The organism is Sporosarcina aquimarina, from assembly GCF_033253705.1.
GTDB lineage: Bacteria > Bacillota > Bacilli > Bacillales_A > Planococcaceae > Sporosarcina > Sporosarcina aquimarina.
Map to the genome: position 1 here is coordinate 1 of NZ_JAUBDH010000010.1, position 57671 is coordinate 57671.

55 protein-coding genes and 1 rRNA gene (1 of these 56 running past the window's edge) are annotated in these 57671 nt (G+C 44.3%); 41 read left to right on the top strand and 15 right to left on the bottom strand.

Going from position 1 to position 57671, the window contains the following annotated elements:
* Positions 1 to 2 precede the first annotated feature (2 nt).
* From rrf to purB, 4 genes are all read left to right on the top strand, one after another.
* Positions 3 to 118 (top strand): 5S ribosomal RNA (gene rrf / locus QT716_RS13810).
* Positions 119 to 822: 704 nt separating this feature from the next.
* Complete coding sequence (locus tag QT716_RS13815) at positions 823 to 1359, top strand: DUF2179 domain-containing protein (RefSeq protein ID WP_317936668.1); 537 nt, start codon at positions 823 to 825, stop codon at positions 1357 to 1359.
* Positions 1356 to 1550 (top strand): NETI motif-containing protein, encoded by a 195-nt coding sequence (locus tag QT716_RS13820; protein WP_317936669.1) that lies wholly within the window; start codon positions 1356 to 1358, stop codon positions 1548 to 1550. The genes QT716_RS13815 and QT716_RS13820 overlap by 4 nt, the downstream gene beginning before the upstream one ends.
* A gap of 32 nt (positions 1551 to 1582) precedes the next feature.
* On the top strand, positions 1583 to 2878 hold the full coding sequence (purB, locus tag QT716_RS13825) for an adenylosuccinate lyase (RefSeq protein WP_317936671.1): 1296 nt from the start codon (positions 1583 to 1585) through the stop codon (positions 2876 to 2878).
* Between the two features lie 36 nt (positions 2879 to 2914).
* On the opposite strand, the gene QT716_RS13830 is transcribed toward purB, so the two are convergent.
* Genes QT716_RS13830 through QT716_RS13840 form a run of 3 tightly spaced genes read right to left on the bottom strand, consistent with a single transcriptional unit; the run spans position 2915 to position 6485 of the window.
* Positions 2915 to 4033, bottom strand: coding sequence for a Ger(x)C family spore germination protein (locus QT716_RS13830; protein ID WP_317936673.1), 1119 nt, complete (start codon positions 4031 to 4033; stop codon positions 2915 to 2917).
* Entirely contained in the window at positions 4030 to 5124 is a 1095-nt protein-coding gene (locus tag QT716_RS13835) for a GerAB/ArcD/ProY family transporter (protein ID WP_317936675.1), read from the bottom strand. The genes QT716_RS13830 and QT716_RS13835 overlap by 4 nt, the downstream gene beginning before the upstream one ends.
* Positions 5121 to 6485 (bottom strand): spore germination protein, encoded by a 1365-nt coding sequence (locus tag QT716_RS13840; RefSeq protein ID WP_317936676.1) that lies wholly within the window; start codon positions 6483 to 6485, stop codon positions 5121 to 5123. The genes QT716_RS13835 and QT716_RS13840 overlap by 4 nt, the downstream gene beginning before the upstream one ends.
* Before the next feature lie 261 nt (positions 6486 to 6746).
* Here QT716_RS13840 and QT716_RS13845 point away from each other — a divergent pair, with 261 nt between their 5' ends.
* Positions 6747 to 7985, top strand: coding sequence for an erythromycin esterase family protein (locus QT716_RS13845; protein ID WP_317936678.1), 1239 nt, complete (start codon positions 6747 to 6749; stop codon positions 7983 to 7985).
* 116 nt (positions 7986 to 8101) lie between these two features.
* Here the strand turns inward: QT716_RS13845 and QT716_RS13850 are convergent, their stop codons facing one another.
* Positions 8102 to 8794 carry a class I SAM-dependent methyltransferase gene (locus tag QT716_RS13850; RefSeq protein WP_317936679.1) on the bottom strand — a complete coding sequence of 231 codons (693 nt, stop codon included), beginning with the start codon at positions 8792 to 8794 and terminating at the stop codon, positions 8102 to 8104.
* Positions 8795 to 8934: 140 nt separating this feature from the next.
* On the opposite strand from QT716_RS13850, the gene QT716_RS13855 reads away from it, so the two are divergent.
* From QT716_RS13855 to QT716_RS13910, 12 genes are all read left to right on the top strand, one after another.
* Positions 8935 to 10653, top strand: a complete 1719-nt coding sequence (locus QT716_RS13855; RefSeq protein WP_317936681.1) for an adenine deaminase C-terminal domain-containing protein — start codon at positions 8935 to 8937, stop codon at positions 10651 to 10653.
* Between the two features lie 10 nt (positions 10654 to 10663).
* A complete protein-coding gene (locus tag QT716_RS13860; RefSeq protein ID WP_317936682.1) occupies positions 10664 to 11689 on the top strand; it encodes a DUF3048 domain-containing protein in 1026 nt (341 codons plus the stop codon).
* Between the two features lie 18 nt (positions 11690 to 11707).
* The gene (locus QT716_RS13865) at positions 11708 to 12022 is read left to right on the top strand and encodes a YerC/YecD family TrpR-related protein (protein ID WP_317936683.1); all 315 of its coding nucleotides are present in this window, start codon (positions 11708 to 11710) and stop codon (positions 12020 to 12022) included.
* 125 nt (positions 12023 to 12147) lie between these two features.
* Positions 12148 to 12846 carry a heptaprenylglyceryl phosphate synthase gene (locus tag QT716_RS13870; RefSeq protein ID WP_317936685.1) on the top strand — a complete coding sequence of 233 codons (699 nt, stop codon included), beginning with the start codon at positions 12148 to 12150 and terminating at the stop codon, positions 12844 to 12846.
* 49 nt (positions 12847 to 12895) lie between these two features.
* Positions 12896 to 15130, top strand: a complete 2235-nt coding sequence (gene pcrA, locus QT716_RS13875; RefSeq protein WP_317936686.1) for a DNA helicase PcrA — start codon at positions 12896 to 12898, stop codon at positions 15128 to 15130.
* A 15-nt stretch (positions 15131 to 15145) separates the two neighbouring features.
* Positions 15146 to 17161 (top strand): NAD-dependent DNA ligase LigA, encoded by a 2016-nt coding sequence (gene ligA, locus QT716_RS13880; RefSeq protein ID WP_317936687.1) that lies wholly within the window; start codon positions 15146 to 15148, stop codon positions 17159 to 17161.
* Between the two features lie 8 nt (positions 17162 to 17169).
* Complete coding sequence (locus QT716_RS13885) at positions 17170 to 18300, top strand: CamS family sex pheromone protein (protein ID WP_317936688.1); 1131 nt, start codon at positions 17170 to 17172, stop codon at positions 18298 to 18300.
* Positions 18301 to 18373: 73 nt separating this feature from the next.
* Complete coding sequence (gene gatC, locus QT716_RS13890) at positions 18374 to 18664, top strand: Asp-tRNA(Asn)/Glu-tRNA(Gln) amidotransferase subunit GatC (protein WP_317936689.1); 291 nt, start codon at positions 18374 to 18376, stop codon at positions 18662 to 18664.
* Between the two features lie 24 nt (positions 18665 to 18688).
* Entirely contained in the window at positions 18689 to 20152 is a 1464-nt protein-coding gene (gatA, locus tag QT716_RS13895; protein WP_317936690.1) for an Asp-tRNA(Asn)/Glu-tRNA(Gln) amidotransferase subunit GatA, read from the top strand.
* 2 nt (positions 20153 to 20154) lie between these two features.
* The gene (gene gatB, locus QT716_RS13900; protein ID WP_317936691.1) at positions 20155 to 21585 is read left to right on the top strand and encodes an Asp-tRNA(Asn)/Glu-tRNA(Gln) amidotransferase subunit GatB; all 1431 of its coding nucleotides are present in this window, start codon (positions 20155 to 20157) and stop codon (positions 21583 to 21585) included.
* Between the two features lie 127 nt (positions 21586 to 21712).
* A complete protein-coding gene (locus QT716_RS13905; RefSeq protein ID WP_317936692.1) occupies positions 21713 to 22282 on the top strand; it encodes a thioredoxin family protein in 570 nt (189 codons plus the stop codon).
* A gap of 47 nt (positions 22283 to 22329) precedes the next feature.
* The gene (locus QT716_RS13910) at positions 22330 to 23244 is read left to right on the top strand and encodes a diacylglycerol kinase (RefSeq protein ID WP_317936693.1); all 915 of its coding nucleotides are present in this window, start codon (positions 22330 to 22332) and stop codon (positions 23242 to 23244) included.
* A 348-nt stretch (positions 23245 to 23592) separates the two neighbouring features.
* Here the strand turns inward: QT716_RS13910 and QT716_RS13915 are convergent, their stop codons facing one another.
* Complete coding sequence (locus QT716_RS13915) at positions 23593 to 24024, bottom strand: NUDIX hydrolase (protein ID WP_317936695.1); 432 nt, start codon at positions 24022 to 24024, stop codon at positions 23593 to 23595.
* Between the two features lie 320 nt (positions 24025 to 24344).
* Here QT716_RS13915 and QT716_RS13920 point away from each other — a divergent pair, with 320 nt between their 5' ends.
* From QT716_RS13920 to QT716_RS13940, 5 genes are all read left to right on the top strand, one after another.
* Complete coding sequence (locus QT716_RS13920; RefSeq protein ID WP_317936696.1) at positions 24345 to 25694, top strand: cytochrome ubiquinol oxidase subunit I; 1350 nt, start codon at positions 24345 to 24347, stop codon at positions 25692 to 25694.
* Complete coding sequence (locus tag QT716_RS13925) at positions 25691 to 26716, top strand: cytochrome d ubiquinol oxidase subunit II (protein ID WP_317936697.1); 1026 nt, start codon at positions 25691 to 25693, stop codon at positions 26714 to 26716. The genes QT716_RS13920 and QT716_RS13925 overlap by 4 nt, the downstream gene beginning before the upstream one ends.
* 12 nt (positions 26717 to 26728) lie before the next feature.
* On the top strand, positions 26729 to 26854 hold the full coding sequence (gene cydS, locus QT716_RS13930) for a cytochrome bd oxidase small subunit CydS (RefSeq protein WP_317936699.1): 126 nt from the start codon (positions 26729 to 26731) through the stop codon (positions 26852 to 26854).
* Positions 26855 to 27248: 394 nt separating this feature from the next.
* Positions 27249 to 28613 carry a 23S rRNA (uracil(1939)-C(5))-methyltransferase RlmD gene (rlmD, locus tag QT716_RS13935; RefSeq protein WP_317936700.1) on the top strand — a complete coding sequence of 455 codons (1365 nt, stop codon included), beginning with the start codon at positions 27249 to 27251 and terminating at the stop codon, positions 28611 to 28613.
* 481 nt (positions 28614 to 29094) lie between these two features.
* Positions 29095 to 29766, top strand: a complete 672-nt coding sequence (locus QT716_RS13940) for a hypothetical protein (protein ID WP_317936702.1) — start codon at positions 29095 to 29097, stop codon at positions 29764 to 29766.
* Positions 29767 to 30083: 317 nt separating this feature from the next.
* Here the strand turns inward: QT716_RS13940 and QT716_RS13945 are convergent, their stop codons facing one another.
* Both QT716_RS13945 and QT716_RS13950 read right to left on the bottom strand, forming a co-directional pair.
* Entirely contained in the window at positions 30084 to 30278 is a 195-nt protein-coding gene (locus QT716_RS13945; RefSeq protein WP_317936703.1) for a hypothetical protein, read from the bottom strand.
* Between the two features lie 55 nt (positions 30279 to 30333).
* Positions 30334 to 31089: a hypothetical protein gene (locus tag QT716_RS13950; protein WP_317936704.1), complete on the bottom strand. Its 756-nt coding sequence runs from the start codon at positions 31087 to 31089 to the stop codon at positions 30334 to 30336.
* Positions 31090 to 31239: 150 nt separating this feature from the next.
* Between QT716_RS13950 and QT716_RS13955 the strand changes: the two genes are divergently transcribed.
* From QT716_RS13955 to QT716_RS13995, 9 genes are all read left to right on the top strand, one after another.
* Positions 31240 to 31998 carry a VCBS repeat-containing protein gene (locus tag QT716_RS13955; protein WP_317936705.1) on the top strand — a complete coding sequence of 253 codons (759 nt, stop codon included), beginning with the start codon at positions 31240 to 31242 and terminating at the stop codon, positions 31996 to 31998.
* 348 nt (positions 31999 to 32346) lie between these two features.
* Entirely contained in the window at positions 32347 to 34014 is a 1668-nt protein-coding gene (gene nagZ / locus QT716_RS13960; protein ID WP_317936706.1) for a beta-N-acetylhexosaminidase, read from the top strand.
* A gap of 80 nt (positions 34015 to 34094) precedes the next feature.
* Positions 34095 to 34334 (top strand): AraC family transcriptional regulator, encoded by a 240-nt coding sequence (locus tag QT716_RS13965; RefSeq protein WP_317936708.1) that lies wholly within the window; start codon positions 34095 to 34097, stop codon positions 34332 to 34334.
* A 141-nt stretch (positions 34335 to 34475) separates the two neighbouring features.
* Positions 34476 to 34955 carry a GyrI-like domain-containing protein gene (locus tag QT716_RS13970; RefSeq protein ID WP_317936709.1) on the top strand — a complete coding sequence of 160 codons (480 nt, stop codon included), beginning with the start codon at positions 34476 to 34478 and terminating at the stop codon, positions 34953 to 34955.
* An 82-nt stretch (positions 34956 to 35037) separates the two neighbouring features.
* Entirely contained in the window at positions 35038 to 35619 is a 582-nt protein-coding gene (locus QT716_RS13975) for a DUF4256 domain-containing protein (protein WP_317936711.1), read from the top strand.
* A 167-nt stretch (positions 35620 to 35786) separates the two neighbouring features.
* Positions 35787 to 36443, top strand: coding sequence for an SDR family NAD(P)-dependent oxidoreductase (locus QT716_RS13980; protein WP_317936712.1), 657 nt, complete (start codon positions 35787 to 35789; stop codon positions 36441 to 36443).
* A gap of 158 nt (positions 36444 to 36601) precedes the next feature.
* Entirely contained in the window at positions 36602 to 36772 is a 171-nt protein-coding gene (locus QT716_RS13985; RefSeq protein WP_317936713.1) for a hypothetical protein, read from the top strand.
* A 17-nt stretch (positions 36773 to 36789) separates the two neighbouring features.
* Positions 36790 to 36993 (top strand): hypothetical protein, encoded by a 204-nt coding sequence (locus QT716_RS13990; protein WP_317936714.1) that lies wholly within the window; start codon positions 36790 to 36792, stop codon positions 36991 to 36993.
* Between the two features lie 20 nt (positions 36994 to 37013).
* Positions 37014 to 37667, top strand: a complete 654-nt coding sequence (locus QT716_RS13995; protein WP_317936715.1) for a M48 family metallopeptidase — start codon at positions 37014 to 37016, stop codon at positions 37665 to 37667.
* 31 nt (positions 37668 to 37698) lie between these two features.
* Here QT716_RS13995 and QT716_RS14000 read toward each other — a convergent pair whose 3' ends face one another.
* From QT716_RS14000 to QT716_RS14025, 6 genes are all read right to left on the bottom strand, one after another.
* Complete coding sequence (locus tag QT716_RS14000; RefSeq protein WP_317936716.1) at positions 37699 to 38202, bottom strand: MepB family protein; 504 nt, start codon at positions 38200 to 38202, stop codon at positions 37699 to 37701.
* A gap of 214 nt (positions 38203 to 38416) precedes the next feature.
* On the bottom strand, positions 38417 to 39910 hold the full coding sequence (locus QT716_RS14005; RefSeq protein ID WP_317936717.1) for a multicopper oxidase family protein: 1494 nt from the start codon (positions 39908 to 39910) through the stop codon (positions 38417 to 38419).
* Between the two features lie 22 nt (positions 39911 to 39932).
* Positions 39933 to 40856 carry a F510_1955 family glycosylhydrolase gene (locus QT716_RS14010; protein WP_317936718.1) on the bottom strand — a complete coding sequence of 308 codons (924 nt, stop codon included), beginning with the start codon at positions 40854 to 40856 and terminating at the stop codon, positions 39933 to 39935.
* Positions 40857 to 40867: 11 nt separating this feature from the next.
* Positions 40868 to 41542, bottom strand: coding sequence for a response regulator transcription factor (locus QT716_RS14015; protein WP_317936719.1), 675 nt, complete (start codon positions 41540 to 41542; stop codon positions 40868 to 40870).
* 25 nt (positions 41543 to 41567) lie between these two features.
* A complete protein-coding gene (locus QT716_RS14020) occupies positions 41568 to 42926 on the bottom strand; it encodes a sensor histidine kinase (protein ID WP_317936720.1) in 1359 nt (452 codons plus the stop codon).
* A 146-nt stretch (positions 42927 to 43072) separates the two neighbouring features.
* Positions 43073 to 45112 carry a heavy metal translocating P-type ATPase gene (locus QT716_RS14025; protein WP_398293598.1) on the bottom strand — a complete coding sequence of 680 codons (2040 nt, stop codon included), beginning with the start codon at positions 45110 to 45112 and terminating at the stop codon, positions 43073 to 43075.
* Between the two features lie 138 nt (positions 45113 to 45250).
* On the opposite strand from QT716_RS14025, the gene QT716_RS14030 reads away from it, so the two are divergent.
* The 8 genes from QT716_RS14030 to QT716_RS14065 all read left to right on the top strand — a co-directional run bounded on the left by QT716_RS14030 (position 45251) and on the right by QT716_RS14065 (position 54242).
* Positions 45251 to 46309, top strand: a complete 1059-nt coding sequence (locus QT716_RS14030; protein ID WP_317936721.1) for a stage II sporulation protein P — start codon at positions 45251 to 45253, stop codon at positions 46307 to 46309.
* A gap of 140 nt (positions 46310 to 46449) precedes the next feature.
* The gene (locus tag QT716_RS14035) at positions 46450 to 47361 is read left to right on the top strand and encodes a plastocyanin/azurin family copper-binding protein (RefSeq protein WP_317936722.1); all 912 of its coding nucleotides are present in this window, start codon (positions 46450 to 46452) and stop codon (positions 47359 to 47361) included.
* 244 nt (positions 47362 to 47605) lie between these two features.
* Complete coding sequence (locus QT716_RS14040; protein ID WP_317936723.1) at positions 47606 to 48649, top strand: C40 family peptidase; 1044 nt, start codon at positions 47606 to 47608, stop codon at positions 48647 to 48649.
* Between the two features lie 213 nt (positions 48650 to 48862).
* On the top strand, positions 48863 to 49423 hold the full coding sequence (locus QT716_RS14045) for a YdhK family protein (RefSeq protein ID WP_317936724.1): 561 nt from the start codon (positions 48863 to 48865) through the stop codon (positions 49421 to 49423).
* Positions 49424 to 49552: 129 nt separating this feature from the next.
* Positions 49553 to 50209, top strand: coding sequence for a DUF4396 domain-containing protein (locus tag QT716_RS14050; protein ID WP_317936725.1), 657 nt, complete (start codon positions 49553 to 49555; stop codon positions 50207 to 50209).
* 113 nt (positions 50210 to 50322) lie between these two features.
* Positions 50323 to 52029, top strand: a complete 1707-nt coding sequence (locus QT716_RS14055; RefSeq protein ID WP_317936727.1) for an S-layer homology domain-containing protein — start codon at positions 50323 to 50325, stop codon at positions 52027 to 52029.
* 243 nt (positions 52030 to 52272) lie between these two features.
* On the top strand, positions 52273 to 52767 hold the full coding sequence (locus QT716_RS14060; RefSeq protein WP_317936728.1) for an LURP-one-related/scramblase family protein: 495 nt from the start codon (positions 52273 to 52275) through the stop codon (positions 52765 to 52767).
* 281 nt (positions 52768 to 53048) lie between these two features.
* Positions 53049 to 54242, top strand: a complete 1194-nt coding sequence (locus tag QT716_RS14065; protein WP_317936729.1) for a chromate transporter — start codon at positions 53049 to 53051, stop codon at positions 54240 to 54242.
* 75 nt (positions 54243 to 54317) lie between these two features.
* Here the strand turns inward: QT716_RS14065 and QT716_RS14070 are convergent, their stop codons facing one another.
* The gene (locus tag QT716_RS14070; RefSeq protein WP_317936730.1) at positions 54318 to 55250 is read right to left on the bottom strand and encodes a D-alanyl-D-alanine carboxypeptidase family protein; all 933 of its coding nucleotides are present in this window, start codon (positions 55248 to 55250) and stop codon (positions 54318 to 54320) included.
* A 216-nt stretch (positions 55251 to 55466) separates the two neighbouring features.
* Entirely contained in the window at positions 55467 to 56453 is a 987-nt protein-coding gene (locus QT716_RS14075) for a bile acid:sodium symporter family protein (RefSeq protein ID WP_317936731.1), read from the bottom strand.
* 759 nt (positions 56454 to 57212) lie between these two features.
* On the opposite strand from QT716_RS14075, the gene QT716_RS14080 reads away from it, so the two are divergent.
* Together QT716_RS14080 and QT716_RS14085 are read left to right on the top strand one after the other, a co-directional pair.
* The gene (locus QT716_RS14080) at positions 57213 to 57422 is read left to right on the top strand and encodes a hypothetical protein (protein WP_317936732.1); all 210 of its coding nucleotides are present in this window, start codon (positions 57213 to 57215) and stop codon (positions 57420 to 57422) included.
* A 90-nt stretch (positions 57423 to 57512) separates the two neighbouring features.
* On the top strand, positions 57513 to 57671 hold the 5' portion of the coding sequence (locus QT716_RS14085) for an S-layer homology domain-containing protein (protein ID WP_317936733.1). Its footprint extends 1464 nt past the window's final position; the window shows 159 of its 1623 coding nt (coding positions 1-159); it begins with the start codon at positions 57513 to 57515; its stop codon lies beyond the right edge, outside the window.

Here is a 57671-nt window from a genome sequence, read left to right on the forward strand (position 1 = left end):
TGTCTGGTAATGATGGCGAAGAGGTCACACCCGTTCCCATACCGAACACGGAAGTTAAGTTCTTCAGCGCCGATGGTAGTAGGGGGCTTCCCCCTGTGAGAGTAGGACGTTGCCGGGCAATTTAAAAAGCGAGTCGAGGATATTTATCCTCGGCTCGTTTTTTTCATGTTCATGTATCGGCTTTGCCGCGCATAATATTCCTAGGAATGGGCTTTGGACAAAGGCGGACGTTTTTAGTTCACAGTTATGATGAAAATGTGGAGTTTATGAGCTGAAATTGAGAGTTATGAGCGGAAACTGAAATTTATGAGCGGAATGCGTAGTTTATGAGCGCAAACTGAAATTTATGAGCAGAATACGGAGTTTATGAGCGAAAATCGAGATTTATGAGCGGAAAACGAGATTTATGAGCGGAATGCAGAGTTTATGAGCGGAAAACGAGAGTTATGAGCGGAATGCGAAGTTTATGAGCGAAAAACGAGATTTATGAGCGGAATGCGGAGTTTATGAACAAAAATCGAGAGTGTATGAGCGGAATCCAAAAGTTATGATCAAAATACTAAGTTTATGGGCAGCTACCTGATTTTATGTTAGCGTAGGTGCCAATCCCTGTATACGCTAACACTTAAACAAGTGAGGTGCTACAAAAACCCCCTTAAATTATGATGGATTGTTCAGCTTTGTCGAATCATATCTCCAAATTCAGCAAGTTATATTTTCAAACTTCACGTTCGTGGATAAGTTTAATGAACGTTATCGTATTCACTTGTAATCACGTCGTTTCACCTGTACTATGAATCATGTAGAATGGAGGGGTGCCACATGAATCCCTGGATCATGGTGTTGATTATTTTTGTAATTAATATTGTCTATGTTACGTTTTCTACCATGCGTATGATCTTAACGCTAAAGGGCTATCGTTATTTTGCAGCCCTCGTGAGTATGTTTGAAGTGGTAGTCTACGTAGTGGGTCTAGGTTTAGTATTGGACAGTCTCGACCAAATTCAAAACTTGGTAGCTTATGCGCTTGGTTTTGGTTCGGGTGTAGTGGTTGGTACGAAAATCGAGGAAAAAATGGCACTTGGTTATATTACTGTGAATGTTATAACAGATGAAATCAATCGGGAACTGGCTACTACGTTACGTGCAAAAGGATATGGCGTAACCGATTGGCAAGCTCACGGGCTGGAGGGCAATCGTTCTGCGATGCAGATCTTGACCCCTCGAAAATATGAATTGAAATTGTATACTACCATTGCTGAGTTGGATCCCAAAGCATTCATTATCTCGTATGAGCCTAAATCCATTCGAGGCGGTTTCTGGGTCAAGTCAGTGAAAAAAGGGAAGTTATTTAAGTGAGTCAACGAAAAACTGTTTGGTTTCAGGTTGAAGAAAACGAGACGATTTCACAATGTATGGAACGGATGAACTCTCAAGGTTATCAGGTTGCAGGACGTAGAGAAGAACCCTTGTTTGAAGAGCGGAATGGGGAGTATATCCCCATTCGGCAAATGATTCAATTGAAGGGCGTTTTAGCAGATAGTGAGTAATCCATATTGAGGTGCCAAGGAGGAAATAGACAATGATTGAGCGTTATACCCGTCCCGAAATGGGAGCGATTTGGACTGATGAAAACAAATACAACGCGTGGCTGGAAGTCGAAATTTTAGCGAGTGAAGCGTGGGCTGAGCTTGGGGATGTACCTAAAGAAGACGTCGAGAAGATTCGCCAGAATGCAAGTTTTTCTGTTAACCGAATTCTTGAAATCGAGAAGGAAACGCGTCATGACGTGGTTGCATTTACACGGGCGGTTTCCGAATCGCTGGGTGAAGAGCGGAAGTGGGTACACTACGGACTAACTTCTACTGATGTTGTGGATACAGCTCTGTCTTATTTGCTCGTTCAAGCGAATCAGATTTTACGTGCGGATCTCGTTCGTTTCATTGACATCCTTGCGGAGAAAGCGAAAGCTCATAAGTATACTGTCATGATGGGACGTACACATGGTGTTCATGCAGAACCGACAACATTCGGTCTTAAACTTGCCTTGTGGTATGAAGAGATGAAACGTAACTTAGAGCGTTTTGACGCAGCAGCAGAATCTGTACAAGCTGGAAAGATTTCTGGTGCAGTTGGAACTTACGCAAATGTCGATCCTTATGTAGAAAGGTATGTATGTGAGAAGTTAGGACTAACACCAGCTCCAGTTTCAACACAGACACTTCAACGGGATCGTCATGCACACTATATGTCGACACTTGCTCTGATTGCAACGTCGATTGAAAAGTTTGCGGTCGAAGTACGCGGCCTTCAAAAGTCTGAAACTCGTGAAGTGGAGGAGTTCTTTGCAAAAGGACAAAAAGGTTCTTCGGCAATGCCGCACAAACGCAATCCCATCGGGTCTGAAAACATGGCGGGTCTGTCACGTCTAATCCGCGGCTATATGATGACTGCTTATGAAAACGTGCCTTTATGGCATGAGCGGGATATTTCCCATTCGTCTGCAGAACGTGTGATTTTACCAGATGCGACGATTGCGCTCAATTATATGTTGAATCGTTTCGGCAATATCCTGAAGAACTTGACAGTATATCCTGAAAACATGAAACGCAATATGGATCGTACACATGGTCTGATCTATTCGCAGCGTGTGCTGCTGTCGCTGATCGACAAAGGGATGTCTCGCGAAGCTGCTTACGATACAGTACAGCCTTTGACTGCACAATCATGGGACGAGCAATGCTCGTTTAAAGAGTTGGTCAAACAAAATTCAACGATTACGGACCATTTAAATGGTGAAGAGATTGATGAGTGTTTTGACTATAACTACCATCTGCAAAAAATCGATTTAATCTTTGATCGAATCGGACTTAACTAATAGGAAAAGGGATTGGCTATCTGCCAATCCCTTTTTCTATTGAATAGCACCCACTGATTTTAACTTCACTTCTACTTTTACATCAAACTCCAAATCCGGATAAATTGCTTTCCAATCATCGAGTACCTTGTCTGTATGAAGACGTGTGGCTCTGTATTTAAGGCCGAATCCAAATGGATCCATATTTTTTTCTTGAAGATCTTTAAACAGTATCGTTACTTGTTCAGCTAATTTATCTTCTGAGATTTTGTTATAATGGTCTAATTCCCTCAACTGTAGTAATTTATTTGATTCATTCACCGAGCCGACAGCCTTTATCTTAATTGCCACACGAGGCTTTTGACCGTTCTTTAGTTCGAATTTAGATTTCATTTTTATGCGATCAATGGTTAATGTAAATTTATAGCCAGCACTATTTATTTGATAGCCATACCCAGACTCCCCTTTTTTTAACGAGTTATATAGTTTAGTTTCCAATAAATTCAGTTCTACGGCTTCGTGACCGTGTTTTAAGACCAGTGCGTGATTGACTATGAATTTAGTACCCCCACCATCTCCTTTTACTATAGGAAGTACTGCACTTAATCCTTTCGTATCGTAATCACGGCGGAATTCAAATAAAAAAGTAGTTGTGACAAATGGACTTTCTGTACCTGTGTTATCAAAAAAGTTGTATAACGAATTTTCCCCTGCTGCTTCGAGCGTTGGCTGAACTCGTAATACTTCTTCGGCACTCGGTTTTGCTGCAATTACATATAATAGAAGCTGTATGTCACCACGCCGTACGAAGTAATCCATTAAATGAAATAAATCTCCTGACAGTAGTTCTGGATTCAATGCAAGAATCTTTGCTTGGCTGAAGTCAAACACTTTGTCAGCTTCTGTTGCCAAGTATCGAATTGCTTCGGCTACCGAGTCGCTTTCATGTACTAAATAAGCGTATTCGTTTTCAGTGGCAGATTTTAAAGAGGGAATGGGTTTCGCTATTTTCAAGGTCACTTTGAATTTTTTTTCAATTCCTTCACCAGGGTCTATACCGATACCTACGACAAAGGATCGTTTGTCTACCCCTTTGTAGGAACATCCAGATAGAATAGTAAAAGATGAAAACACAAGCAGAAAGAAAAAGAGAATGACCTTTCTTCCTTTTTTCATGAGGTGGCTCCTTTCCTAATGGCGAGCATTGTTAAAAAGAGGACCCCTGCAAAGATAGGTAATATATTGTAATAGTACTTGGAATACTCATAAAGCTGATATTGGGTGAAGGAAACAGTCAACCACAGCCCAACTGCACAGAAAATAAAGGAAATTAGAAGAGGTGTAAAGTTTTGTTGTTTGATTTGCAAACTTTTCAACCTAAATATACTGGATAGTAACTTATAAGCAACGTGCCAATGAATTATTATACTGATGAATGAAATTGTCACAAATAAGAACATGAAAATGAACACGACTCGTTCAATGAATCCAAATTTCATTCGCACCGAATCAGCAGAAGAAGTCCAGGGAAACATAAGTTGGTCAATTTCATCAAATCCAGTAAAACCAATGGGTACCAAATACGAATTGATAAGCATAAAGATACTGGCTAAGGTAATGCAAATGATGGACCATTTAGAGATGTTCTGTTTTTCTTTAAAATATTTGTTGAATATTATTAGATTTGCACTGCCCATGAACGTAAAAGTACTGGCATTGAAAGCGGTGAAGTCAGGTATTGATTTAATATGCATAACGGCTAATCGAACCTGGTCAAAGTCTAGTTCGTGACTTGTAAACATTTTAAAAAACATTAATACAGTCACCGGAATCATGAGTACACATAAAATTTCAAGGGTAAATAAAATGCTTTTTGTTTTAAGTAATACACCAAAGAAAATTGTGATTAAAATAGATAATGAAATAATATAAATCGACATCACCGGTGTTAAAAAGGTAATTAGCAAAAATACCGTCATAATTAATGTGATAGTTCCTGCAATAAACCACATAAATGCAAAATACAATGTTACAGGAATCTGGATCCATGAGGATGTGTATTTTGTTAATAACTCAATTAAATCTTGTCCTGGATATTTAAGGAAAAAGGATACAGTAACGTACGTAAAAAGAGCACCACCGATAATTCCAACTATCATACCGGATAATGCGCCGTCTCCAGCCCGCAACAGAAGAAGACGCGGTATTGGTGACATGATGATTGCCAACATATTCGTTAGGATTAAATAGTAAACAAAGCGACTCATTCAGAGCTCACCTTCTTTTCGCTGCGTTTGCTGCGCCAGGCTATTCTTAAGTACGGCTGGCCAAAGCTATCCAAGTCAGTTAGATGAAGGATGATTAATAGCAGACCTGAAATCAGACCGATCAAACCGAATAACGTGGTGAATATGATTAAAAACAATCTGCAGACACGTACGACAAATCCCAATTCGTTCATAGGGATAACAAATGTAGAAATGGCGACAATCGCGATGATCATAATCAGAATATTGGATGCTAAGGCAGCTTCCGTTGCAGCAGTTCCGAGGATCAACCCTCCAACAGTAGTAGCCGCTGCGTTAATGGATCTCGGAAGGCGAACGCTAGCCTCGGTCAGTAATTCCACAAAGATCAGCATAATGACTGCCTCTATGAATGAAGGATAAGGGACCCCAATTCGACTTCCTGCTATGGATAGTGTCAGTTCAGTACGCAGAATTTCCGGTGAATAGGCGGTAACTGCGACGTATAGCGCGGGTAATGTCAAACATATTAAAAGTCCAAACCAACCAAGTAAAGTGTTATAAAGAGAAATGAAATAGGTATGGTAGTTTTCTTCCATTGAAACCATGAAGTCAAAGAAAACAACGGGTAACACAACAGCAAACGGAGAATTGTCAACTAGCAGAATGATTTTCCCCCCCGTCAAGTTGTAGGCAATGCGGTCGGGACGTTCTGTAATTATAGAAGTAGGGAAGAGATTAAAACGTCTGCTTGTGAGACGTGTAGCAAGTTCCGCTGAAGATTGTATTAAAGGTGAATCTAGAGAATTCAATCGTTCTTTAACTCTGCGCAATACGTCAATATTCACTAATTTTTCATCGTAAATAAGTGAAATGGCGGTTCGACTTTTATCAGTTAATTGTTGGCTTTCGATGTATAAGGAAGCCTGGTGATAATGCTGGCGCACAATACTGATATTTGTTTCCAAATCTTCGCTGAAGGCTAATTGAGGACCGTGAATGGTTGTTTCAGCAATGGTTTCGCCTTGCTCTGTATTGCCTAAACGACGGACTTCGAGGAGGCTGTATGCATTTTCGGCATACACTAGGACGAATCCTAAAGTGAATAAAGTTAGAAGTTCATCTGTCGTAGGAATGTCGATTCGATTGGGCATGCCTTTCATATATGCTGCAAATTTATGTTCATCAGCTATTTCAAAAAAAGGTTTAATAACCGTTTGTTGAAGTACACCTCCGTCAACAACAGTTTTCATATAAAGAAGATGGGCTTGTGCGTCATCAAGCTCAAGAGGAACGTGCAAGACATCAAAGGACGCTGGAAGCGCCTGAATCATCGTTTTCATGAGTATTGGCATTTCTTGCTTGTTATTCTTTTCAGTCATTGCAATCCCTCCTCTTCTGCGATGCGTATGCTGTACATAGCCTTACCGGAAACCCGTTTTTGTATTCATCGGGTATGAAGAAGTTTCCAAATGGATTCTGATCGGGCAGACTGCACGGGACGGTGGATATTGGCTTGCGCTCTAATGAAAGATACGGCTGCTCGGGGCACTGGCTTTTCCAGCGATTTTGCTTGATGGATGCGATGCCCGGGTTTCCTCCTGAAGCGGAATGGCAATACTAGTACTGATAGGAGGGTGTTCATGTCGAAGAAAATGAGGATGGCAATTGAAGAACAGTCGATGCCACTCGGCAAATCATCGCTTGCGAAGCTGGTTGAAGCGGCGGGTGACGCAGATGTGGTGATGATTGGCGAAGCGACACATGGAACAAAGGAGTTCTATGAGATACGGGCCGAGTTGACAAAGCGGTTAATTACAGAAAAAGGGTTCACGATTGTGGCGGTGGAAGGGGATTGGCCATCTGCAGAAGCGGTGAACCGGTATGTGAAAGGGTTCGGGGATGGCGGATCCGCGCGTGATGTATTGATGAAGTCGTTTACGAGGTGGCCACAATGGATGTGGGCAAATGAAGTAGTGGCGGACTTTACGGAATGGCTGAAGTCCCATAATGCACAATCCAGCCGCATGACAGGTTTCTACGGAATTGATATGTATAGTCTGTACGAATCTATCGATGAGCTGCTTCGGTTTTTGTCGGACAATCCTCAATACGGAGCAGATCTGGAACTTGCCAAGAAAGCATTCTCCTGTTTCGAACCGTATAACCGGCTGCCGGACCATTATGCTCTTTCAAGTGCGCATTTCACTGAAGAATGCATCACTGAAGTATCAACACTGCTTTCGTCGATCCAAGGCAATCAGGAACGGTATGATCGGCATTATGAAGAGAATTTGAATATCGTCATGAATGCCCTCGTTGCAAAAAATGCGGAAGCCTATTACAGGGAACTTCTCCAGGAAGAGGCCATTTCCTGGAATACCCGCGATTTGCATATGGCGGAAGCGGTCAAAGAACTCAAGGATTATCACGAGGGCGCGAAAATCATCATCTGGGAGCATAACACCCATATCGGCGATGCGTCTGAAACGTCGATGAAAGATGCCGGTATGACGAATGTGGGGCAGCTCATGAGGGAGCAATATGGGAAGCAGAACTCATACGCCATCGGGTTCGGGACGTATGAAGGAACGGTTGTCGCTGCGGACAGCTGGGGGGTGGACTGTGAACGGATGATTATCCCTCCAGCCAAATTCAATACGTGGGAAGGTCAGCTCCATGCCGCAGGAGGCGGAGACAAAGTGCTGCTTTTCACGGACGAAAACCGTCAATCATACAATGAGTGGATCGGACATCGGGCAATCGGTGTCGTCTATAACCCGGAATTCGAAGCATACGGTAATTTTGTCCCTTCCCGCGTCGGAAGCCGGTACGATTCATTCATATTCATCGATCAATCCACAGCGCTCAATCCGCTTTGAACGTCTATATCCTAACAAAGAAAAACCATCTGGCAATTTCCTCAGTCCGCGAATGGGCAAGGAATTTCCAGATGGTTTTATACGTCTGACTCACTTTCTCCTGGAGCAATCTAGACTCACTCTGCGACACACATCCACGCACTAAAAAATGTTGTTTGGAAAAACTGAGTAATCCGTACGAACCCGGCTTCGCGCAGCAGTTCTACTATCGTACCAAGCGGTACAAATGACAGCGCACGAACTATTTTCTCCATTTCCAGCACTTGGGCTTCGGATAACGATGACCTGTCGACCCAACTGTGGCGCCATAATTTAAACAGCTCTTCGAAAGAAGGGTCCTCGCGATCGCCAACCATGGAAGCGAGTACAAATGGTGCGCCGGGCTTCAGCCTTTTGCGGATTTCCCACAACAACTCCACTTTCGCCTCCTCGTCTTCAATGAAATGCAGCACGAGTAAACAGGAAGCTGCGTCAAACTGATGATCACTAGGGACATCTCGTGCACTTCCAGCAACAAACTTCACGCGCTCTGATTCGATTTGCGCTTCCACTTTCGCCCGGGCTTCTGCCAGCATCGGTTCAGATGGATCCGCTGCTGTAAATGTCCATTCCGGGTTCAGCTTGCTGAACTCGACTAACTCGTTTCCGCCGCCAGCACCAATTACTAATACATTCGCGTTCTCATCTGTCTCCATTCGAAGTGCGGTAGTTGTCAGTCGGACGAGCCCGTCATATGTAGGTAACGTACGCCGGATTCCCCGGTCGTATTCTGTCGCGGTGTCTTGGTTAAACGTTAGTTCCTCAGCCATTTATCCTCACTCCTTATTCAATCTTTATAGACAATAATTCGATACAGAACCTTAGAGTTCCTTCATTCACAATCTATTCACATATCTCCTGCTATGGTAGGATAAAGAAAGGAATGGAACGATAAAGGAGACGATTCGGAATGTGGAACCAACAAGAGATCGCTTCACAACTCGCCGTCATTGACGGGCAAGTTGCGCCGGACTTGATCATCACGAATGCAACGTACTTGCACTCCGTTTTAAAAAAGTGGATGACAGGAACCATTTGGGTCAAACACGGGCGGATTTTATATACCGGTGAGCGGATGCCGCCTATCACAGAAGGCGCTGAACAGTTTGATGCAACGGGTAAGTGGATAGTTCCGGGATACATAGAACCGCACGTGCACCCTTTTCAATTATATAACCCTGAAACATTTGCACACTTTGCAGCGCAGCATGGAACGACGACAATACTCGCTGATAATTTGATGCTTCTTATGTCAATTAATCGAAAAAGTGCGTTCAAGCTGCTCGATGAACTCAAGCAATTGCCGTATTCGTTCTACTGGTGGGCGCGTATGGACTCGCAGACGAACCTGCAAAACGAAGCGGAAGTGTTCGCCCCTGAAGAAGTCGAAGAGTGGCTGAAGCGCGATGACGTCCTTATGGGCGGGGAGTTGACGGGATGGCCGCGACTTCTTAAAGGAGATCCCGTCATGACGGCTTCTCTTCAAAAAGCGAAACAGTTGGGTAAGAAAGTGGAAGGTCATTTCCCAGGAGCGTCTGAACGGACACTCGCGCGCATGCGACTGCTTGGTGTGAATGGGGATCATGAATCGATGACAGCCGATGAGGCGGAAGCCCGTCTTTTGCAAGGCTATGCAGTGACACTTCGCGAATCATCCATTCGTCCCGACTTGAAACCATTGCTCGAAGGCATCCTTGAAAAAGGGCTCGACGTATTCGATCATTTAATGATGACGACAGACGGTTCTCCGCCTTTGTTCCACGAAGACGGTGTAATGGATAAATGCATCCGGATTGCGATGGAGGCGGGTGTTGACCCGATTGACGCCTATCAAATGGCCTCGTATAACAGCGCAAGGTACTACGACATCGACGAGTTGCATAGTGTAATTGCACCGGGACGGTTTGCGACATTGAACGTGTTGTCAGATATCCGTGAACCGAACCCGACAGATGTATTATCGAAAGGTGTCTGGCTGAAGCGTGATGGACAAGCATGTGTTGAGTTCAAAAAAGGCGATTGGACGGTTTTCCCCAAATTCGCACCGGACTTTGACCTTACATTGGATGATGTCACGCCAACAGAATCTATTGGCATTAATATGCTGAACGATGTCATCACAAAGCCATATAAGACAACGATGGATTTGTCAGCAGCTCGATTGGAAGGTGAGCATGAGGAATCGTTCCTCGCACTTGTAGACCGGAATGGGAAGTGGCGGGTGACTACGGTCATCAAAGGGTTCTCACATTCTGTTCAAGGACTTGCCTCTTCTTACTCGAATACAGGAGATGTGATTTTAATCGGTAGAGACAAGCAAGAAATGATTCGCGCATTCGAGCGTATCAAAGAGCTGGAAGGCGGAATTGTCCTTGCTGAGAACGAGCAGATCATCTGCGAATTGCCGCTTCCAATCGGAGGCAGTTTGTCAGACGAGCCGATTGGAATCTTGCGCGAACAAGAACGTCAGTTGAAACAGGAATTGAGCAAGCGCGGCTATGCAAAAGGGGATGCGATTTATAGCTTATTGTTTTTACAATCCACCCACTTGCCATACATTCGGATTACCCAGCTTGGTGTCGCAGATGTCATGAAAAATATCGTATTGAACCCCACCACAGAACGATAGGAGAGCGGTCATGAATGTTACGAAAATAATGTTATCCGCCGTCTTTGCAAGTATCGTCTTGCTTGTCGGCTGCTCGAATGACAAAGAAAACGAAGAAGTCGAAGCAACCACTAAGCCTGTCTCTTTCGATGAAAGTGTATTAACAACCTCTCCCTTTACAGGAGTAGAAGAACAGCAGTCGAACATGCGGCCGATTCTCGCGACGATTAATAATCATCCGCTCGCTCGGCCGCAATCGGGACTCAGTTCAGCAGACTTTGTTTATGAATTTTATGCGGAAGGCAATATTACGCGCTTGTTAGCGCTGTACCAAAGTGAGCTGCCGGAAGAAATCGGTCCAATCCGCAGTGCACGTGATTATTTCGTTGAACTTGCAAAAGGGTTGGATGCCTTTTACATTGCACACGGTTATAGCCCGGATGCGAAAGCGTTATTGGATACCAACTTCGTCGATAACATCAACGGCATGCAATATGACGGGACGTATTTTGTCCGTTCACGTGAGCGAAAAGCACCGCATAACTCATATATTTCAAAAGAGCACGCAGAAGCAGCGATGAAGGATTTATCGATAGATGAAAAGATGCATGACGCACCTCCGCTTTCGTTCCATCCTGATGCAGAAAGTGCTAAACTAGGGGAAGTTGCATCCACGATTATTGTCGGCTATGAAGACCCGCAGTTCACGACTACGTATTCGTTCGACAAGAATACGGGAAACTATGAACGCACCGTGGATGGGATTCTGACGACAGACAAAGCAGGAGACAAAAAAGTCACGCCTGCAAATATTTTAGTTATGGAAGCACCTTATGAAACGATTGACGCTGAAGGACGCCAATCGCTCGATTTGACTCAAGGCGGACCTGCCATTCTGTTTCAGAATGGTGTAGCGCTTAAACTTGAATGGAAGCAGATCGATGGAGTCCTGACACCTGTTCAAGACGGTGTTCCTGCTAAATTAGTACCTGGCCAAACGTGGGTACATATCGTTCGTGAACAATCCATTGGCAATACGACGACTTATACCCCTTAAGAAAGAGAGGGCGTTTCAATGTTAGAAAAAATTAAAGGCGAACAAACGGATCAGTTGTTTCGTGCAATGTTGGAGTTAAAGGATTTAGAAGAGTGCTATGCATTTTTCGATGACTTATGCACCATTGGAGAAGTGCAATCCCTTTCCCAGCGGCTCGATGTTGCCGTGAAACTAAAGAAGAAATATACGTATGATAAGATTCAAAATAAGACAGGTGCAAGTACCGCTACAATTTCAAGAATCCGGCGCTGTGTCGATTATGGCAGCGGCGGCTATAATCTGATTCTTGATCGATTGAACGAAAAACAAAATGATTCAGCTGACAAAAACTAAATCATAAACCGGAAACAGCTGCGCGCTGTCCGGTTTTTTTCATTTGTACGCGTGACAACGAGAATCGTCACGTGTTTTTTGATATACTGATAAGAACGTAATTACGAAAAAGCAGGTGAGGAAAAATGGACTATCGCAATTGGCGTCATGCCTTTAAATTAGACCCCGCAAAAGAAATTTCCGACGAAGCGCTGGAACAACTCGCAGAGTCTGGAACGGACGGAATGATTATCGGGGGGACCGACAATATTACACTCGAAGGCGTGCTCGATTTACTTGCAAGGCTTCGACGTTTTGCAGTGCCGTTAGCACTCGAAGTGTCTGACGTGGAATCGGTGACATTTGGATTTGACTTTTATTTCATCCCCACGGTGATGAACGCGACCGACGTAAAATGGATGAATGGCATTCACTTAGAAGCATTGAAAGAATTTGGTCATATGATGAAATGGGAAGAAGTTGCGACAGAAGGGTACTGCATTATGAACCCCGATTGTAAAGCCGCCCATTTGACGGGCGCTACTGAAATCCCGACAAAAGAAGATGTCATTGGATACGCTCGAATGGCAGAGCATCTGTTCAAACTGCCAATCTTTTACTTAGAATACAGCGGCAGCTACGGCGATCCTAAAATCGTCAGTGCCGCCGCATCTGTACTGGATGAAACCCGTTTAGTCTATGGCGGAGGAATCACGAATGCAGAGCAAGCCGCCGAAATGGCCGCGATTGCACATACTGTCGTAGTCGGCAATGTCATCTATGATGATTTGAAAAATGCATTGAAAACAGTAGATGCTGTGAAAGCTGTTACCAGTCCAAAATGATTTCGTGTATACTTAAAGAACAAACGTTCCTAAAAGGCGGTTATAGATTATGAAAGAACTCGGACAAGACCTACTGAAGGGCATGAACCCTGAACAGATGAAAGCCGTGAAAAAAACAGAAGGCCCGCTGCTGATCATGGCGGGGGCAGGATCTGGTAAAACGCGTGTGCTGACGCATCGAATCGCGTATCTCGTCATTGAAAAAGATGTCTATCCATCGAAGATTCTTGCGATTACTTTTACGAACAAAGCAGCCCGTGAAATGCGCAATCGGATCGATGGATTACTAGGGGAAGGGTCAGGCGACCGTATGTGGGTTTCCACATTCCACTCGATGTGTGTTCGAATTTTACGCCGCAATATCGACCGGATCGGTTTTTCAAAAACGTTCTCCATTTTGGATTCCTCTGACCAGCTGTCCGCCATTAAGTCCGTTCTCAAAGAGCAGAACTTAGACCCTAAACAGTACGATCCGCGCACGCTGCTCAACATTATCAGTTCTGCAAAAAACGAATGCATCGACGCGAAAGAGTACCGTGCAGGTGTCAATGAATCGAATCCATATGACCGCGTAATTGCAGATGTCTATGATGGCTATACGAAAAAACTGCGTAAAAACCAGTCACTCGATTTTGACGACCTGATCATGCTGACACTTCGATTATTTGAACAAGTTCCCGATGTGCTAGAGTTCTATCAAGATAAGTTCCAATACATTCACGTGGACGAATACCAGGATACGAACCATGCCCAGTATCGCCTTGTAAAAATGCTCGCGGAGAAATTCCGCAACATTTGTGTCGTAGGTGACTCGGACCAGTCCATCTACAAGTGGCGCGGTGCGGATATCGGAAACATTTTATCATTCGAAAAAGATTACAAAGATGCAGAAGTGATTTTGCTGGAACAAAACTATCGCTCGACGCAAACGATTTTGCAAGCAGCGAATGATGTCATTCAAAATAACGAAAGCCGTTATGACAAACGATTGCGGACCGAAAACGATGAAGGGGATGCCATCACCCTGTATAAAGCATCCGATGAAAAAGATGAGTCTCAATTCGTCGTCCGCAAGATTATCGAGCTGCAGCAGGAACAAGGCTACTCACTCGATCAGTTTGCCGTATTGTACCGGACGAACGCGCAATCCCGGATGATCGAAGAATACTTAGTGAAATCGAATTTGGAATATACAATTGTCGGCGGAACAAAGTTCTATGACCGTAAAGAAATTAAAGACTTACTTGCCTACTTGCGGCTCATTGCGAATAACGATAATGATCTTGCACTCGCACGGATCATTAACGAACCGAAACGCAGTATTGGCGCGACATCATTCGAACGCATGGCGCGGTTTGCAATTGAAAATGACCGTTCGATTTTCGATGCGATGCAAGAACTCGACTTCATGGGCTTAACGAAAAAGGCCGCTGTGGAGTCAGCGAAGTTCCGGGATATGATGAAAGGCTTCACGCAAATGCAAGAGTTTTTATCGGTCAAAGAACTGACTGAGCAAGTGTTGGATAAAACCGGCTATCGTGCGATGCTGGAACGTGAAAAGACGATCGAGTCAGAGAGCCGTTTGGAAAACATCGATGAGTTCATATCCGTTACGGAAGCGTTTGAAAAGCGTGCGGAAGAAGACGAAGGTGACAAATCACTCGTTGCATTTTTGACTGATTTGGCACTTATTGCAGATATCGATTCGCTCGATAAAGAAGAGAACCAATCGACAGAAAAAATCGTCCTAATGACCATGCACTCCGCTAAAGGGCTGGAGTTCCCAGTCGTATTCGTGATTGGGATGGAAGAAAACATTTTCCCCCATGCCCGTTCCATTGGAAACGACGAAGAAATGGAAGAAGAACGTCGTCTCGCGTATGTTGCCATTACGCGTGCTGAGAAAAAGTTATTCATATCGGCAGCATCGAACCGAATGCTGTACGGAAAGTATAGTTATAACAATCCTTCCCGCTTCATCAATGAGATTTCAGACGACGTCATTGAACAAGAAAATGCTTCTGGCGGATTCTCGTTTGGCGGCGGTGGCGGATCTCGTTTCGATGCACCGAAACGTCCAGCTGTGAAAAAGCCTGTCTACGAAACAACTGGCGGGGAGAAGCTAGGATGGGCAGCGGGTGACAAAGCCTCTCACAAAAAGTGGGGCGTTGGAACGGTTGTCAGCGTGAAAGGATCTGCAGATGACGTTGAACTCGACATCGCATTCCCTGAAGTCGGCATTAAACGACTGCTTGCAAAATTTGCTCCAATCGAAAAAGTGTAAGAGGAGGAACTGGATGTGAATGATCGCAACGAACTCGAACAGCGTGTTTCGGAATTGAACCAACTGTTAACCGACTATGGACGGGCGTATTATGTGCTGGACAAACCAGTCGCAACGGACTCAGAATACGATCAGCTGATGCAGGAACTGCTTGCTATTGAAGAGGAGAATCCGGATTTAATCTACCCGGATTCGCCTACCCAGCGAGTTGGAGGCAGTGTACTGGAAGGCTTTACAAAAGTGGAGCACGACTATCCGATGCTCAGTTTGTCGAATGTGTTTAACGAACAAGATATTCGCGAATTCGATCGTCGTGTACGGGATGCGGTCGGTGATCGTGTGACGTATATTTGTGAACTGAAGATTGACGGACTCGCCGTTTCATTAAAATATGAAGAGGGTCGGTTTGTCCAAGGATCGACGCGCGGCGACGGGACAATTGGTGAGGATATTACCGCAAACTTAAGAACGATTCGTTCGATACCGTTGAGATTGAATGAACCAATTACGATCGAAGTGCGCGGTGAAGCCTACATGCCGAAAAAATCATTCGTCCGATTGAATGCTGCGCGGGACGAAGCGGGGGATGAGCCATTTGCGAATCCTAGAAATGCAGCAGCCGGTTCACTCCGTCAGCTCGATCCTAAAATTGCAGCAAAGCGCAGCCTTGCTGTGTATTTATACGGAATTGGCGGTGACGGGGAAGCATACGGTCAAGCGACACACTCCGAAGCGCTCGATTATCTCGATACATTGAAATTAGTGACGAATCATGAACGAACACGTTGTAAAGACGTTGAAGAAGTGATTGAATACGTCAATAGCTGGGGTGAAAAACGCAGTAGTCTCGATTATGAAATCGACGGGATTGTTATTAAAGTCGACCGTTTTGAAGATCAGGAACAACTGGGGTACACGGCTAAAAGCCCGCGTTGGGCGACGGCATATAAGTTTCCTGCAGAAGAAGTGGTCACAAAACTGCTCGATATCGAGCTCAGTGTGGGCCGTACAGGAACAGTTACCCCGACAGCGATTTTAGAACCGGTGCGTGTTGCGGGAACGACTGTCGGACGCGCGTCGCTTCATAATGAAGACTTGATTCACGAAAAGGATATTCGCATCGGGGATCATGTGACGATTCGTAAAGCCGGTGACATTATTCCGGAAGTTATCGCACCGCTTATCGATCAGCGGACAGGGGATGAAGTCCCGTTCGATATGCCGAAAAACTGTCCAGTATGTGATTCGGAGCTCGTCCGGATAGAAGGGGAGGTAGCCTTACGCTGCGTGAACCCGCAATGTCCCGCGCAATTGAAAGAAGCGCTCATTCACTTCGTTTCAAGGAATGCTATGAATATCGAAGGAATCGGGGAACGAGTTGTCGACCAGCTTTACACGGCTGAACTCGTGAAAGATTTCTCGGATCTATACGGCTTAACGGCTGAACAACTGATGGAATTGGAGCGGATGGGGGAAAAATCTGCGACGAATCTGGTCGAAGCGATTGCCGCATCCAAAGAGAACTCATTAGAGAAACTTCTATTCGGTTTCGGGATTCGTCACGTCGGTGAAAAAGCGGCAACGTTGCTATCTCGAGAGTTTAAGACACTCGACGGATTGATGAATGCAGAACCTGAACAGCTGCTCGCGATTCATGAAATCGGTGAAAAAGTGACTGATGCAATTGAAACTTACTTTTCCAATGAAGATGTCCTTGAAGTGATTGATAAACTAAAAGAGTATGGTGTCAACATGGAATTTAAAGGCCGTACTCAGCAAGAAATTCCGGACGAAGGACCGTTTGTCGGTAAAAAGATTGTTTTAACCGGCAAACTTGAAATTTTGACGCGCGGCGAAGCAAAAGAGAAAATTGAAGCGCTTGGCGGCGCTGTCAGTGGAAGTGTCAGTAAGAAGACCGATCTCGTCATTGCAGGAGAAGATGCAGGATCCAAACTGGCGAAAGCAGAAGAGCTCGGCATTGAAGTATGGGACGAAGCGAAGCTCATAGATGTGCTTGAGATAAAGGAGTAAACAATTAGATGAAAAGGTTATTCGCAATTCCGGCAGTCGCTGCTGTCCTGTTCCTCGGCGGGTGTATCCCGTCGATCGGCCCGGAAAAAGATGAAGTCATTCAAGAAAATGATGAGGTTGAACAAGAAACGGTCCTTATACCGGAAGTGCAGTTAAACGAACACTATTATCGCACATTGCTGCCATTCAAAAAAAGCGCAAGTCGCGGTTTGATCGTGAATCGCGTGTACAGTAAGTACGATATCGGAGAAGTTGAAGAAGGGCTGATGCGTTTGTCCTCAAAACATTTCGACCCGAAGGATCACTTCTTCCAAGAAGGACAATTTTTAGACCAAACGAAAACACTTCAATGGTTATCTAGAAAAAGCGAAGAGAATCCGGAAGGTTTAAATCCATCCGTCACGGATAAGATGACACCACAAGAGATAAGTGAAAAGGCGCCGATTTACTTAGCGCACATTCTGGAACAAGACTATTACGTGAAAACAGGGGACAAAAAAGTAGGACTCGCTGGAATTTCCATCGGTCTTGCCATGAACTCTGTGTATTATCAACGGGATGCAGCAGAAGCCGATATCCCTGACAAAACCATAGAACAGCAAGGAATGAAAATGGCGGAAGCGGTTGTCCAGCGGATGCGTAAAATCGATGGCGTAGGGAATGTGCCGATTACAGTCGGCCTATTCAAACAAGAATCCCGCAGTTCGATTGTTCCAGGCACATACTTTGCAACGACTTTTGTAGACAAAGGGAAAGATGCGCCATCAGGATGGAAAGAGGTAAACGAAGAGTTCGTTCTGCTTCCAGCCTCTTCTAAAGTGGACAATTATCGTGAAGTAAATAATACGTTTGAAAAGTTAAAGGAAGATGTGAACAATTATTTCCCTGGCTTTGTGAGTATAGTCGGCACAGCATTTTACAGTGATAATGATCTTAAATCGCTTAAAGTCAAAGTCCCTATCCAGTTTTACGGGAAAAACGAAGTGATTGCGTTAACTCAATACATGACGTCGCTCGTATTGAAATATTATCCGGATATCGAAGTGGAAGTGAGCATCACTTCAGCGAACGGCCCAGAGTCGTTAATCATGAAACAACCAGGGGAAGAGGAACCGAACGTTCACATTTACTCCTATTAAGAATAGGAACTTTTCTTCATCTGTCAGAGGTGTTATGATTAATCGTATTGTATAAAAGCCAGGAGGAGAGACTATGTCCAATTTTACTAAAGAGGATGTCCAGTATTATGCGAATTTCGCACGAATCGATATGCCAGACGCGGAAGCGGAGAAGTACGCTGCTCGTTTGGACACGTTACTTGGATTCTCGGATCGTTTAAAAGAAGTCGATACAGAAAACGTAGAAGGCATGACTCATCCGTTAGCAATCACAAACGTGCTGCGTGAAGACACACCTGCAGACGTGTTGAACCGTGATGACATGCTGAAGAGTGTAGAAGATCACGAAGATGGTTTCATCAAAGTACCGAACATTCTGGATTGACCTGTATAGAGGAGGAATTGACTTATGGTAGTAAACAAAACAGCGTCTGAACTTCAGTCTCTTTTACATAGTCGTGAACTATCGGTTAAAGAACTAACTGAAGCAACACTGAAAAATATAAAAGAAACAGACAAATCCATTCAGGCTTTCCTGACGGTGACTGAATCAGAAGCACTTGCTGCAGCTGAACAGTTGGACAACCTTTCCGACGACCAACGCGGCGGTGCCTTATTCGGCATGCCGATCGGTATTAAAGACAACATCATTACTCAAGGCATTAAGACAACATGTGCGAGTAAAATGCTCGAAAACTTCGTACCCGTTTACGAAGGAACTGTCACAGAAAAAGTAAAAGAAAACGGCATGGTGGTTGTCGGTAAGCTCAACATGGATGAGTTCGCAATGGGTTCTACAACAGAGCATTCTGCGTTCCAAAAGACACTCAATCCTTGGGACTTAACTCGTGTACCGGGCGGCTCTTCAGGCGGTTCTGCAGCAGCAGTCGCAGCTGGAGAAGTTTTATTCTCACTTGGTACAGATACAGGCGGATCTGTCCGTCAACCCGCAGCATTCTGTGGCGTAGTCGGCATGAAGCCAACATACGGTCGTGTCTCCCGCTCTGGTCTTGTCGCATTTGGATCGTCACTTGACCAAATCGGACCGATCACGAAAACAGTTGAAGATAACGCGATGCTGCTAGGTGCGATCGCAGGTGCTGATTACCGTGATGCGTCTTCATCAGAAAAGCCAGTTCCAGACTTTAAGAAATCGTTAACAGGTGATATTAAAGGCTTGAAAGTTGCCGTGCCTGCACGTTATTTAGGCGAAGGCGTTCAGCCGGAAGTTCGTAACGCCGTCAAAAAAGCGATAGGTGTTCTTGAATCGTTGGGCGCTCATGTCGATGAAGTCGATCTTTCGTATTCACGCTACGCTGCACCTACGTACTACGTCATTTCATCTGCGGAAGCTTCTTCTAACCTTGCCCGTTTTGACGGCATCCGCTACGGGTACCACCCGGCAGATGCAAAAAACTTAAACGAAATCTACTTGCGCGCTCGTTCTGAAGGTTTCGGTGAAGAAGTGAAAAAACGTGTTCTTTACGGCACGTACGCACTCAGTGCGGGTCATCATGATGATTTGTACGAACGTGCACAAAGAGTCCGTGCCCTGATCGCCCAAGATTTCCAAAGTGTATTTGCAGATTATGATGTCATTGTCGGACCGACAAGTGCGACAAACGCATACAAACTCGGCGAAACCATTAAAGATCCATTGACATTATATGCGAACGACTTGCTGACAACTCCGGTAAACCTTGCTGGAATTCCTGCAATCTCGGTTCCATGTGGTTTTGCAGAAGGACTTCCAGTCGGTTTGCAAATCATTGGAAATCATTTCGAAGAAGCGATGCTCTATAAAGTGGCGCATGCTTACGAGCAAGCGACTGAATTCCACAAACAGACACCGCCTGCTCAGGAGGGGAACTGAAGATGAACTTTGAAACGATTGTTGGACTTGAGGTCCACGTAGAACTTAAAACAGATACGAAAATCTTTTCACCAGCACCTGCTCACTTCGGGGCAGCACCCAATATGAATATTCACCCGACAGACCTTGCGTATCCCGGCACATTGCCGACGATGAACAAGCAAGCAATCGACTTCGGGATGAAAGCTTCAATGGCTCTCAACTGTGACGTTGCACGTGTCATGAACTTCGACCGTAAGCACTACTTCTATCCGGATAATCCAAAAGCGTACCAAATCTCTCAAGAAGACCGCCCAGTCGGCGCAAATGGCTGGATTGAGATTGAAGTGGACGGCTACAAAAAGAAAATCCGCATCGAACGTGTACACTTGGAAGAAGATGCTGGTAAACTGAATCACTCAGATAACGGCTATTCTCTTGTTGACTTGAACCGTCAAGGAACACCGTTGATTGAAATCGTTACAGAAGCGGACATCCGCACACCGAACGAAGCGTATGCTTTCCTTGAAAAATTGAAAGCAATCATTCAATATACAGGCGTTTCAGACGTTCGTATGGAAGAAGGATCACTTCGTTGTGATGCCAACATTTCACTTCGTCCGTATGGTCAAGAACAATTCGGAACGAAAACTGAACTGAAAAACTTGAACTCATTCAACTTTGTACGTCGCGGAATTGCGAACGAAGTCGAGCGTCAAGAAAAAATGCTGCTTGCTGGAGAGAAAATCGTTCAGGAAACACGTCGTTATGACGAAGCAACGGGTCAAACTGTCCTAATGCGCATTAAGGGCAGTGCAAACGATTACCGTTTCATTAACGATCCCGACCTTTCCGACGTTGTCATCGACCAAGACTGGATGGACCGCGTCCGCGCAGAAATCCCAGAACTTCCCGATGCGCGTAAAGCACGTTATGTAAGCGAGCTCGACTTACCGGCATATGATGCACACGTACTGACATTGACGAAAGAGATGTCCGATTTCTTCGATGAAACCGTGAACGCTGGAGCAGATGCCAAACTTGCATCAAACTGGCTCATGGGCGAAGTATCAGCATACTTGAACTCAGCAGGTAAGGAACTGGGTGATACACCACTCACTCCCGCAAACCTTGCCAGCATGATCAAGCTGATTTCAGATGGAACGATTTCATCAAAAATCGCGAAAAAGGTCTTTAAAGAACTTGCTGAAAACGGTGGAGACGCTGCAACAATCGTCAAGGAAAAAGGATTAGTCCAAATTTCTGACGAAGGCACACTCCGCAAAGTTATTGGTGAAATCTTGGATAAAAATGAACAATCCATCGAAGACTATAAGAACGGGAAAGACCGTGCTGTCGGTTTCCTCGTTGGTCAAGTCATGAAAGCAACAAAAGGCCAAGCAAATCCGCCGATGGTAAACAAACTATTGTTGGATGAAATCAGCAAACGCTAAAATATGTCTCTAATTGTCCTGTGATTTGGCTCCCGTAGTCGAGCACAGGACGTTTTTGTGAGCATTGTGAACAGTTGATTTCCGAGCATGTCTAGGGGTACACTTAAAAAAAGGAGTGTGAAGATCGTTGGCTACTGAATTGGACTATTTTGAACGTGCGATTTCTCTTAAAGAGTACATGGATCGAATGGAACAGCATAAAGAAAACAGTTTCTCGATTTATGAACAATTTGATGTGCCGAAAGACGATGAATTTATCACCCATTTAAAGGAACTTAGCCCCCGTATTCTCGTCATTACAGAAGACTGGTGTGGGGATGCGATGATGAATAATCCGATTTTACGCCGGATCGCAGAAGCAGCTGATCTTGACGTCCGTGCCGTCTATCGTGATGAAGATACAGAACTGATCGATCGTCATTTAACAAATGGCGGGCGTTCGATTCCTATGTATTTACTGCTGGATGAGCAAGGCAATATAGCTGCAAAATGGGGACCTCGTGCGGCCTCAATCCAAAAGCGTGTGATGGAATTAAAAAGTCAGATTCCGCCAAAAGATGCGCCAGACTTCGAAGAAAAACAAAAAGCTGTCTTCACTAAACTTTACTCGGAGTACACGACGAAGCCGGAATTTTGGCTGACCGTATATGACGACATTCGTACTACATTCTTACCTGTGGTCCAAGGAACGAAGTAATCGTCCGGCTATCACAACTAGAGTGAATAGAAAGAGGGAAACAACGTATGAAACGTGCTCGTATTATATACAATCCAACAGCGGGAAGGGAAGCCTTCCGTAAAAACTTGGCGGAAGTGCTGATGCGGCTGGAACAAGCTGGCTATGAAGCATCTGCCCATGCGACAACCTGTGAAGGGGATGCAACGGTTGCAGCTGCGGCTGCAGTTGAACGCGGTTTTGACTTGATCATCACTGCAGGCGGCGATGGAACATTGAACGAAGTGGTTGCCGGCGTATCCGGTTATGAAAACCGTCCGCCAATCGGCCTGATTCCGATGGGGACGACGAACGACTTCGCGCGTGCATTGCGCATTCCTCGGGATATCAACAAAGCGCTCGATATTATTTTGGAAGACAAAAAAATTCCGGTCGATGTCGGTAAAATGAATGATCGATTTTTCATCAATATCGCAGGCGGCGGCCGGCTGACCGAGCTGACATACGAAGTCCCAAGCCGCTTAAAGACCATGCTTGGACAACTTGCCTATTATTTAAAAGGAATTGAAATGATTCCTTCGATTCATGCAAGTCATGTAAAGATTGAGTATGACGACCAAGTGTTTGACGATGAAGCCATGCTGTTCTTAGTCGGCCTGACGAATTCTGTAGGCGGTTTTGAAAAACTGGCACCTGAGTCAAGCATCAACGATGGAAAGTTTACGCTGCTCATTTTGAAAAAGTGTAACATTGCTGAGTTCATTCGAGTGGTCAGCCTCGCGGTTCGTGGGGAACACTTAAACGACCCACTCGTGATTTCATGCAAAGCCGAGTCAGTTAAAGTCACGTCAGACGCAGAAGTGTTAGTAAATCTGGATGGTGAATACGGCGGCAAGATCCCAGCAGAATTCAAAAACTTATCCTGTCATATTGAAATGTACGTCCCGTTCGATAATCTCCGCGAACAGGATCGTACGTGGTAATTGTGTGAAAACCCTGCGCTTGCAGGGTTTTTTATTTGCAGCATTAGTTGTGAATGAACCCGCCCGATACGAGAAGGAACCCGCCCGTTTCGGGAGGGAAGGCGCCCGATTGGGAGAAGAACCCGCCCGTTTCGGGAGGGAACCCGCCCGATTGGGAGAGGAACCCGCCCGATACGAGAGGGAAGGCGCCCGGTTGAGAGAAGAACCCGCCCGATACGAGAGGAAAGGCGCCTTATTGAGAGAGAAGAACCCGCCCGATACAGGCGGCCCCCGCTTGAAGAGACTTCCTAGCACCCCTAAAAACACAAAAAAGCAACGGGCTCATCGCCTGTTGCTTTTTGTAATAACTTATTCAATGAACTCAAGCGCCTGATCTTGCTTCGAAGCAAGCTTCGGTAAATCTTCAACTGGAATCCATTTGAACTGAAAGATGAGACCTTCATCTTTCCCTTCGCCATGTACTTGATAATCCCACTCTAAATCGTGTTCACCTACATAATCGAAGTGGAAAACGTTGCGTTCGAGGACTTCATCTTTGTCCTTCGGATAGAAATTAGTTTTATGCAGTTTACCGCATAAGACAAGATCGTCTCGTTGGATGCCGGATTCTTCCTCTATTTCGCGATACAGTGCATCGATCAATAGTTCGTCCCTTTCGATCGTGCCTCCTGGAACTTGAAGTCCAGCTTCTGGGTAATCTCTATGCTCGAACACAAGAAGTTCGCGGTCTTCTTCATCGCCTCGTGTTATATAGGCAAGTACTTTCCGTTTTAATTTCATTGCGTTCACCTCGCTTAATTGTTCTAGTATACACTACAATTTACAATAATTCAAGTATTCAAGTAATAACTTGTCACAACTCCATCACTATTTAATACCCTAAATAGGCGTAACTTAATCAAAAGGAGGGAAAGTAACCAGTACACCATGTTAAAATTGGATTAGAACCTTCACGAAAGGAAGTGGCCCGATGTACAAAAAGCAAGAACGAGTGCTCATGTGGTTAGCATTTGGCGTCGCGGGCGTTATGCTTTTGTCCATTCTTGGAAGATTATTCAGTTAACTATATTCTATTATTTAAGTAAAAGGAGGCAACCTTAGTGGGGAATGAAGAATCAGTATTTTTCTCGCGCGTCTTGACGGAGACTACCCTGTCGTTTCATATCCTTTATGCAACCATTGGTGTCGGTGTTCCATTGATGATTATGATTGCGCAATGGGTAGGAATCAGAAAAAACGACGAACATTACATTTTGCTTGCACGCAGATGGGCACGCGGATTCGTAATTACAGTGGCAGTAGGGGTCGTCACAGGAACAGCAATTGGATTGCAATTATCATTATTATGGCCGAATTTCATGGAATTAGCCGGTAACGTCATTGCGCTCCCGTTATTCATGGAAACCTTCGCCTTCTTTTTTGAAGCGATTTTTCTTGGGATATATCTGTATACATGGGATCGATTTGAAAACCAGAAGAAGCATTTATTGCTGCTGATCCCTGTCGCACTCGGCGCTGCATTCTCTGCAGTCTTCATCACAATTGTGAATGCATTCATGAACGCACCACGCGGCTTCGACATCGTGAACGGGGAACTGGTCAACATCAGTCCGCTGCTCGCCATGTTCAATCCTGCAATGCCGACTAAAGTGGCACACGTTGTGGTCACAGCATTCATGACTGCGGCATTTGTACTTGCGGCCATTGCTGCATTCCGATTGTTACGCGGGTCCGATCATGTATATCACAAAAAAGCATTATTGCTTACGATGAAAGTCGGATTCATCTTTTCAATCGGTGCCGCAATTATCGGTGACTTCTCAGGAAAGTACTTAGCAGAGTACCAGCCTGAAAAATTAGCCGCAGCGGAATGGCATTTCGAAACGACCGACAAAGCAGAGCTCATTTTAATGGGTGTTCTGACAGAAGACAATGAAGTTAAATACGCACTCAAAATCCCATATGGCTTATCAGTTCTCGCCGCAAACAATCCGTTTGCAGAAGTAGTCGGGCTCGATCAGTTTCCGGAAGATGAAGTGCCGCCACTGTATATTCACTACCTATTCAACTTCATGGTATTCATCGGCATGTGGATGTCCTTGTTATCTGCCGTGTTCTTATTAGGACAGTGGAGAAAATGGAAGTTCATCACAACGAAATGGTTCCGCTGGCTGATCGTACTTGGAGGACCGCTTTCACTTCTTGCCATTGAATTTGGCTGGTGGTTTGCAGAAGTGGGCCGACAGCCATGGATTTTGCGAGACATCATGAAAGTCTCAGAAGCCGCGACAACAAGCGGACAAGTAGACATCATGCTGATCTTGTTCTGCTTACTCTACCTTGTATTAGGCGTAGGAAGTGTCGTCGTCTTGCGTCGTATGTTCCGTCGCAATCCTGTGGAAAAGGAACTGGAAGACCGTCATGCGATGAAGGGAAGTGATATACGATGAATCTTGAGATACTTGGGATCACCGTATTATGGACGTTTCTGTTCGGCTATATTATGGTCGGTGCAATCGACTTCGGCGCTGGTTTCTTCAATGCGTATAGTACGGTAACCGGAAAACAGCGTGTACTGACAAAAGTTATCCAGCGCTATTTGTCGCCTGTTTGGGAAATCACAAACGTCTTTCTCGTGTTTTTCTTCGTGGGGATCATCGGATTCTTCCCGAAGACGGCGTTTTACTACGGAACTACGCTACTTGTACCTGTCAGTTTCGGAGTCATTCTGTTGGCAATTCGCGGCTCGTACTACGCGTTTGAAACGTACGGATCACGCGGCCATAAAGGATACTCGTTCATGTATGGACTAGCCGGAATTCTAATTCCAGCATCGCTATCCATCGTGCTGACGATTTCTGAAGGCGGATTCATCGAACTAGTAGATGGCAATCCTGTCCTCGACTACTGGAAACTGTTCACGAGTCCGCTTACATGGGCGATCGTTGTACTCAGTATTTCCGCAACACTGTACATTTCAGCTGTATTCTTAACGTGGTATGCCAACAAAGCGCGTGATACAGAAGCAGCAGGATTACTTCGTCGGTATGCACTCACGTGGTCTTTGCCGACTATGATCGCTGCAGCGGGAATCATCGTGGAACTCAGAAAGCATCAGCCGGAACACTACAGCAACATTCAAAACTTCTGGCCGATGTTCCTGATTTCGTTCTTGCTCTTCGTAGGAACCGTGGTCTTACTGTATACAAAGCGTCAATACGGCTGGGCGTTCGCAATGCTCGCGGGACAATTCGCATTTGCATTTTACGGTTACGGCGCATCGCACTATCCGTATTTGCTCTATCCATATTTGACGATCTACGACAGTTTCACGAATCCTGCGATGGCCATCTCACTCGTCGTCGTGTTCATACTCGGGCTCTGCCTGCTCATTCCGTCACTCATCTTAGTCATGCGTCTCTTCTTGTTTGACAAAGACTATGTGAGGGGCAAAGGCGATTATCATGCATAAGGGGGCGATTGTTTGGAAAACTTCATCATGTTTTACGCACCATTCATTGTATTGATCGGCTTAATCATCGTGGCATTTTTCGTTGCACCGATGGACGGCTGGGCTGATAAAGGAACAAAAAAGGATGAGAAGAAATAAGGAAAGGGGCTGCTTCGGCAGCTTCTTTTTTATGGGGAGAAGGGAAGGGATGAGCGCTTTATTGTAGTGGGGAAGCGCTCGATTCCGCATTCGAAGCGCCCGATTCAACAGATTAACCGCTCGATTCTGCAATCAAGTCCTTCCATCAGTCCAAGGACAAAACCAAGATTAATTGGTGTGCTTCGCTGCACTCCGCATTTTTCTAGTAACTCCATCCAACAAAGAGAAATCGCTCAAAGTACACTGAGTTCCGCTCAAGCCAGCCGCAATGTGATCAAGCACCAAGACAATCCGCTCAAGCCAACATACAAACCCTTCCACAAAAACGACTCAAGCAACTCACCCCGACCTATGGTAAACTACAGTACAGACCTAAAACTGGAGGGCACGAATCATGACCTATGCAGTACACCAAAACGACCGGCTCGTCGTTCACATAGAAGACCTTACCCACGACGGCTCAGGCGTCGGGAAAGTCCAAGGCTATCCACTTTTCATCCCAGGCGCCTTGCCTGGCGAAGAAGTCGAAGTCAAAGTAGGGAAAACGCTTAAAAACTACGGATTCGCTAAACTGCTCAACATCCTTACCCCTTCACCTGAACGGATTGAAGGCCCGTGTCACGTCTATCCGGAATGCGGCGGATGCCAAATTCAGCACTTGACGTATGATGCGCAGCTTAAGCAAAAACAGAAAACTGTCCGTGACGCCATCGACCGGCTTGCAAAACTTCCAGACGTTCCTGTGCATCCTGTGCTTGGCATGGAAGACCCATGGCGCTATCGCAACAAATCCCAGATTCCTTTCAGCGAACGGGAAGGCCAAGTGGTCTCTGGATTTTATCGCTCGAAAACGCATAACATTGTCGACACTGACGTCTGTATCATCCAAAGCGAGGAAGCCGACGAACTCATGGCAATGCTGAAACGCGAGCTGCAAATCCTTGGCATCGATGCCTATGACGAACACAAGCACAAAGGATTCCTGCGTCACTTGGTCGTCCGGAAAGCCCGCGCAACAGGAGAACTCATGGTAGTCCTCGTCACAGCGCGCCGCAAATTCCCTGAAGCCGACCGAGTTATCCAAGCCATCAAACGAGTAGTACCAGAAGTCACTTCTATCATGCAAAACGTCAACACACAAAAGACGAACGTCATTTTTGGCAATGAAACCTTGAATCTCTATGGCAAAGACGTCATCATCGACTCAATCGGCGGTGTCGATTTTGAAATTTCAGCGCGTTCGTTCTATCAAGTGAATCCTGTGCAAACGGAGACACTTTACAATCAAGCACTCAATTTCGCACAGCTGACAGGTACTGAAACAGTCATCGATGCATACTGCGGTATCGGAACGATTTCGCTATTCCTGGCAAAACAAGCAAAAGAAGTATACGGAGTCGAAATCGTGCCGCAAGCCATCGAAGACGCAAAACGGAACGCTGCGTTAAATGGAATCGACAATGCGCACTTCGAAACGGGTGCATCAGAAGACGTCATTCCGAAATGGTACAGTGAGGGCAAAACGTTCGATGTCCTTGTCGTCGATCCGCCACGAAAAGGCTGCGACGAAAAGCTGCTCGAAACAATCCTGACACACAAACCAGGCCGCGTCGTCTACGTTTCATGCAACCCAGCAACACTAGCCCGCGATCTCCGAATCTTGGAAGACGGCGGCTACAAAACACAGGAAATCCAGCCAGTGGACATGTTTCCTCATTCCACACACATCGAGTGCGTAGCGTGGATGGAATTGAGATAGGTGTGGCAGATTCAGTTTATTCATAAGGCGTGTGTGACGTTCCCACGTACAAGTCGAGTTGGTTCGCTGGGATGGTGATTATGAAAAAGGATGCTGATCTCAAATAAGTTTGGCTGTCACTCTGCAACTGTTAGTTAGGTGTTCATCAGATTTTGCAATTATAGGATGTTTTCATGTTTTGGGTATAGTAAACTGGGAAAAGATGAAGAAGAACCAGTTTTCCGTTTGCTTGCCGGATTCGCTCTGTTATTCAGTGCATATATGAAATCGGACTGCTGTTTCTCATGACAGCAGCGACATGATCTTATGCTTTCATCAGACGGAATGCAAAGTTGAGTTCAAAGCAGACAACTTTGGAATCGCTTCAGTCCGCCATGTTCCATTATGGGATTCAATGGCTGGGTATGGTTTGCGTTTTATCAACACACAACAGAACGAGTGATCAATGATCACACTATTCAATAGCGAGGCGGGATGACAAATGAAGTTAGTAAACGTACGAAAAGGCCAATTTGTGTATTATCAAAATAAGTTGCATAAAGTGTATTCTATCAAGGCATTTTTCAAGAAATCCATTCACCTTATACGACTCGGAGATTTTAAACAAGAACTTGTTACAGCGAAAGAAATCGATTTTTACAAACCGAAACATTTAGATAGTTTCGTCTGCAACCAAAAGAGATTTACACTCCATAAGGACATTCGCGCCAAAGTTGGTGATTACATTCTGGTCATTAATCCAAAACCGGATTCATTCGACTATCAACACCTGAATGCAATTGAAATCGTTTCCTCGGTTGAAAGGAATGGCGTGATTAGTAATCACTCGAATGGAATCAGACACGATGAATACTGGCTGATGGTACCAGGTCTTGAAGAAGGTGCAACGGTTATCGACCTTCAGGACCCGGATGCAGTCATGGAGGAGGAGTCTGATTATCCTCAAACCGACACCGATGCTGCGGGTGACTATACCCCTAATATCGGCGACGTCTACCAGAAAAATGACAGTGATCCGATCCTGCAGGCGATGGTAGTTGCCATTCAAGGACAAACAGTTTTCTTAGGCGGCAATATGGAAGTGGAAATGAACACATTAAAAGACAGTGACAAGTGGAGTTATGTATTAAATGTGATGGACTCTGGTTACTGATAAGCCCTTATCGCTTCCTATTGAAAAGAATAACGGACACTACTTATAGTTTTTATCGACTCGCCTGCCGGATTGAATCGTCAAGAGCATATCATCAGAGAACGAGTGATAAAAGAAAATACAATGGAAACGTTTGTTATAGTCAGCTGTATAGGAAAGTGGGTTTCTTGCTCCCTCGGACGAATCGTTCGAGGGAGATTTTTGTGTGAGCGCATGCAACGTTCTTATTCTTTAGGTTCGCAAGGATACGGGAGGTATACTGGTCACACACAAAAAAAGACCGGTAATCCAAAGAGGAATTAACAGTCTTCACTCACTTATATATTTACCAAAATCGAATAGAAGAATAATATCAACAAACTGATTCCCGTGAAAATGCCCGCCACTTTTTTCAACTCACCATTTTCAAAAGTTTTAACTAAGAGAAAGAAGAAACCGACGACCCATATACCTGCTTGAAAAAAAGTAGAAATGATATTTCCAAGAACCATAATGATAAACTGCATATCCATTCGCTCACCTCCGCGTGTGTGACCTTCGATTCTTTCACTTACGGGTACTATTCATTTACTGTACTATGGATGAAAAGGTTTCCTTTTTTTTCTTGAATGGAAAATAAATAAAAGTTAATACGAATCCGATGACCAGCGTTCCAAAAGGATACGTTAATGGAAAAAAGAACACAGGATACGCCTTCCAAGCATCAGTGTAAAAACCGATTCCATATGGAGTAAGGAAGCTGACGTTCAGAAGTTCAGTTTGCAAGCCACTGCGATCCTCAAAAGTGAATGAGTCGGTTGTTACCTGACCGTCTTCACCCAGATTGAATTGTTCGTATTGCAGAGTTTCAGCAGGCAAACTGCCGACGATTCCTCCATCGGGCTTCTCTTTTTCAATTTCCCTAGTTTTCTTGATCAGCATTACAAAATGGGATTCATTTGTTTTCTTATCTCTCACCATTAAATACCCGATATCCCCGTAATATCGATTTAACCCCTCTTCTTCGATACGTACTGGATAATGGAGTAACCGGTCCACTACCTTGCCATCTATTTTAATGGCCAAATCTGCAATTCCGATTTCATAACTCCATGGGTTAATGAAACTGACCTCGTCTTTCATCGTTTCCTCAATAGTTACCGTATGATCTTGATAAGTGAAGGTGGACGGAGTTGGGGGATACCCATCACTTAACGTTGTGACGCCGTATAGATTCTGCATTTTGAGATTGTGACCGAGTTCAACAATCATGAGTGAGCTTAATGGCAGAGAAACTAGAAATAACAGTAATCCGATTACAAAGAAGAGTCGTTTTAATATCATGTCGTGTTCATCCCTTTGTTCAATGTATGTAAAATGTGCCTAACTCATCCAAATATAACATAAAGAGTCTGATGAATTCCCTGAAACTCGGGACACTCTCCTGCATCATTGAATACACTGAGTCTAACGTCTAAGTAGGAGTGAAGGAGAATGCATGTGAATCAGATGAATGAGATGACGCAAGGGAATCAAAAGAGACAGCCGGAGATTGTGGCGGGTGCTTATGGAGATGTCAATGGGGATGGAATTGTGGATTATGTGTTTCTGACAGCAGTTCACGCAGCAGATCCATCGAGTCCTTATCTTGAAAAGATCACGTTACACATACAGGATGGGGCAACGCACAGAATCCATGATGTGTCACTCAGCAAAGATGGGAATTCCGGATACAATCCTACAGTGTTCCTTGGAGACTTTACAGGAGACGGCATCGTGGACATTCTCGTAAGTATCGATTCTGGCGGTTCCGGCGCATTTACGTTCGATTATGTCTATTCTTTCGTGAACGACCAAGCGAAAAAGTTGTTCGACTTCAACAAGTACAACGAACAGAACCAGTACAATGTCACATTCCTGGACAATTTTAAAGTTAGCGTCCAAAGCCCTGCAACGGGTAAATCATATTTGTTGGATATCAGTGATCGAGGCGCAGAGTATTTGTCGCAAATCTATTATCAGAATGGGAAGTTGAAACATCAGGTACAAGGGATGGCCGACGGCGTCAGCGGATTTTACCCGGTAGATCTGGACCGGAATGGCGTCTATGAAATCCAGGCGTATCAAATGATCAGCGGACTGTATCATGCCGACTCCTTTGGATATATCATCAATACACTGAAATGGGATGGGAAAGAGTTTAAGGTCTGGCAGCAATGGATGGCTATTTACGGCATGGAAATGCATCAATAATAATTCGAAATGCAAATGAAAGCGGCAGATGATATCTAAGAAACTACCTGCGTATTATTTGGCAACCCAAGCGGAAACAATTTTATGTATAGAATAGCAGAGATCCGAAAGCCGACAGGAAAGTATCCTCTTGGCTTTCGGTTTTTTTGTGGGCAATCATTTTACCGTCCATATCTTCACCATATGCCAATAAAATACACATCCCGAACGTTTGCTTTTCAGGAGCATCAATGAAACACTAAAAGCCAAGTCACAGTAGCTGTTAACAGCTAGTTTTTATGGGGATACTCCGGTAAAGACTACTAAAAACGCTTAAACTGAAAGCGGCTAGAAAAGAAGGAATTGTATATGAAAAAAGTACTTTATATAGGAACTGCGGCAGTGCTTGCAGGAGTCGTCCTACTTGGATTCGCTCTAAAAATGGATTCAGGGGAGCAAAAGAGTTCTCACAAATCTGACGCTGAACCAGATATAACTAAAGAGGAACCAAAGATTTCTGCCGAAGAACAAATCCAGGAACTTGTGCGCCAAGCAAAACAAGGCACTACCCCGAACTTCAACGGCATTGCAGGTAAAACAACAGCCGAAGGGGTTGAACAAGAATGGACTGCATCCGGCGCATCCTCTGAAACGGAAACAGGCACCTACACAGAGTATCCGGAGCGCGATGCCACGATCGGAACTCGTGGCGGTCTCGTATTCGATATACGCTATGCCGGGAAGGATTTGGAGAATATCCATTACAAAGACCTGCAACCCACGCTTGGTGATCCGGATGAAGTCAAAACCTTCCAAGATGATACACACGACCAACTTATCTGGATCTATCAAGTCAATCCAGAGTATCAATTGAAATGGATCTTGCCGAAACCGACTAATTCTACACCAAATCCGGCAGTCGATCACATCGCGGTCTGGACGAAAGTCGAAACGAAGGAGGAACAGATGCTGTCCAAAATGACATTGGATGAAAAACTCGGTCAGCTGTTCATTGCCGGAATAGACGGAACGGATATCAACGAAGCATCCAAGCAACTAATCGAACAGCACAAAATAGGCGGCGTCATTTTCTATGCGAACAACGTCGATACACCCGACCAAACCGTGCAATTCGTCAACAGCTTAAAAGCAGCAAACCAAGGAAATCCGCTGCCACTCTTTACAAGCATCGACCAAGAGGGCGGACGCGTTGCTAGACTACCAAAACAAGTGGCAAAGATACCGACAGGTGCCGCAATCGGCAAAACGAACGACCCTGACTATGCTTTCAATATCGGGACAGCGCTTGGCAAACAGCTCCAGCAATTCGGCTTCAATATGGACTTTGCGCCTGTCCTGGACGTCAACAGCAATCCGAATAATCCCGTCATCGGCGATCGCTCGTATAGCGCAGACCCGGACGTTGTGAGTCAACTTACCATTCAGACGATGAAAGGCATCGAGAAGCAGCATGTCATCCCTGTTGTGAAACACTTCCCAGGACACGGTGATACATCCGTCGATTCCCATCTGGAATTGCCGAAGGTGAACAAAACACTGCAGCAACTTGAACAGTTGGAATTGATTCCATTCAAAAGCGCGATCGAAGCAGATGCTGATGTCATCATGGTCGCTCATATTTTACTGCCCCAGTTGGATGAAACCTATCCAGCATCGATGTCTGAACCAATTATCACGAGCTTGCTGCGCAAACAGCTTGGCTATAAAGGTGTGATCATGACCGATGATATGACGATGAAAGCAATCACGAATCATTACGGCTTAGCGGACGCAGCCGTTCACTCCATTAAAGCGGGCAGTGACGTTGTTCTCATTGCACACGATCCAGCAAAGACAGTTGCAGCTATCGATGCATTGAAAGCAGCGGTCGCATCGAACGAAATTACAGAACAGCGCATTGATGAAAGTGTTCTGCGGATTATTCAACTGAAACAGAAGTATCGGCTGGAGGATAAGTCAACCAAAAACGTCAACATCGATCAACTCAATGAAGAAATCGAGACACTGTTAAAATAAGCCGGTCTCAAGTGAGCACGTCTGGACCGGCACTCCCTTTAAGGGCTTGATAAACTGAATTTAGAAGGGGGAGGAAACGGATGGAAGGCCTTCAAAGAATGCTAGACAGTATTACGTACATCGAACAGAATCTGGACAACGACTTATTCATCGATGAGATTGCAAGTCAAGCGTGTATGTCGAGATTTCACTTCCAGCGTATGTTTACGATGCTGACAGACTATACGGTGAGTGAATACATCAGAAATCGAAGAATTACACTGGCGACACAGGAATTGGTGAATGCCGACGCGAAAGTAATTGATGTTGCGCTGAAGTAAGGATATGAAAGTCCAGAGTCGTTTACAAAAGCATTCCGGAGAATCCACGGGATTACTCCAACGGATGCGAAAAAGCAAAACCGTTCTTTGAAAGCCTATCCTAAACTTTCTTTTCAAATTCAGATTAAGGGAGATGTGGAAATGGATTATAGAATTGTTGAGAAAGAGGCGTTTGCAGTAGTAGGGAAAAGTATTCGTACGAGTACAGTTGAAGGGGAAAACAATCGCAACATTGCTGCGTTCTGGATGGAATCCAATCAGAATGGCTTAGCAGAAGAATTAGCGCAAGTGAGTGGTGAACTTGGTTTGCTTGGTGTCTGTCTGGATTTTAATAACGAACAAGAACAACTAACATACGTGATTGGTGTGGAATCGCCGTTTAACTCCATTCCGGAAGATTGGGATGAAGTGCAAATTCCTTCAGCAACATGGGCTGTATTTCCAGTGCACGGCGCCATGCCGGATGCCATGCCAGACGTTTGGCAGCGAATTTTTTCGGAATGGTTCCCCTCAACAGGCTATCAACATTCGGGTGGACCTGAAATGGAAGTCTACCTAAGCGATGAAGACCCATACTCAGAGAATTACTACAGTGAAATTTGGATCCCAGTTAAGAAGTAACGCTTTGAAAAAATAGATTACGTATAGACTAAGGTGGTACTATGGAAAGTAGTAAAAGATAGCCATCAGAGGGGGAATAACTATGACAAACCAAAGTGAAATCACTGCGAAGAAAGAATTGCCTGTTGAACAATGCGAGGAACTGCTGAGCATCTTGAAAACTCGTTTTGAAGAAAATATGCACCGTCATGCAGATCTAGCATGGGAGATTGTACAAGCGAAACTCGATACGAATCCAGAAAAACTATGGTCACTTAATGGAATGGAAAGTACTGGCGGAGAGCCAGACGTCATTCGTTTTGACAACGAAACCGATACAGTTATATTTGTCGACTGTTCAGCAGAAAGTCCTGCAGGGCGCAGAAGTATTTGTTACGACGCAGCAGCACTCGAAGCACGTAAAAAGAACAAGCCAGCACATAGCGCAGTTGGAATGGCAGAAGAAATGGGTATCGAGATGTTAGATGAAGAACAATATAAAGCATTGCAACAAATCGAAACTGTTGATAAGAAAACGTCCAGTTGGATTCAGACACCGGAAAACATCCGTAAACTCGGTGGCGGGTTATTCTGTGACTTCCGCTTTGGTACCACGTTTGTCTATCACAATGGCGTCGAGTCCTATTATGCTGGCAGAGGATTCCGTGGGCTCTTGAAGGTTTGAAAGTAGGAGGGTCTCCGTATACTGTGTTTAGTGCTGATAACTTGTGCGAAGTCGTCTCAACCAGCAAACACCTCTTCAAGTGATACAATAAAGAGATCACGTGAAAATAGACGATGTGACCAACAAAGTTTAATCACGAATCACAGATAGTTAAAGGAGAGCCTAATATGAGTAACTTATTAGCAGTAATCGTCGGAGCTGGACCTGGAGTGAGCGCAGGCGTAGCAAGGAAGTTCGGTAAAAATGGATTTAAATTGGTTCTTCTAGCACGAAGACAGGAATCACTGGACGAACAAGTTGCGGCACTAAAGAACGAAAACATTGAAGCGTATGGAATCACAGCGGATGCTTCACAGTCTGAATCATTGAAGTCCGCATTCACGACTATCCAATCAGAATACGGTGCACCCAACGTGCTCGTTTACAATGCAGGAGCTAATTCTATCAACGACCCATCTGTCTTAACGGAACAAGAGCTGCTTCATGATTTCCAAATCAATGTAGTCGGCGCGTTGAACAGCGCACAGCAAGTTATTCCTGAAATGATTGAACGCAAATCGGGTACGATTCTATTCACAGGAGGCGCACTTGCCTTGAATCCGGTTGTATCCAGAGCTTCCGCGGCCATTTCAAAAGCAGGATTACGGAATTTAACATTCACGCTGGCTGAAGAATTAGCGCCGAAAGGAATTCACGTAGGAACGGTTACAATTGGCGGAGTCGTAAAAGCCGGAACATTTTTTGATCCGGAAGCAATTGCAGATGCATTTTGGAGTCTTTATGAAAAACGAGAGACGAGCGAAATCGTATTCAAGCCAGAGTAACAGGGTTTAGAGAATATGAGTGAACTGACAAATTAGAACAAGCAATTCTCCTAGATGGGTTAATCTGAGAGAATTGCTTTTTGTTTTCAGAAAACTGAACAGGGGATTGTTCAGAACCGTGGTATAATAAGCGTACTCAAACACGGGAGGGGATTCCTATGATTAGATGGATTGCTGTATTCATTCTTGGCTTTGTGTTGACGTATATACTGCCAGATGACTTCATCAGTAAAGATCGTCTCGTTGTGGAACTCCTCATTCGGACCATGATGACACTCTTTTTCGTATTTCTCATCTGGGTCATGAAACCCAATCCGAAACCTAAGTGAACGAAAGGGGCAGATCGATGGCCATTCTCACATTTCTCATCATCGCTTGGGTCTTGACACTCTTCAACTTTGAAAAACTCGTCATACAAGCATTCAAAGAGCTGTTTGGTAAAGACATCACCAAGGCAACGTATTACTTTCTATTTCTCGCTATCGGGATTTTCGGTGAGATTGTCTTGCTGCTGCAAGGGACGTATTCGGAGTATTTCCTACGTGGATAAACTAGAAAAAGAGGGACACTATGAAAATTACCATCGACAATGAAGTCATTCACTATAATGTACAGTATGGAAAAGGGAAGAAGATGCAGCTGCAGATAGATTCGATTGGATTCATCACGGTTAAAGCCCCTAACAGAACGTCGGATGAAGCGATTGCCGAACAGCTACAAAAGTGGGGGAGTTGGATTCTCGAAAAACAGAATGAACGAGACGCTAACAAAGTGAGCTCACTTGCCCGTAAGTATGAGCCAAACGGGACATTTCTCTATCTAGGAGAAGAACGCTCTCTACACGAATTGATACACACTGACAATTTGACAAAAGAACAGTTGAAACTCAACTTGAAAAAGTTTTACTTCACACAATGTAAAACACTTATCGAATCGCGCATCAAACATTATCAAAAAGAACTCAAAGTCACATTTAAAAGCATCGACATTATCGAGTCTTTCCGTAAATGGGGGAGCTGTAACTCTAACAAAAAACTAGAGTTCAACTACCGCCTCGCCATGGCGCCAGTTGAAGTGATCGACTACGTCATGATTCACGAGCTGTGCCACCTGACGCACATGAATCATGACCGATCGTTCTGGCGGCGTGTCGGCAGCATCATGCCAGATTACAAAGAAAAAGAAGCGTATCTAGAGCGCATGAACTCTTTGATGACGCTTTAACGGGAGAACGCAGTTTAAATTTAAAAGTTCGTTATGCATACAACTCTAAAATTGTATGCGAAGGTTCAGCCGTTACGTCGCTTAAATCAATAAAATAGTCTAACTGCCAGTTTTGCGTAGCAATGGCTTGCTTACTTGTTGGGGTGTCCCAACTCGGATAAACTCTAATGGCCATCTTGCCGTTTGTGCTGTCTGTTTTAAGAATACGATGGGTTGCAAGAATGGCTTTTGGAAAGACGAATTGCCCGAAATGCTCTTTAGTAAATGTATTGATGACGAGCAAGTCAGGAGACTCGTCATAAGAGAATGGCTGGTTGTTATGATGTTCATCTTTCTCCCACATCGCAACAAATTGACCGATCTTCGTCGGTGTTACTTTGGCTACCCGAAAGCGAATGGAGTTAGTATTTAAAAGAAAGACACCGGCACCATACTCCGAGTTTTGGCGCTCTTCGCAAACGTCGGATATGGTGAAATGATTCGGTTGATAAACTAGCTGTTTCACATGAGCTAACGCAGTATGAAAGTCATTCATTGGTTTCCTCCATCTTAAGTAAGTATAACTGTTATGAATGGAACGTTTGTTCTATTCTATAGGCGTGGATAGAAAAATGCAACTGGGTGTTGAAAAGAGGCTTTTGAAGTGCACGCCTTAGACAAGGATCTGTAAACTTCTCAAGGTGTATAATGAACAGTTGAATAAACGAAAAGCCGCCCGCTCAACATGAGCAAGGCGGCTTCTTCTATTTCTAGTTCACTTCAATCTGTCCCATCATGCCATTATCTTCGTGCTCTAAAATATGACAGTGGTACATATAGACACCTTTGTTTTTAAACGAGATTGCAATCTTTACGCGATCACCAGGCTCCAGGGCAACTGTATCTTTCCAGCCTTTCAGATTGTCATCCGGCTCTTTGCCATTCACGGATATCACTTTGAACTGCGTGCCATGTATGTGGAAAGGATGGATCATGCCGCCCATCGGATCGGGCTTATTGGTCAGCTCCCAGACTTCGGTTTCACCAACTTTTTGAGTCATGTCAATCCGGTTCATATCGAACTTTTTACCGTTGATGGTTACCATGTCCATCATGCCAAATAATTCAAGACGCTTCGTCACCGGTAAGTTTCGTTCTTCCCCTGTTACCTCAAAAGAGTTCAATTTTGCAGGTATCTCACTAGAAGTCTGTCCATCGTTGACTGCAAATGGCAGAAGGATCGTTCCTTGATCATCCACTAACGATAGATTTTCCACATCTTGCAGCCCATCAAAATCGATAATGATTTCTGCACGCTCTGCAGGTGTTAACTTGAGTGTATCCATCGCCACTGGCTCGTTCAGTAACCCGCCATCCGTAGCGATTTGCTGGAACGAATCCCCTGAACTAAGCGCAACGGTATAATTACGGGCATTCGATCCGTTCACCAGACGTAAACGAACTTTGCCTTGAGGTACGGATAGTTTCGGGTCGAGCGTTCCGTTGACGAGTAAGCGATCACCAAGCGTTCCATCTGAATTATACGCAGCCTCATAGTTCAGTTCCCCCGTTTTAGTGAATGCGCGGTCTTGCAAGAGAACAGGGAAGTCGTTGATGCCATAGTCACTTGGCAAATTCAAGCTGTCGGAATGCTCATCTTCGATATAGAGCAGTCCTGCAAGTCCTTTATATACTTGTTCAGATGTTTTACCATGAGGATGGGGGTGGAACCAAAGTGTCGCGGCTTCCTGAGTGACATTAAATTCAATAATCCGTTCTTCTCCAGGTTTCAATGGATTATGTGGTCCGCCATCGACATCACCCGGTACATCCAACCCGTGCCAATGGAATGTCGTATCCTCATCCAATGCGTTTACGGTTTTAATACGAACAGTCTCGCCTTGACGCAGTTTCAGCACAGGCCCGAGGAAGTCACCATTATAGCCATAGGTTTCCGTCGTTTGACCTTCAAGCAGTAGCTGGTTGCCTTTTTGTGCGGTCAGTGTGTAATCGACATCACCAGCCGTATTTTTTTCAAGAAGGGGAGAGACGGCCAACTCATTAAAACCATTTGAGTCTTTTAAAGGCAGTGGATTGTCATGATCCATATGACCATCCATGCCGTCCATCCCGCTCATGTCATGATTCATGCCATTTTCAGAATGTTTATCTGTAGATTCTTCGCCTGTGCTGCTCATTGAACATCCTGCAATCAGTGAACTGATGACAGCGAGTATGAGCCATTTCATTAATGATTTCATCATTCTTAGCCCCTTATATTAAATCTCATTTAGACGTTTTCAATTGTCCGGCATTCGCAAGCTGTATCCAAGTCGAACCAGCATCTGTCGTCTTATAAATTGAGTTGTCATACGCTGTTACAACAACTTCTTCTGAATCATCCGGACTCGTTGCAATGAATTGAATCGGACTGTGTAATTCATCTGGTAACGAAATAGTGGATTCTTCCGTTTTGTCAATTGTGAATCGGTTAAGCCTTGGTCGGTCTTCTTTTTCGATTGTGGCATAATAGCCACCGTCTTCAATCAACGTGACATAGGTGATCATCGTTGCGTCATTCAATTTAGCGAACGTATCTCCAAAATCTGTGGACAAAAAAAGTCCTTCTTGACTGCCGATTGCAATCATTTCCTCATTAGATGGATGAACGGCTAAGTTTGAAAGGGTAGTTGCTGTAAATCCTTCCATTTTTGAAGTGGTCCAGGTTTTCCCTTCATCGAGTGTATAGTTCAATCCGCCTTTTAGATCAGCAGTGGGCGATTCATTGAATACATAGACTACATTCGACTTGTACCCCGCACCAAGATAGTGGAAATCGATTTCTCCATAAAACGCAAGCTGCTCGAACGTTGCCCCTTTATCTGTACTCTTCATAAGACCAAATGGATTTTTCAAATCGGAATTGACTGCAGGATGGCCGCTCGCAAAAAAGCCATCTTCCGTAGGTTGAAAGCCCATATAATCGTTTTTTTCACGATTTGCTTCTTTCCAGCCATCCTCTCCGTAAGCATATAAGCCAGCATGCGTTGCGATAACGAAATCAGGGCCTCCATTGCTGTATCCTGAACCGTGGATATGATCCACTTCTGGATTTTTCACATCTTCATACGCAAAGGATGCTTCTTTGTTTGAGCATGCGCTTAAAATCAGCAGCCCACCGAGTACTGCACCAACTAATGGTTTCTTCATCCTAATTCTCCTCATTTCCATTTATATCCGATCCCCCATACCGTTAGTAGAATACCGTCAATCGGAAAGCTTGATTTTCTTAACTTGTCCCGTAAGTTTCGGATATGCGAATCGACCGTCCGTACTTCGGTATAGGTATCGTACTCCCATGCCACATGAAGTAAGTCTTCCCGCGTGAATGTACGGTTTGGTCGAGCCATCATGGCTTCAATGATATAGAATTCCTTTAATGTCAGACGTACTTCGTGCGTGTCATACAGAATTGAATACGATTCCAAGTCCAGTGTAAAAGGTCCTTCTTTAAGCTGCTTCGGCTGGTTTTCATCAGGGACACGCCTTAAAGCGACACGTACCCTCGCGATTAGTTCACGTTCGTCAAACGGTTTTGTAATATAATCGTCGGCTCCTTGGTCTAGCCCTTTCACAACATCTGACTTGTCAGTACGAGCAGTCAATAAAATGACAGGAACGTCAGCCAACTCACGAATACGACGGCAAACTTCCCAACCATCCATCCCGGGCATCATGATATCGAGCAGCACTAGGTGGACCTTCTCTTCTTCGAATAGCTTAAGAGCTGCTTGGCCGTCCGTCGCTTGCAAACAACGATACCCATGCGGAGCAAGAAACAACTCGAGTAAATCGAGCATTCGTTTTTCATCGTCAATTAGTAATATAGTTTTCATATTCATCGCCGCCCCTCCGTCCTAGTTATAGTCGAATTGTAAACGTGCTCCCGTGTCCCGGTTCACTCTGGACGTCAATCGTACCACCATGCGCTTCCGTCAGTTCCTTTACAATCGCAAGGCCAAGCCCCGCACCACCAAACGAACGCGAACGGGATTTTTCAACGCGATATAACTTTTCGAATATTTCTTGCTGATTATCAACCGGAATGCCACATCCGTTATCCTGAACTTGTAAGACGGCTTGCTTTTTATTTTGAAAAGCACGTACGGTGACAGTTGTACCACTTTCAGAATAGTGAAGCGCGTTGTCTAATAGATTGAGGATAATTTGTTCCAATCGCATTCGATCAGCCACCAATGTGAAATCATCACCAGTTTCAGTGAAAAGTGAAATTCCTTTCATATCGAACGCGGGTTGGACCAGCTGGACAATATCCCGAACGAATCCCGTAGAAGAAAACTCAGACCTACTTACAGAGAACGTCATTTCGTCCATCTGCGCAAGATCCATTAAGTTTTTCACGAGTGTTTTCAATCGCTCCGCTTCTTCTTCGATAATGGATAAATAATTGAAGCGCTCTGCATCATCCAGTTCTGTCCGTTGAGCAACTTTAGCATAGCCGATTAAATACGTTAGCGGGGTTCCCATTTCATGAGAAACAGATGCAAGAAATTCATTGCGCTCACGTTTTACTCGACTTAAGTCATTCGATAATGTACGAATGGAAGTGGCCAGTTCACCAAGCTCATCATTCGAAAGCTTCGGCAAGTCGACGTCGTAAAATCCTTTACTTATTTGTTCAGTCGCTTCTTTCATCCGAATAAGTGGACGGGTCAGCCATTTAGAAAGCAATAAGTATACGACAAACAAAATGACAATGCCTCCGCCGCCCGCGAGGATGAAATGGATGTTTAGACGATGCACAAGTTGGCGGATGGGAATCGTACTCTGAAGCATGACTAGTGAACCCGAATTACCTTGAGCCGTATACGGATGTACACTGATGAGATAAGGGGACTCCTTCCAATCTACTGGTAATATCGTATCTTTTGTCGGTAGCTCCTCGTTTAGTTGGTTCAAATAAGGGAGAAGAACCTCTTCATTATCCAATGAATGCTGCACAACGTTTCCTGCATCATCGAGAATGGCGACATCCCGTTCGCCGCCGCTCTCCATGAGAATAATATGATGAAGGGTCGTTTCATTGTAGTTATCTTCTAAGACATCGCGATGGTTGCTGCCCGTTTTTAACAGCCGATCGAGTTCTTCGTTTACCCGGGCATGTGTAATGGTTTGGTGCAAGTACACCATCAGCAATGTATCCATAATGAGAAATGAAATGATAAATGAAGTCGCTAACTTCGTTGAAATTTTATTCACAGCACGCGCTCCTTTTCACTCTACTGAGCAGTATAAGTTAAACGTATCGAAAATGTATGCAGAACGCACGGATTATGTACGCAAAGAAAGACTATCCAGAAATCAGTATGTACTGAATTTCTGGATAGTCGGTAACGTCAATAATGTTAAATTTTTAGTAATCGGGCATTAATCGCAACGATGACCGTACTCAGTGACATTAATATTGCCCCAACTGCAGGACTTAACACGATTCCAAGTGGGTAAAGGATGCCTGCTGCAAGTGGGATCGCTGCGATATTATAGCCAGCAGCCCACCATAGGTTTTGCTTCATTTTGCGATACGTAGCAGACGATAGTTTAATAATCGTGACAACGTCGAGTGGGTTGCTTTTTACGAGCACGACATCTGCCGTTTCAATCGCGACATCTGTACCAGCACCGACTGCGATACCGAGATCTGCTTTGGCAAGTGCAGGAGCATCGTTGACACCATCGCCTGTCATTGCAGTCCGCAAACCTTCTTTTTCTTGGATATGGACAATTTTCTCTGATTTCTCATGAGGGAGCACTTCGGCAAAGATTTCTTCAAGTCCGAGCTGTTTACCAACGTATTCTGCTACTTGTGTGTGGTCACCTGTCAGCATAATCGATTTGACACCAAGACTTTTTAATTCACTCACAGCTTCTACAGCTGTTTCACGAACAATATCTGCAAGAGCAATCATGCCTGCAAGCTGACTATCAATAAGTAGGAAAACAACCGTCTTTCCTTCGAACGACCATTTGCTAAATGAGTCTTCTGAGTAGGATAGGTTTGCTTCTTTCATATATCCTGGACTGACAACAAGTACTTGTTTGTCGTTGACCGTACCTTGCAACCCTCTCCCCGTCAACGATTGGAAGTCATGTACTTTGGGCACTTGAATTTCGGATGCCTCCGCCTTTTTTGCAATTCCTTGTGCGAGTGGATGTTGTGATTGGGATTCAACTGCCGCAGCATATGAAATAACGTCTTCCTCCATGTAGCCGTCTGAAGGAAGGATATCCGTTACGCCAAACTCTCCTTTTGTAAGGGTCCCGGTTTTGTCGAACACAACTGCTTGGATTTTTCGAGCTTCTTCAAACGCAGGACGATTGCGGATGAGCAGACCATTTTTTGCTGCTATTGAAGTAGAAACTGCTACGACTAATGGTGCAGCTAACCCAAGAGCATGTGGACAAGCAATAATGAGCACGGTCACCATACGCTCGATTGCAAACGAAACGGAATAGCCGAGCAATAACCAGATGGTAAACGTGATTAGTCCCGCAGCAAGTGCGCCGTAAAACAACCATTTCGCTGCGCGATTCGCAAGATCTTGTGCACGTGATTTCGATTCTTGCGCTTCTTTTACAAGAGTAATCACTTGGGAAAGGTACGTATCTTCACCTGTTTTTGTCACGGATAGTACAAGAGAACCTTCCCCATTGATGGATCCGCCAATGGCTTCCTCATCCACTGATTTGTCTACGGGAAGAGATTCACCCGTCAACATGGATTCATCGACAGACGATTTACCTTCTACAATCTGTCCATCTACTGGGATTTTCTCTCCGGGTTTGACGAGTACGCGTTGACCAGACTGTAACTCCGATACTTCAACCTCCGTTGTCGACCCATCCTCGTTTAATAGATGTGCTTCCGAAGGCATTAGCTTCGCGAGTTCTTCAAGCGCTTTTGAAGCTCCCATAATGGAACGCATTTCAATCCAATGGCCAAGAAGCATAATATCTACAAGAGTGGCCAATTCCCAAAAGAAATTATTTTCGGCTAGTCCGAATACGGAAGCTGTACTGTAGACATACGCAACGATAATCGCGAGTGATATAAGTGTCATCATGGCAGGTGTACGTTCCTTCAGCTCATCCTTAGCTCCTGTTAAAAACGGAAGTCCTCCGTAGAAAAAGACGAACGTAGAAAGTGCGAACAGAATATAGAGATCGCCAGCAAATCGCCAGTCGACGTTCAAGAATTGTTGAATCATAGGTGACAATATCAGAATAGGAATCGTGATAACTAACGACACATAGAATCTTTTCTTGAAGTCTTGGACCATGTGAGCGTGATGGTTTCCATGACCGCCATGATTACCATTTGAATGGTTTCGTTCCGAGTTTTCTGTATGAGTCGCGTGCTCATGTGTATCGTGTGAATGATTTTCCAATGTCAACACTCCTTTCGTTTAAATTGCTATGTAAAGTAGGTATACCCATCAAGTATGCAGAATGTATGCAATTCCTATACAATTAAAGGCTTTTTTTGACAAGCTGTTATAATGAATCAAGGAATGAGGAGAAGATAAATGAAACGAAATACTACTGATAAACATAAAAAAAAGTCATGGCTTCTAATACTTTTATTCATTGCACTTGGATTATTTATATGCTGGCTTATCATGCTACTATTTTGGTCGTATTTTTTTTCAGCATCTTCAGAGGACACAATAAGATGGGAAAAACCGATTCGAAAAATAGCAGAGATGGCACCAGAATCTATACAAAACTGGGACATGTTAAACCTTGAGGATGAAGAATCTGAGGAAAGTTCCGACAGCCGAAAGACAGAGCGAGCAGAAGTGATGCTTAGCGATGGGCGTGGATTGACGCCTACGATGAATGAGTTGCTGGCTGATCATCCGTTTGACAAAGAAAAGTTCAATGCGCGCTTTCAATCGATGAGACGACCTGTAGTTCCACCAAAAGACTTGCCGCACTCTACGTTCGGGAAGAAGGTAGCGTATGTCTACCATTCCCATAGCAGAGAGTCATTTCTTCCTTACTTCCCAGAAACGGATGATCCAAAAGATGCGGTTCATGAAAGCCGGAACATCACACAAGTCGGAAAGATGCTAGAACGAGCGTTAGAAAACCGGGGAATTGGGACGCTCGTCGATACGTCAGACATTATCCAGGAACTTGACCAAAAGGGATTGGATTTTTCTGCCTCTTATCAAGTGACAGAAGAACACATTCGAACGGCGCGTTCAGCAAATAAGAAGCTGACATTATTTTTAGACATACACCGCGACTCACTCAGAAAAAATGCGACGACGAAAACAATTCAAGGTCAATCGTTTGCGCAGGTGTTCTTTGTCGTTGGCACAAGTCACGAGTCCTTTAAAAGCAACTTGGCTTTTACAGAAGAAGTGAATAGAAGATTGGACGCGAGCTATCCAGGATTATCGAAAGGGATTTTCCAAAAGGACAGCAGTCAAGGAAATGGTGTCTACAATCAGGACGTTTCACCGACAGCAGTACTAATTGAAGTAGGAGGTGTCGATTCAACGCTTGAAGAAATGAGACGAACAACTGAAGTGTTGGCAGATGCGCTGAGTGAAAGTTATTGGCACAAAGAGGAATAGACGGTACTTATATGCTGAAAACAAAAACACGCTGTTAGATAATTTGCAGAACCGTTCTGTCATGGGGAAAATCATTTCGGCATACGCTTAAAAGAAGCAGGAAAACTGAATATAAGAAAATCTCTTCTGAAAGCAGGCGGATGAAGAACATGGTGGAGACAGTTCTAATTGGAATGCTAGCGGCTTTGACACTGGTAATCTTGATACTTGCGAAACTCAGAAAATCGAAATTCGGTCCAATGCAAGGGATGGTCGTGTCGATGTATTTTGGCATGAATATAGGTCTAACTGCAGGCGTTCTGTATGGCATTCTCTATCAGGGCGAGTTGTTCTTTTCAACAATGATTGCCATGACAATCGGTGTGATGGCAGGAACTTTGTGCGGTCTCTGTTTCGGAATGCTGTCGATGTTGGAAGGAATTATGGCAGGCTTAATGGGTGGAATGATGGGGGCTATGCTTGGAGAGATGATTCAACCAAACGAAGCCAATTCGTTCATCCAGCTCTTCTTCTTACTATCAGTGAGTACAATCTTCATCATGATAATCGTCACGAGTAGAAAAGATGCGCAGGTTCAACAGAAAAAATGGATACTTAAACCACTCACGCTATTTGTATGCAGTGTAGTGTATCTCGTCGTCGCCAATTCTCTTGTTATGAAAAGCGATTCGCTTGTCCAGTTAACTCAAAATCAAGACCCTCAAAACCTTGTAGATTCGGATAGGTTCGATCAGCAAATCATGGTAGTGACAAAAGAGATGAGATACTCACTTCGCGATATACAAGTAGAAAAAAATACACCTGTGGCATTGACGCTGAACAATCTAGATGCAATTGAACACGATATTGAAGTCAGAACAGATGCCTACATGCAACTTGGTAAAGCCCACCAACATCACGGGGCGTCCAACAAGTGGTTACACCTTCATACCGCACCAAATGCGCAAGAATCACTGCGATTCGAATTCAAAGAATCAGGAATATATGAGTTTTACTGCACAATCCCCGGACACAAAGAGCAAGGCATGAAAGGACAATTTATAGTGAGCTGACTATAACTAAATCTTAACCTCTGAAAACGAAACCGATTCTACTAGTGTAGAGTTGGTTTTTCGTTTTGTAAAAAACCAACTCTATACAATTTCTGCAACTTTAGTGCTCCTTAAATAATCCTTACTTTTGTCATGTAAGCGTAATCAAGTCGTAAAACTATTCAGCTAACCAATGTGCTAATCTATGAAAGAAGAAAAACAGTATCGAAAAAAGAGAGAGACAAAAAATAATATGAGGTGGAAAATGAGAAAACGTTTTATGAAATCTGTTGCTGCAATTGTATTGATGGGGGCGCTGGCAGTTGGATCAGTCGACGAAGCTAGCGCTGCAAGTTCAAGTGATATTGCGACATATGCGAAAAAGTTTACCGGAACACCTTATAAGTTCGGTGGAACGACTACATCTGGATTTGACTGCTCAGGGTATATTCGCTATGTGTACAATCATGCAAACATTAAACTTCCAAGAACGTCAGCAGAGCAGTTCAAAGTGGGTAAAGCCGTAAGTAAGGACAAGCTGCAGCCAGGGGATCTGGTATTCTTTGCGAACACATACAAAAAAGGCATCTCGCATACAGGTATCTATCTTGGGGGCGACAAATTCATTTCCGCGAAGAGTTCAGGTGTAACAACGGCGAATTTAAAAACCCATCCATACTGGGCGCCGAAATATGCTGGTGCACGTCGAATGGCAGATGTGAAAGTTACAGAAACACCGGTACCAACACCAAAACCGGCTCAGACAGCTACTGGTCATTTTAAAGATCTTCCAAGTACCCATGGTGCATACGAGGCAATACTAGCACTTAACAAAAAAGGAGTTATTAATGGGTACTTAGATGGGACATTCAAGCCGGAGGGACACATTACACGTGGACATGCCGCAGCGATGATCAATCGTATTCTTAAATTGAAAGCAAGTCATTCCATCAAGTTCACGGACGTTTCGCCTAAGTACGCCTTTTTGAAAGACATTACAGCATTGAACGAAGCGGGTATTTTGAAAGGCTATACGAATGGTGCGTTTGGCGTTGATGACAGTCTGACACGTACACAATTGGCCGTCATAGTGGATCGTGCGTTTAATTTAGATGAAAAAGTTTCAAATGAAACTCTAGCAAACACAATTTACAAGGATGTCACTTCCACATACTGGGCATCGGACTCAATTTTTGCACTAAAGGCACTTGACCAAACAAATGTCTTCAAAACATCAAGTTTCAATCCAGGGAAAACAGCTACACGCGCAGAGTTTTCAGCAGCGGTGTACACAGCCATTACAAAATAATAAGCACTAGTAAAAAAGTATCTCTGATTGACTCAAGAGATACTTTTTTGTTCGATTGGAACGAGAAATCAAACGGGTAATTCTTCAATAGACCATATGTGAGATAATGTTTTATTCTAATTGTGGAGTTTCTAAGGAGATTCCGAATTCAGGTTATATTGAAGTCAATAGTGGGAAACTAATTATGAACATGAAAAAAAGGAGCGATGTACGATGAAAAAACAACTACTTGCGGCAAGCGCTGCATTTGCCCTTGTGCTGGCAGGATGCGGTGCGGGCACAACGAAAGAAGAAAAGCCGGCTGCGAATGATGAAGTATCTCACGGCGAGATGGAAGGTATGGATCATTCTAGTGATGGCAGCGTACCTGAAGGACTGCAAAAAGCGAAAAGTCCTAAATTTGCAGTTGGATCTGAAGCAATAATCCAAGCTGACCATATGAAAGGCATGAAAGGAGCAACTGCCACAATTGTTGGCGCCTATGATACAACAGCGTATTCGATTAACTACACACCAACAGATGGCGGCGAGAAAGTAATGGATCACAAATGGGTCATCCATGAAGAATTGGAAGATCCAGCAGCGGCACCTCTTGAAAAAGGAACTGAAGTGACTGTCCTTGCTGATCATATGGAAGGTATGGACGCTGCGAAAGCAGAAATTGAGTCCGCAAAGAAAACAACTGTGTACATGATTGACTATGTGCCGACGACGGGCGGAGATGAAGTGACGAACCATAAATGGGTCGTCGAGGATGAGTTATCGGAAAAGTGAAACACATGTAGAAGAGCTGCCGAGCGCAGCTCTTTTTGAATTTCACTCAGTAAACGTTAATAAGTATGCAGAAACTATGGAGTTTCAATCGTATTAACCCAGGTTATACACAAAGTAGAGGTGATGTAAATGCTTGAACTCATATCTTGGATCGCACTTGCAATCGGATTGCTCAGTAGTCTGATTATACTTGTTGATGTTAGTAGGCATCCACAGAAGATGGCAATTATGAACGTCGTTTGGTCGCTGAATGGTTGGTTTTTCGGACCCGTTGCGCTATTTGCCTATTTTAAATGGGGACGGATCCAGGCAAAGGATTCAAAGAAGGAGGACACAAGAGGAAAAGGAGTAAAAGTCTTCACATCCACTTCGCATTGTTCATCTGGCTGCTCATTTGGAGATGCAGTGGGTGTTCCAATTGTTGCGTTGACCGGACTTACCGTTGCAGGCTCAGTCTTGTTTGCACACTACATAGTGGAATTTATACTCGCTTATCTGTTCGGCATATTGTTCCAATTTGCATCGATCTATCCGATGAATAAAGAAAAAGGAAAAATGCATGCACTCATTGAATCGTTAAAAGCCGATACAATCTCACTAATCGCTTTCGAAGTCGGCATGTTCGGCTGGATGGCTATCGTACATTACGTACTCTTCCAAACTCCGCCCGAACCGACAAGTCCTGTCTATTGGTTCATGATGCAGATCGCGATGATCCTTGGATTCCTAACCAGTTATCCGGCAAATGCATGGCTCATTAAAAAAGAAATTAAGCATGCGATGTGACCTACCATAAGATAGTGAATCGGACACAATTCTGGACAGAATTTCAAATGTTTATATACAGTGCATAAACGCTCTTGTATAATGAATTATCTTATACAACAAGAGGTGTCCCATTGAAAAGAATTGCATCCATAATTTGCTGTACATTAATCTCCCTACTGTTCCTGCTGCCTGAAGACAAAGCCCGCGCAGCTGCCGCTTGGCAAGAAGGAAAAGTCCTCTCTGGCACGATTCAAGAGAATGAAATTCCTACCGCAACAATCACACTTGAACAGGATTCAAACGTGACGTTCACATTGAAAGACTATCCGATGGACGACCCGTGGTACAATTTCACGGATTACTTAGTAAAAATCTATACAGCAGACCGTGAAGTGGCGGCATCTGTTTCGACTCTTTGGCAAGACGGCGATCGAGAGAAGACTGTGCTTCCTGTTAGTCTGAAAAAAGGCGTATATACTGTGGAAATTACACCCGACGGCAACCTAATCGAAGGAGATTATTCAATTGCCTACACAAAAGGGACAGCAGGAATGGACATCGAGCCTAATAACACACTTGCTGCTGCAAATCCCTATAAGATCGGGAATACGGCAGTAGGTTATGTGAACCCCCAGAATTCAAAGGATATGGAAGATGAGGATTACTACAAAGTAGTCGTTCCGTCATTTGGTAAACTGAACATCGGCTATGAAGATGTGCCAGGTGCACCTACTAATAATATCGCCACAAAACTGGAAATACTGGATCAGAAGCAGAACGTTCTATATGACATAAAGGGCTTCTTGAAACCAGGGAAGAGAGCAGAAGTCCTCCTTGATGCAGGGACATATTATTTCAGAGTGAAAGTGACAGGAGTCGGATTATTCACGGCGTACTATTCATTCACCTCTGAATTTAAGCCATTGGAAAAAAACGAGTGGGAAAGCGGGCGGAACACGTCGTTTGAAACTGCCGACGTGCTCGTCAATAACAAAACCATCAAAGGATACTGGAACGAATCGGACCTAGTGTATACACAAGTGAACGACTACTACAAATTCACACTAGCTAATGATGCCGACGTGGCATTCACTGTGAATTCACCAGACACCGAATCGAGTATCATCTTCAGTGATGAGAAAGGCCATCAGCTCTCTGTAAATGGCAGCGGATACGGTGAATCCAATCCATACACATTTAAAATGCGGTTGAAGGCGGGCACCTATTATGCAACGCATTTGCCGCGCTATGGCGGACTGGACGGCTATGCCGGGTACACGTTCAAAATGCAAATTCAAAGTTTCACAGATGTACGACCGACAAATCCCTATTACGGGCCCATTGAGGCACTCGCTCAACATGGCGTGAACAAAGGCTATGCGGACGGGACATTCCGCCCCGCACAAGCAATTCAGCGCAAGCACATCTTTTCACTGATGCGCAGGATGGAAGGGTTGTCTTTGCCAAAAGTACGGCAGATGAAGGCCTTCAAAGACCTACCGGCAAGCCATCCGAATTACGAAGACATCAAAGCCTTTTACGAAGCAGGCATCATCGACGGAAACGGTAGCTACATGAACCCAGAAACGAATTTGACACGCGCGGAACTTTCTAAGATTCTCATGAACACCTTCAATTTGAAGATGAAGAGCAGCCCGCCTGAATTCAGCGACGTCAGCAAGAAAAGCAGCTTGTATCCATACATTCAAGTGCTAGCCAGCAACCAAATCACAGTAGGTTCAAATGGGAAATTCATGCCGAATGATTCTGTGTCACGCCAACATTTTTCTGTATTTCTCCACCGTCTGATTGAGCAATCAGTATCAGGCAAACCTTAAATCGAATCATCCAGTCAAGTCATGTCAATGTGACTCGGCTTTTTTGCGTCTGGTTAAGGAGCACGGAGCCATCACATTCCTCTTAAATTGAAGTAAATACCAATATACCCATACATCCTATGAAGCATTGTGCAAACGAAACTTTCCGGACGGCCCCTTCGTATAGTGAAGTATAAAACTAGAGGACAGCGCTTCTGGCCATGCCGACCGGACTGAAGTGAACGTCTTAATGGAGGGATTCAGATGAAACAACTCTATATTAAGCAAAAGATGATGAGCATGAGCGGCAAGTTCACGGTGAAAGATGCGGATCAGCACGATATTTACAAAGTTGAAGGAAGCTTTATGCAAATCCCAAAAACATATTCAATTGTAGGTTTGGCTGACAACGAAGTCGCGCGTATTACGAAAAAGACATTCAGCTTCCTGCCAACGTTCTTTGTTGACGTTCAAGGTCAAGAGACGGTGACAATTCAGAAAGAATTCACGTTCTTTAAAGCACGATACTCCATCGACGCAGCTGGAATTGAAGTTGAAGGAAATTGGTGGGAGATGAACTTTGATGTGCTCCAGCACGGGGAAGTTATCGGCAGAGTGGAAAAGAAATGGTTCGAGTGGGGAGACAGCTATCAGCTTCAGATTTTTAATGAAGAGATGGAAACACTGATGGTTGCCCTAGTTGTTGCGATTGATTGTGTGAAAGCAGACCAAGCAGGTGCTTCAGCTGCAGTAATGTGAGTAAAGATAACGCTCAAGAAGTCCAATAGAAGGAAAAAGGCCGCGAAATCTTATTAGATATTCGCGGTTTTTTAGTGAAGGGGTAAGATTGAGTAATGTTCTTCCCTAAAATACATATCTAGTGATGACAAAGTGGACAAACATTATTAAGACTTTGTAAACTTCTTTGGGAATGCTGTCTAACTAAAGAGAGACATGATACCTTCAAGATAGTCGATATGAACCTATGAAAATGAAAGATACAAATTAGTAAAGGAATACTCTTAAAGAAGGAGGCTCCCATGAACCCAGCAAACTTGAATCGGAGGTTAAAAACATACATTGAAATCTTAGTAGTTTCAACTCGCCTTGGGTTGACCTCGTTCGGAGGGCCCACTGCGCACTTAGGCTATTTCCATGCGGAATACGTCCGCAGAAGAAAGTGGATGGACGAAAAAAGCTATGCTGATCTTGTGGCATTGTCGCAATTCTTACCAGGACCGGCAAGCAGCCAAGTTGGAATCGGAATCGGCGTGATGCGTGCGGGTGTCATCGGCGGCATCATCTCGTTTCTAGGGTTCACACTTCCATCTGTCATTGCACTCATCTTATTTGCAGGCTTACTTACGAAAATGGATATCGGAAATGCAGGGTGGATTCACGGGTTGAAACTTGTCGCGGTGGCGGTTGTTGCTCATGCGATCCTCGGTATGGCAAAAAATCTGACGCCTGATGTAACGAGGAAGACCATTGCACTTCTTGCACTCATCGGGACACTGTTGTGGCAATCCGCATGGACTCAAGTGGGTGTTATTTTAATCGCAGCACTCGTAGGATTCTTACTGTTTAAACAGCACAAGGAAGAAACAGAAGCAAAATCGACCTTTCCAATCACGAAACGCGTTTCCGCAATTTGTCTACTCTTGTTTGCTGGATTGTTAGTTGTATTACCCATCCTGCGAGAACTGACAGGATCCGTTTGGATTGCTATGATCGATAGTTTCTATCGATCGGGATCACTCGTATTCGGTGGAGGGCATGTTGTTCTGCCCTTGCTCGAACAGGAATTTGTCCCAACAGGCTGGATCAGTAAAGAATCCTTTTTAGCGGGCTATGGTGCAACTCAAGCCGTACCTGGTCCACTGTTCACATTCGCTGCTTACTTAGGAACTGTCATGAAAGGCTGGCAAGGCGGCCTCGTCGCTACGTTTGCTGTGTTCTTGCCTGCATTTCTACTCATCCTAGGTGCCCTCACATTTTGGGATTCTCTGCGCAATAACCCAAAAGTCAAAGGCGCCATCATGGGCGTCAATGCAGCTGTGATTGGAATTCTTATCTCTGCATTCTACTACCCAATCTGGACCACTTCCGTCTTGCAAGCTTCGGACTTTGTGTTGGCAGCTGTTTTGTTCAGCATGCTAGCGTATTGGAAACTGCCGCCGTGGATGGTTGTGGTGGCAGGAGCTGTTGGCGGGATGGGTTTGTCGTTTATATGAATGAATAAAACCGTCCCAATTGCTGACAATTGGGACGGTTTTTTAAGTCCAGTGGACAAATGGGCAAAACGATCATTATCGTCCTTCAACAACTTCAGCAAACAGCCGAAGCGTATCCTTCTTCTGCGCACGGTCGGGATGACTGATGTCTTCCAAAGGCGCTCCCATGACAATACTAATGTACTCTTGATTTCCAACTGTACCAAACGTCGCCCAACACTGACCGGCTTCGTAAGTAGTTCCGGACTTGCCGCCAAGAATCTCAAAACCCTTTTGGTCCTCTGCATGTAGCGAGGAAAGTACCGTAGAGCGTAAAGCAATGCCCTGAGGATGATCCGCAGTAGCCGTCGTCTGGAAAGATTGTTTAGTTAAAATCGCACGAAAGTCTTGATTATCCAGCGCGTAATCGAGCAGCATGGCCATATCAGAAGCGGTGGTGTACTGCTTAGCATCATGCAGCCCTTCCGGATTCATGAAATGAGTTCGGGTCATTCCGAGTTCTTTCGCTTTTTCGTTCATCATCATCACAAACTGATTCGTACTTCCTGCCACATGGATCGCTAACGAATTGGATGCTTCGCCGCCGGAAGGTAAAATTGTTCCGTACAACAAATCTCGATAGGTGACGGCTTCACGACCATAAAACCCGGCCATCGAAGCATTATGAGCGACCATTTTTTGATACGTTTCTGTATCGACTGGCGCATTCGCAGAAAGATCCTCAATATGCTCAAGCGCTACAATCGTCGTCATCATTTTCGTCAAAGATGCCGGATAAGCTTTTGCATCTGCTTGTTTTTCGTAGACTGCTTTCCCGTTATCCCGATCCATCATATAGATGTATGGACTCGTATACGCATCTATTTGCTGAATACGTTGAGGAACACTTTGCTCAGCACGAAGCGATTCATTATCATTCAGCCCATTCCATCCTGTCACATACATCCCAATCATTAGAACGATGATGAAAAGGACGAATCCTTTTATAACTGTCCATAACTTCCTCATAGTGCATCTGCCTTTCAATTCACGGTCGTCCCGCACATTTCAAATCCTTACTGTTAAGTATAAAGGACAAACCTGAAGGAAAGTACAGTAAAAGAATGAAGTTTTTCTTAAGACGAGCTTAACCTGATACAAAACTATAAAGAGAGCTGGAAATCGAAGTGATTTCCAGCTCTCTTTATGTACGAACAGTAATCGAAGTTATTGGGACCCAGCGAATTAACGGTTCTCAATCGGCTGAACAGAAGTCGGTTCCATGTCGACAGCCGGTTCCTCAACACCTGCAGGTTTTTTCGACCAAAAGGTCGCAAGAATCGGCCCTGAAATGTTGTGCCAAATCGCACCCCATACACTTGGCAGCGCGGCAAGCGGACCGAAGTGCGCAGTTGCGAGGGCAACACCTAACCCCGAATTCTGCATGCCGACTTCAATGGAAATCGCTCTGCGGTCGGACTCAGTTAATCCGAGCATCACAGCTGTCATATAGCCAAGCAGCAAGCCAAATCCGTTATGAAGGAAGACTGCCGCAAATACGACAAACCCCGATGAAATGACGTTCCCTGCATTCGCAGACGTGACCGCCGCAACGATGATCAAGATTGCCAAAACCGAAATTAGCGGGACAACAGAAACACTCTTCTCCACAGCTTTCGGGAAAAACTTCCGGATTAGCAGACCGAGTACAATCGGAAGAATGATGACTTGAACAATTGACATAAACATCGCCATCGGGTCAACAGGCATCCACTGCCCAGCAAGCCACAACAGCAAAAGCGGTGTAACTACGGGTGCAAGCAATGTAGAAAGGGAAGTCATCGCAACAGACAATGCCAAATTCCCTTTTGCCAAATAGACCATCACATTGGAAGACGTCCCGCCCGGAACACATCCGAGTAAGACCAACCCAGCTGCGAGTTCTGGCGGAAGCTGAAGCACATACGCAATCGCAAACGCAACAAGCGGCATAATCAGAAACTGCGCAGCCACCCCCACAATCACCGGCAGCGGCTTTGTAGCAATAATCTTAAAATCGACCGCCTTCAACGTCAGCCCCATGCCGAACATGACAACACCAAGCAAAATCGATATGTATGCACCTAATCCTAGGAACGGTGTGGGGAATAAAAAGGCCATGAGTGCTGCGATGATGACCCATACAGCGAAATACTTTCCTGCAAATGAACTGATTGACTCCAGTGCCTTCATTGTGGAACCTCCTTGGTTCTTTTTGAATTGTGTTTAGGAAAATGAAATAAATTTCCGTAGTGGATGTAAGTATTGTTGCTTCCTAACACTAAATATTTTAGTTGTCTTGTTTCTGAAGAAAGAATTTAGTGAAGATGAGTAAGTATTCAGAAATGATAAAAGCAATTATACTAAGCTGTCTGAAGATTGCAAGATATATTTTATATTGCAAAGTGTAGATTCAGATAACGAGAAAAAGTGATAATAAATATCTTGAGATCTACTTACCCTTAACAGAGATTTTCCCTATCAGTATAAATTTTAGGGCAGTTATAATATGGCTATGGGAAGAATGCCCCCAGTAATAAAAACAAATTTTTTGTACACAAAATATAATCACTAGATTCCATTTTACTTCCACGTTAAGGATAAAAGATAATTATTTAGTTGTTGTTAGGCGTCTAGTATATTGGTAGTATGTAGTAGAGTATTACTTACTAGTCACTATATATGTATTTATAGTTTGCAAGTCGTTTCCGGAATGGATGTTTTTTTTTCCTTTTATTAATGTTCATTAATCCCGACTGTTGAATTGAATCTTTTAGGAAATAATAAGTAATCCCTTAGCGGGTGTGGATAAATAAACTTTTATTACAATATAAGGAGTATAGTGCCGGCTTTATAATGCTTATTCTGAAAATAATAAAACAAAGTAACCTGAATTACGAAAAATATTAAGAACTTAAAATAATATCAGAAAGAATGAAAGTAGGTGAGTAAATGAGTAAATACTCCGTGTATGTTGAGTTTGATGGAGGTAAGGATTACCAATTCGAAACAATTACAAATCCATTAAATGTTGAACCTATTTCAATTAACGGCTCAGAGATGATTTTTACTGAGGATGAATATGGTATCAACAAAGCACAGGTTACAAAAATAGAGGTTGTTGAAATCGGAAAAGGCAAGATTGGTGAATATATACGATAAAAATATTGTTTATATTAAAGTTTATATAGACCTTTTACAGATCAACGAATATTATTAATCTATAAAACAAATAAGTGAGGTAAGATAGACATGAAAAAAGTACTAGTAATAGTATTGACCTTAATCTTAGCATTCTCAGGATTGGTTATTAGTAAAGTTGAAGCTGCTCAGTTTTCGGATGTACCTTCAAATCATCGCTTCTATAACGATGTTCAATATTTAACTGAGAAGGGTGTTATATCACCTTCA

Coding starts and splice junctions, on each gene's coding strand:
- QT716_RS14050 (WP_317936725.1), top strand. CDS start 49,553: ATGCTTGAACTCATATCTTGGATCGCACTTGCAATCGGATTGCTCAGT.
- QT716_RS13915 (WP_317936695.1), bottom strand. CDS start 24,024: ATGAAATTAAAACGGAAAGTACTTGCCTATATAACACGAGGCGATGAA.
- QT716_RS14015 (WP_317936719.1), bottom strand. CDS start 41,542: ATGAAAACTATATTACTAATTGACGATGAAAAACGAATGCTCGATTTA.
- QT716_RS14035 (WP_317936722.1), top strand. CDS start 46,450: ATGAAGAACATGGTGGAGACAGTTCTAATTGGAATGCTAGCGGCTTTG.
- QT716_RS13950 (WP_317936704.1), bottom strand. CDS start 31,089: ATGATATTAAAACGACTCTTCTTTGTAATCGGATTACTGTTATTTCTA.
- QT716_RS13925 (WP_317936697.1), top strand. CDS start 25,691: ATGAATCTTGAGATACTTGGGATCACCGTATTATGGACGTTTCTGTTC.
- QT716_RS13910 (WP_317936693.1), top strand. CDS start 22,330: ATGAAACGTGCTCGTATTATATACAATCCAACAGCGGGAAGGGAAGCC.
- pcrA (WP_317936686.1), top strand. CDS start 12,896: ATGAAAGAACTCGGACAAGACCTACTGAAGGGCATGAACCCTGAACAG.
- QT716_RS13985 (WP_317936713.1), top strand. CDS start 36,602: ATGATTAGATGGATTGCTGTATTCATTCTTGGCTTTGTGTTGACGTAT.
- QT716_RS13815 (WP_317936668.1), top strand. CDS start 823: ATGAATCCCTGGATCATGGTGTTGATTATTTTTGTAATTAATATTGTC.
- QT716_RS13945 (WP_317936703.1), bottom strand. CDS start 30,278: ATGGATATGCAGTTTATCATTATGGTTCTTGGAAATATCATTTCTACT.
- QT716_RS13975 (WP_317936711.1), top strand. CDS start 35,038: ATGACAAACCAAAGTGAAATCACTGCGAAGAAAGAATTGCCTGTTGAA.
- QT716_RS14045 (WP_317936724.1), top strand. CDS start 48,863: ATGAAAAAACAACTACTTGCGGCAAGCGCTGCATTTGCCCTTGTGCTG.
- QT716_RS14065 (WP_317936729.1), top strand. CDS start 53,049: ATGAACCCAGCAAACTTGAATCGGAGGTTAAAAACATACATTGAAATC.
- QT716_RS13835 (WP_317936675.1), bottom strand. CDS start 5,124: ATGAGTCGCTTTGTTTACTATTTAATCCTAACGAATATGTTGGCAATC.
- QT716_RS13970 (WP_317936709.1), top strand. CDS start 34,476: ATGGATTATAGAATTGTTGAGAAAGAGGCGTTTGCAGTAGTAGGGAAA.
- QT716_RS13830 (WP_317936673.1), bottom strand. CDS start 4,033: ATGAAAAAAGGAAGAAAGGTCATTCTCTTTTTCTTTCTGCTTGTGTTT.
- QT716_RS13865 (WP_317936683.1), top strand. CDS start 11,708: ATGTTAGAAAAAATTAAAGGCGAACAAACGGATCAGTTGTTTCGTGCA.
- nagZ (WP_317936706.1), top strand. CDS start 32,347: ATGAAAAAAGTACTTTATATAGGAACTGCGGCAGTGCTTGCAGGAGTC.
- QT716_RS14060 (WP_317936728.1), top strand. CDS start 52,273: ATGAAACAACTCTATATTAAGCAAAAGATGATGAGCATGAGCGGCAAG.
- gatA (WP_317936690.1), top strand. CDS start 18,689: ATGGTAGTAAACAAAACAGCGTCTGAACTTCAGTCTCTTTTACATAGT.
- QT716_RS13855 (WP_317936681.1), top strand. CDS start 8,935: ATGTGGAACCAACAAGAGATCGCTTCACAACTCGCCGTCATTGACGGG.
- QT716_RS13995 (WP_317936715.1), top strand. CDS start 37,014: ATGAAAATTACCATCGACAATGAAGTCATTCACTATAATGTACAGTAT.
- QT716_RS14040 (WP_317936723.1), top strand. CDS start 47,606: ATGAGAAAACGTTTTATGAAATCTGTTGCTGCAATTGTATTGATGGGG.
- QT716_RS13845 (WP_317936678.1), top strand. CDS start 6,747: ATGTCGAAGAAAATGAGGATGGCAATTGAAGAACAGTCGATGCCACTC.
- QT716_RS14005 (WP_317936717.1), bottom strand. CDS start 39,910: ATGATGAAATCATTAATGAAATGGCTCATACTCGCTGTCATCAGTTCA.
- QT716_RS13885 (WP_317936688.1), top strand. CDS start 17,170: ATGAAAAGGTTATTCGCAATTCCGGCAGTCGCTGCTGTCCTGTTCCTC.
- QT716_RS13955 (WP_317936705.1), top strand. CDS start 31,240: ATGCATGTGAATCAGATGAATGAGATGACGCAAGGGAATCAAAAGAGA.
- purB (WP_317936671.1), top strand. CDS start 1,583: ATGATTGAGCGTTATACCCGTCCCGAAATGGGAGCGATTTGGACTGAT.
- QT716_RS13870 (WP_317936685.1), top strand. CDS start 12,148: ATGGACTATCGCAATTGGCGTCATGCCTTTAAATTAGACCCCGCAAAA.
- QT716_RS14030 (WP_317936721.1), top strand. CDS start 45,251: ATGAAACGAAATACTACTGATAAACATAAAAAAAAGTCATGGCTTCTA.
- QT716_RS13980 (WP_317936712.1), top strand. CDS start 35,787: ATGAGTAACTTATTAGCAGTAATCGTCGGAGCTGGACCTGGAGTGAGC.
- QT716_RS13850 (WP_317936679.1), bottom strand. CDS start 8,794: ATGGCTGAGGAACTAACGTTTAACCAAGACACCGCGACAGAATACGAC.
- QT716_RS13860 (WP_317936682.1), top strand. CDS start 10,664: ATGAATGTTACGAAAATAATGTTATCCGCCGTCTTTGCAAGTATCGTC.
- QT716_RS14070 (WP_317936730.1), bottom strand. CDS start 55,250: ATGAGGAAGTTATGGACAGTTATAAAAGGATTCGTCCTTTTCATCATC.
- QT716_RS14010 (WP_317936718.1), bottom strand. CDS start 40,856: ATGAAGAAACCATTAGTTGGTGCAGTACTCGGTGGGCTGCTGATTTTA.
- QT716_RS13840 (WP_317936676.1), bottom strand. CDS start 6,485: ATGACTGAAAAGAATAACAAGCAAGAAATGCCAATACTCATGAAAACG.
- QT716_RS13965 (WP_317936708.1), top strand. CDS start 34,095: ATGGAAGGCCTTCAAAGAATGCTAGACAGTATTACGTACATCGAACAG.
- rlmD (WP_317936700.1), top strand. CDS start 27,249: ATGACCTATGCAGTACACCAAAACGACCGGCTCGTCGTTCACATAGAA.
- QT716_RS14000 (WP_317936716.1), bottom strand. CDS start 38,202: ATGAATGACTTTCATACTGCGTTAGCTCATGTGAAACAGCTAGTTTAT.
- QT716_RS14075 (WP_317936731.1), bottom strand. CDS start 56,453: ATGAAGGCACTGGAGTCAATCAGTTCATTTGCAGGAAAGTATTTCGCT.
- QT716_RS13990 (WP_317936714.1), top strand. CDS start 36,790: ATGGCCATTCTCACATTTCTCATCATCGCTTGGGTCTTGACACTCTTC.
- QT716_RS13940 (WP_317936702.1), top strand. CDS start 29,095: ATGAAGTTAGTAAACGTACGAAAAGGCCAATTTGTGTATTATCAAAAT.
- gatB (WP_317936691.1), top strand. CDS start 20,155: ATGAACTTTGAAACGATTGTTGGACTTGAGGTCCACGTAGAACTTAAA.
- gatC (WP_317936689.1), top strand. CDS start 18,374: ATGTCCAATTTTACTAAAGAGGATGTCCAGTATTATGCGAATTTCGCA.
- QT716_RS14080 (WP_317936732.1), top strand. CDS start 57,213: ATGAGTAAATACTCCGTGTATGTTGAGTTTGATGGAGGTAAGGATTAC.